The sequence below is a fragment of the Dehalococcoidia bacterium genome (genome assembly GCA_030018455.1).
Classification (GTDB): Bacteria; Chloroflexota; Dehalococcoidia; order DSTF01; family JALHUB01; genus JASEFU01.
Window position 1 is genome coordinate 1 of record JASEFU010000002.1, and the last position, 57,671, is coordinate 57,671.

55 protein-coding genes and 1 tRNA gene (1 of these 56 running past the window's edge) are annotated in these 57,671 nt (G+C 66.0%); 40 read left to right on the top strand and 16 right to left on the bottom strand.

Translation table 11 applies throughout. From position 1 onward, the window contains the following. The 17 genes from QME71_03450 to QME71_03530 form a co-directional block, all read left to right on the top strand. Positions 1 to 213 (top strand): hypothetical protein (locus tag QME71_03450; GenBank protein MDI6857354.1); only part of this gene is annotated, 213 nt, incomplete at its 5' end. 5 nt (positions 214 to 218) lie between these two features. Continuing rightward, the gene (locus QME71_03455; protein MDI6857355.1) at positions 219 to 509 is read left to right on the top strand and encodes a carbon storage regulator; all 291 of its coding nucleotides are present in this window, start codon (positions 219 to 221) and stop codon (positions 507 to 509) included. A gap of 74 nt (positions 510 to 583) precedes the next feature. Then, positions 584 to 672 (top strand) — tRNA-Ser (locus QME71_03460). Between the two features lie 7 nt (positions 673 to 679). Continuing rightward, positions 680 to 1,861, top strand: a complete 1,182-nt coding sequence (sucC, locus tag QME71_03465) for an ADP-forming succinate--CoA ligase subunit beta (GenBank protein ID MDI6857356.1) — start codon at positions 680 to 682, stop codon at positions 1,859 to 1,861. Between the two features lie 3 nt (positions 1,862 to 1,864). After that, positions 1,865 to 2,350 carry a GNAT family N-acetyltransferase gene (locus QME71_03470; GenBank protein ID MDI6857357.1) on the top strand — a complete coding sequence of 162 codons (486 nt, stop codon included), beginning with the start codon at positions 1,865 to 1,867 and terminating at the stop codon, positions 2,348 to 2,350. Position 2,351: 1 nt separating this feature from the next. After that, complete coding sequence (sucD, locus tag QME71_03475) at positions 2,352 to 3,236, top strand: succinate--CoA ligase subunit alpha (protein ID MDI6857358.1); 885 nt, start codon at positions 2,352 to 2,354, stop codon at positions 3,234 to 3,236. Between the two features lie 33 nt (positions 3,237 to 3,269). Further along, positions 3,270 to 3,635, top strand: coding sequence for a hypothetical protein (locus QME71_03480; GenBank protein MDI6857359.1), 366 nt, complete (start codon positions 3,270 to 3,272; stop codon positions 3,633 to 3,635). Positions 3,636 to 3,791: 156 nt separating this feature from the next. After that, complete coding sequence (gene argC, locus QME71_03485) at positions 3,792 to 4,823, top strand: N-acetyl-gamma-glutamyl-phosphate reductase (protein MDI6857360.1); 1,032 nt, start codon at positions 3,792 to 3,794, stop codon at positions 4,821 to 4,823. Positions 4,824 to 4,880: 57 nt separating this feature from the next. Further along, positions 4,881 to 6,098: a bifunctional glutamate N-acetyltransferase/amino-acid acetyltransferase ArgJ gene (gene argJ, locus QME71_03490; GenBank protein MDI6857361.1), complete on the top strand. Its 1,218-nt coding sequence runs from the start codon at positions 4,881 to 4,883 to the stop codon at positions 6,096 to 6,098. 12 nt (positions 6,099 to 6,110) lie between these two features. Then, a complete protein-coding gene (gene argB, locus QME71_03495) occupies positions 6,111 to 6,890 on the top strand; it encodes an acetylglutamate kinase (GenBank protein ID MDI6857362.1) in 780 nt (259 codons plus the stop codon). An 8-nt stretch (positions 6,891 to 6,898) separates the two neighbouring features. Then, positions 6,899 to 9,745, top strand: coding sequence for a UPF0182 family protein (locus QME71_03500; protein MDI6857363.1), 2,847 nt, complete (start codon positions 6,899 to 6,901; stop codon positions 9,743 to 9,745). Between the two features lie 203 nt (positions 9,746 to 9,948). Further along, positions 9,949 to 11,139 carry an aspartate aminotransferase family protein gene (locus QME71_03505; protein ID MDI6857364.1) on the top strand — a complete coding sequence of 397 codons (1,191 nt, stop codon included), beginning with the start codon at positions 9,949 to 9,951 and terminating at the stop codon, positions 11,137 to 11,139. A 49-nt stretch (positions 11,140 to 11,188) separates the two neighbouring features. Further along, entirely contained in the window at positions 11,189 to 11,608 is a 420-nt protein-coding gene (locus tag QME71_03510; GenBank protein MDI6857365.1) for a hypothetical protein, read from the top strand. Continuing rightward, the gene (locus QME71_03515) at positions 11,595 to 11,951 is read left to right on the top strand and encodes a type II toxin-antitoxin system PemK/MazF family toxin (protein ID MDI6857366.1); all 357 of its coding nucleotides are present in this window, start codon (positions 11,595 to 11,597) and stop codon (positions 11,949 to 11,951) included. The genes QME71_03510 and QME71_03515 overlap by 14 nt, the downstream gene beginning before the upstream one ends. 24 nt (positions 11,952 to 11,975) lie before the next feature. Then, on the top strand, positions 11,976 to 13,211 hold the full coding sequence (locus QME71_03520; protein ID MDI6857367.1) for an argininosuccinate synthase: 1,236 nt from the start codon (positions 11,976 to 11,978) through the stop codon (positions 13,209 to 13,211). Positions 13,212 to 13,269: 58 nt separating this feature from the next. Next, positions 13,270 to 13,614, top strand: coding sequence for a hypothetical protein (locus tag QME71_03525; protein MDI6857368.1), 345 nt, complete (start codon positions 13,270 to 13,272; stop codon positions 13,612 to 13,614). Positions 13,615 to 13,684: 70 nt separating this feature from the next. After that, on the top strand, positions 13,685 to 14,482 hold the full coding sequence (locus QME71_03530) for an HAD family hydrolase (GenBank protein ID MDI6857369.1): 798 nt from the start codon (positions 13,685 to 13,687) through the stop codon (positions 14,480 to 14,482). Positions 14,483 to 14,584: 102 nt separating this feature from the next. Here QME71_03530 and QME71_03535 read toward each other — a convergent pair whose 3' ends face one another. The 8 genes from QME71_03535 to QME71_03570 form a co-directional block, all read right to left on the bottom strand. Next, on the bottom strand, positions 14,585 to 15,472 hold the full coding sequence (locus QME71_03535; protein MDI6857370.1) for a glycosyltransferase family 2 protein: 888 nt from the start codon (positions 15,470 to 15,472) through the stop codon (positions 14,585 to 14,587). After that, positions 15,469 to 16,599, bottom strand: coding sequence for a glycosyltransferase family 1 protein (locus QME71_03540; GenBank protein MDI6857371.1), 1,131 nt, complete (start codon positions 16,597 to 16,599; stop codon positions 15,469 to 15,471). The genes QME71_03535 and QME71_03540 overlap by 4 nt, the downstream gene beginning before the upstream one ends. 14 nt (positions 16,600 to 16,613) lie before the next feature. Beyond that, the gene (locus QME71_03545; protein MDI6857372.1) at positions 16,614 to 17,549 is read right to left on the bottom strand and encodes a glycosyltransferase family 2 protein; all 936 of its coding nucleotides are present in this window, start codon (positions 17,547 to 17,549) and stop codon (positions 16,614 to 16,616) included. 268 nt (positions 17,550 to 17,817) lie between these two features. Beyond that, on the bottom strand, positions 17,818 to 18,660 hold the full coding sequence (rfbD, locus tag QME71_03550; GenBank protein MDI6857373.1) for a dTDP-4-dehydrorhamnose reductase: 843 nt from the start codon (positions 18,658 to 18,660) through the stop codon (positions 17,818 to 17,820). A gap of 15 nt (positions 18,661 to 18,675) precedes the next feature. Further along, positions 18,676 to 19,719, bottom strand: a complete 1,044-nt coding sequence (rfbB, locus tag QME71_03555; protein ID MDI6857374.1) for a dTDP-glucose 4,6-dehydratase — start codon at positions 19,717 to 19,719, stop codon at positions 18,676 to 18,678. Positions 19,720 to 19,888: 169 nt separating this feature from the next. After that, positions 19,889 to 20,980 (bottom strand): glucose-1-phosphate thymidylyltransferase, encoded by a 1,092-nt coding sequence (locus QME71_03560; GenBank protein MDI6857375.1) that lies wholly within the window; start codon positions 20,978 to 20,980, stop codon positions 19,889 to 19,891. An 861-nt stretch (positions 20,981 to 21,841) separates the two neighbouring features. Then, positions 21,842 to 22,783 carry a radical SAM protein gene (locus tag QME71_03565; protein ID MDI6857376.1) on the bottom strand — a complete coding sequence of 314 codons (942 nt, stop codon included), beginning with the start codon at positions 22,781 to 22,783 and terminating at the stop codon, positions 21,842 to 21,844. A gap of 47 nt (positions 22,784 to 22,830) precedes the next feature. Then, positions 22,831 to 23,610 (bottom strand): hypothetical protein, encoded by a 780-nt coding sequence (locus QME71_03570; GenBank protein MDI6857377.1) that lies wholly within the window; start codon positions 23,608 to 23,610, stop codon positions 22,831 to 22,833. Between the two features lie 198 nt (positions 23,611 to 23,808). Here QME71_03570 and QME71_03575 point away from each other — a divergent pair, with 198 nt between their 5' ends. The 7 genes from QME71_03575 to QME71_03605 all read left to right on the top strand — a co-directional run bounded on the left by QME71_03575 (position 23,809) and on the right by QME71_03605 (position 31,168). Then, a complete protein-coding gene (locus QME71_03575; GenBank protein MDI6857378.1) occupies positions 23,809 to 24,795 on the top strand; it encodes a hypothetical protein in 987 nt (328 codons plus the stop codon). A 287-nt stretch (positions 24,796 to 25,082) separates the two neighbouring features. Then, entirely contained in the window at positions 25,083 to 26,333 is a 1,251-nt protein-coding gene (locus tag QME71_03580) for a glycosyltransferase family 4 protein (GenBank protein MDI6857379.1), read from the top strand. Positions 26,334 to 26,384: 51 nt separating this feature from the next. Beyond that, the gene (locus QME71_03585) at positions 26,385 to 27,065 is read left to right on the top strand and encodes a class I SAM-dependent methyltransferase (protein MDI6857380.1); all 681 of its coding nucleotides are present in this window, start codon (positions 26,385 to 26,387) and stop codon (positions 27,063 to 27,065) included. After that, positions 27,043 to 27,903, top strand: coding sequence for a class I SAM-dependent methyltransferase (locus QME71_03590; protein MDI6857381.1), 861 nt, complete (start codon positions 27,043 to 27,045; stop codon positions 27,901 to 27,903). Before QME71_03585 ends, QME71_03590 begins: the two co-directional genes overlap by 23 nt. A 9-nt stretch (positions 27,904 to 27,912) precedes the next feature. Beyond that, complete coding sequence (locus tag QME71_03595) at positions 27,913 to 28,668, top strand: class I SAM-dependent methyltransferase (GenBank protein ID MDI6857382.1); 756 nt, start codon at positions 27,913 to 27,915, stop codon at positions 28,666 to 28,668. Next, complete coding sequence (locus QME71_03600) at positions 28,665 to 29,915, top strand: glycosyltransferase family 4 protein (protein ID MDI6857383.1); 1,251 nt, start codon at positions 28,665 to 28,667, stop codon at positions 29,913 to 29,915. The genes QME71_03595 and QME71_03600 overlap by 4 nt, the downstream gene beginning before the upstream one ends. Beyond that, on the top strand, positions 29,912 to 31,168 hold the full coding sequence (locus QME71_03605) for a glycosyltransferase family 4 protein (protein ID MDI6857384.1): 1,257 nt from the start codon (positions 29,912 to 29,914) through the stop codon (positions 31,166 to 31,168). The genes QME71_03600 and QME71_03605 overlap by 4 nt, the downstream gene beginning before the upstream one ends. Here the strand turns inward: QME71_03605 and QME71_03610 are convergent. Further along, a complete protein-coding gene (locus tag QME71_03610; protein MDI6857385.1) occupies positions 31,165 to 31,386 on the bottom strand; it encodes a hypothetical protein in 222 nt (73 codons plus the stop codon). The two genes, QME71_03605 and QME71_03610, sit on opposite strands and share 4 nt — an antisense overlap. A 205-nt stretch (positions 31,387 to 31,591) precedes the next feature. On the opposite strand from QME71_03610, the gene QME71_03615 reads away from it, so the two are divergent. The 4 genes from QME71_03615 to QME71_03630 all read left to right on the top strand — a co-directional run bounded on the left by QME71_03615 (position 31,592) and on the right by QME71_03630 (position 35,787). Then, a complete protein-coding gene (locus QME71_03615) occupies positions 31,592 to 32,899 on the top strand; it encodes a DNA methyltransferase (GenBank protein MDI6857386.1) in 1,308 nt (435 codons plus the stop codon). 3 nt (positions 32,900 to 32,902) lie between these two features. After that, positions 32,903 to 33,637, top strand: a complete 735-nt coding sequence (locus tag QME71_03620) for a hypothetical protein (protein ID MDI6857387.1) — start codon at positions 32,903 to 32,905, stop codon at positions 33,635 to 33,637. Between the two features lie 154 nt (positions 33,638 to 33,791). Continuing rightward, on the top strand, positions 33,792 to 34,781 hold the full coding sequence (locus QME71_03625) for a GDP-mannose 4,6-dehydratase (GenBank protein MDI6857388.1): 990 nt from the start codon (positions 33,792 to 33,794) through the stop codon (positions 34,779 to 34,781). 28 nt (positions 34,782 to 34,809) lie between these two features. After that, positions 34,810 to 35,787, top strand: a complete 978-nt coding sequence (locus QME71_03630; protein MDI6857389.1) for an MBL fold metallo-hydrolase — start codon at positions 34,810 to 34,812, stop codon at positions 35,785 to 35,787. Here QME71_03630 and QME71_03635 read toward each other — a convergent pair. Continuing rightward, positions 35,772 to 36,689 (bottom strand): DMT family transporter, encoded by a 918-nt coding sequence (locus QME71_03635; GenBank protein MDI6857390.1) that lies wholly within the window; start codon positions 36,687 to 36,689, stop codon positions 35,772 to 35,774. The two genes, QME71_03630 and QME71_03635, sit on opposite strands and share 16 nt — an antisense overlap. Before the next feature lie 226 nt (positions 36,690 to 36,915). Here QME71_03635 and QME71_03640 point away from each other — a divergent pair, with 226 nt between their 5' ends. The 11 genes from QME71_03640 to trpB all read left to right on the top strand — a co-directional run bounded on the left by QME71_03640 (position 36,916) and on the right by trpB (position 48,383). Further along, positions 36,916 to 37,890, top strand: coding sequence for a nitronate monooxygenase (locus QME71_03640; protein MDI6857391.1), 975 nt, complete (start codon positions 36,916 to 36,918; stop codon positions 37,888 to 37,890). 81 nt (positions 37,891 to 37,971) lie between these two features. Next, positions 37,972 to 38,724, top strand: a complete 753-nt coding sequence (locus QME71_03645; protein MDI6857392.1) for a beta-phosphoglucomutase family hydrolase — start codon at positions 37,972 to 37,974, stop codon at positions 38,722 to 38,724. A gap of 243 nt (positions 38,725 to 38,967) precedes the next feature. Then, on the top strand, positions 38,968 to 39,264 hold the full coding sequence (locus QME71_03650; GenBank protein MDI6857393.1) for a GYD domain-containing protein: 297 nt from the start codon (positions 38,968 to 38,970) through the stop codon (positions 39,262 to 39,264). 163 nt (positions 39,265 to 39,427) lie between these two features. Further along, positions 39,428 to 41,167, top strand: a complete 1,740-nt coding sequence (locus QME71_03655; GenBank protein ID MDI6857394.1) for a long-chain-fatty-acid--CoA ligase — start codon at positions 39,428 to 39,430, stop codon at positions 41,165 to 41,167. 22 nt (positions 41,168 to 41,189) lie between these two features. Then, complete coding sequence (trpA, locus tag QME71_03660; GenBank protein ID MDI6857395.1) at positions 41,190 to 41,984, top strand: tryptophan synthase subunit alpha; 795 nt, start codon at positions 41,190 to 41,192, stop codon at positions 41,982 to 41,984. A gap of 560 nt (positions 41,985 to 42,544) precedes the next feature. Further along, positions 42,545 to 44,023 carry an anthranilate synthase component I gene (trpE, locus tag QME71_03665; protein MDI6857396.1) on the top strand — a complete coding sequence of 493 codons (1,479 nt, stop codon included), beginning with the start codon at positions 42,545 to 42,547 and terminating at the stop codon, positions 44,021 to 44,023. 1 nt (position 44,024) lies between these two features. Continuing rightward, the gene (locus tag QME71_03670; protein ID MDI6857397.1) at positions 44,025 to 44,594 is read left to right on the top strand and encodes an aminodeoxychorismate/anthranilate synthase component II; all 570 of its coding nucleotides are present in this window, start codon (positions 44,025 to 44,027) and stop codon (positions 44,592 to 44,594) included. Between the two features lie 4 nt (positions 44,595 to 44,598). Continuing rightward, a complete protein-coding gene (gene trpD, locus QME71_03675; protein ID MDI6857398.1) occupies positions 44,599 to 45,612 on the top strand; it encodes an anthranilate phosphoribosyltransferase in 1,014 nt (337 codons plus the stop codon). Continuing rightward, the gene (trpC, locus tag QME71_03680; GenBank protein MDI6857399.1) at positions 45,605 to 46,459 is read left to right on the top strand and encodes an indole-3-glycerol phosphate synthase TrpC; all 855 of its coding nucleotides are present in this window, start codon (positions 45,605 to 45,607) and stop codon (positions 46,457 to 46,459) included. The genes trpD and trpC overlap by 8 nt, the downstream gene beginning before the upstream one ends. Continuing rightward, positions 46,456 to 47,172, top strand: a complete 717-nt coding sequence (locus QME71_03685) for a phosphoribosylanthranilate isomerase (GenBank protein ID MDI6857400.1) — start codon at positions 46,456 to 46,458, stop codon at positions 47,170 to 47,172. Before trpC ends, QME71_03685 begins: the two co-directional genes overlap by 4 nt. Next, a complete protein-coding gene (trpB, locus tag QME71_03690; protein ID MDI6857401.1) occupies positions 47,169 to 48,383 on the top strand; it encodes a tryptophan synthase subunit beta in 1,215 nt (404 codons plus the stop codon). The genes QME71_03685 and trpB overlap by 4 nt, the downstream gene beginning before the upstream one ends. 9 nt (positions 48,384 to 48,392) lie before the next feature. Here trpB and QME71_03695 read toward each other — a convergent pair whose 3' ends face one another. The 3 genes from QME71_03695 to QME71_03705 all read right to left on the bottom strand — a co-directional run bounded on the left by QME71_03695 (position 48,393) and on the right by QME71_03705 (position 53,058). Continuing rightward, entirely contained in the window at positions 48,393 to 50,006 is a 1,614-nt protein-coding gene (locus QME71_03695) for an ABC transporter substrate-binding protein (GenBank protein ID MDI6857402.1), read from the bottom strand. 31 nt (positions 50,007 to 50,037) lie between these two features. Beyond that, positions 50,038 to 51,669, bottom strand: coding sequence for an ABC transporter substrate-binding protein (locus tag QME71_03700; protein ID MDI6857403.1), 1,632 nt, complete (start codon positions 51,667 to 51,669; stop codon positions 50,038 to 50,040). A 102-nt stretch (positions 51,670 to 51,771) separates the two neighbouring features. Continuing rightward, a complete protein-coding gene (locus tag QME71_03705) occupies positions 51,772 to 53,058 on the bottom strand; it encodes an alkaline phosphatase (protein ID MDI6857404.1) in 1,287 nt (428 codons plus the stop codon). Between the two features lie 110 nt (positions 53,059 to 53,168). On the opposite strand from QME71_03705, the gene QME71_03710 reads away from it, so the two are divergent. Next, complete coding sequence (locus QME71_03710; GenBank protein ID MDI6857405.1) at positions 53,169 to 54,491, top strand: CehA/McbA family metallohydrolase; 1,323 nt, start codon at positions 53,169 to 53,171, stop codon at positions 54,489 to 54,491. 11 nt (positions 54,492 to 54,502) lie between these two features. On the opposite strand, the gene QME71_03715 is transcribed toward QME71_03710, so the two are convergent. The 3 genes in view from QME71_03715 to QME71_03725 are tightly spaced (at most 52 nt apart) and all read right to left on the bottom strand, a layout consistent with a single transcriptional unit that may run on beyond the window. Continuing rightward, entirely contained in the window at positions 54,503 to 55,759 is a 1,257-nt protein-coding gene (locus QME71_03715) for an alkyl sulfatase dimerization domain-containing protein (protein ID MDI6857406.1), read from the bottom strand. 52 nt (positions 55,760 to 55,811) lie between these two features. Then, positions 55,812 to 56,798: an alpha/beta fold hydrolase gene (locus tag QME71_03720; protein MDI6857407.1), complete on the bottom strand. Its 987-nt coding sequence runs from the start codon at positions 56,796 to 56,798 to the stop codon at positions 55,812 to 55,814. A gap of 11 nt (positions 56,799 to 56,809) precedes the next feature. Continuing rightward, a protein-coding gene (locus QME71_03725; protein ID MDI6857408.1) for a M28 family peptidase crosses the window boundary here: on the bottom strand, positions 56,810 to 57,671 show its 3' portion. Its footprint extends 503 nt past the window's final position; the window shows 862 of its 1,365 coding nt (coding positions 504-1,365); its start codon lies beyond the right edge, outside the window; it ends in the stop codon at positions 56,810 to 56,812.

Here is a 57,671-nt window from a genome sequence, read left to right on the forward strand (position 1 = left end):
CATATCTTCCTCTCCCCACGTGGCATTATGGTGTACGGAATGTATCTGGACGAGCTCAGCGGGAATTCCCTGGGAAATGGGTATTGCGACGAAATCGCCTGTCTTCTCATTGCTACGCTATTTGCTAAGTTTTATAATGTAATTGATAGCTGTGAAGACAGGGAAAAGGTGAATGGAGCCGGTCCTTGCTTGTCTTCACGGGACGGAGGATGAGGTAGATGGGTAGGTTGGTGTTGAGGAGACGGACCGGCGAAAGTCTGTCCGTTGGCGATAACATTCACATCGAGGTCCTTTCGGCGCACGGAACCGGTCGCGAGATATGCGCAATAAGGTTCAAGGTAGGGGAAGACGTAACGGTCGATGTCACTAAGGAAGGCCGTCACATCAAGTTCCTCATCGAGGCGCCGGAATCGACGCTCATACTGCGCGACGAGCTGATCAGGCGATCAGACGCGACGTCGGCGAGCAAGGAAGCGTTCGAGCCGCACCACTTAGCGCATCGACCGTAGTCTCCTTCTTCCCCTTCGCCTTTCTTGCCTCGCGTTGATCCTGCCAGCGTAGTAGCTCTATACTTGCGCCTGCGGGAGGGGTGGCCGAGTGGCTTAAGGCGGCGGTCTTGAAAACCGCTTCCCGCTTGTCGGGACGGGGGTTCGAATCCCTCCCCCTCCGCCACCGGCGCATGAAAGTCCACGAATACCAGGCAAAGCAGATGCTCGCGGGATGCGGCGTGCCCGTGCCCCGCGGCGAGCCCGCGGCCACGCCCGACGAGGCCCGCGCCGTCGCCGAAAAGCTCGCGGTACCCGTCGTCGTCAAGGCGCAGATTCACGCCGGCGGTCGCGGCAAGGGGGGCGGCGTCAAGCTCGCCGACACCCCGCAGCAGGCCTTCGAGGCCGCCCGCCAAGTCATCGGCATGACGCTGGTGACGCCGCAGACGGGGCCGCAGGGCCGCGTCGTCAAGAAGGTGCTGGTCGAGGAGCAGGTGCGGACGGAGCGCGAGCTTTACCTCAGCGTCGTCATCGACAGCGCGGCCGCCTGCCCCGTGATGATCGCCAGCGCGGCGGGCGGCATGGAGATCGAGGAGGTAGCCGCGAAGTCGCCCGAGCTGATCCACCGCGTCGCAATCGACCCCGCGTTCGGCCTGATGCCCTACCAGGCGCGGCAACTCGCCTTCGCCGTCGGCCTCACCGGCGACTTGCTGCGTCCGGCAACGCAGCTCATGGCCGCCCTTTACGACGCCTTCGCCGCCAACGACTGCTCGCTGGCGGAGATCAACCCCCTTGTAGTCACCACCGACGGCCGGCTGCTCGCCCTCGACGCCAAGATGAACTTCGATGACAATGCCCTCTTCCGTCACCCTGAGATCGCCGCCCTGCGCGACCTCGACGAGGAGGACTCGCTGGAGGTGCAGGCGCAGGAGCTGGGCATCAACAACTACGTGAAGCTCTCCGGCAACATCGGCTGCGTGGTGAACGGTGCCGGCCTCGCCATGTCGACGATGGACGCCATCAAGCAGGTCGGCGGCGATCCGGCGAACTTCCTCGATATCGGCACCGTGAACGACGTGTCGCGCGTGGTCAACGCCTTCCGCCTGCTCACGGCCGATCCCCAGGTGAAGGCGATACTGATCAACATCTTCGGCGGCATGGCGCGCGTCGACATCATCGCGCAGGGGGTCGTCGACGCCCACAAGACGATGAAGATCGACGTGCCGGTGATCGTGCGGCTGGCGGGCACGAACGTGGAAGAGGGCGAGCGCATCCTGCGCGACGTCGAATTCCCTCTCATCCGCGCCGATGGACTCGCGGAAGCGGCGCGAAAGGCGGTCGAGGCCGCCGCGGCGACGGGAGAGTCGGCGAGGTAGCGCATGGAGCAGCCGCGCCCCCCCATCGACATGATTGCGCCGCTGCTGTCGCTTCCTCCATCTGGGCCGTTCGTCGACGCGGCGCGGCGTCAGGGAATCACCGTGCGCCGCGCGAAGGTGTGGGAGGCGCCCGCCGTCCGCAGGTTCATCGAGGAGCGGCTGGTGCCGTTGTGGGCGGAGGAAGCGGCCGTCGCCTTCGCGCATCAGCCCGTATCCTGCTTCGTTGCCTTCGATGGCATGACCATCGTCGGCTTTGCCGTGTACGAGTGCACGTATCGCGGCCTGTTCGGCCCGATAGGAGTGGACGCGGCGTACCGCGGGCGCGGGATCGGCGCGGCGCTGCTCATGAGGTGCCTGGAGGCGATGCGGGAGATGGGCTACATCTACGCCGTCATCGGACAGGCGGGGCCGTGCGAGTTCTTCGAGAAGGTCTGCGGCGCGATCGCGGTGCCGGAGCACTGGCCGAGCTACCTGACGGAGGGAGACTGATTTGAGCATTCTCGTTGATTCGAGCACGCGCGTCGTTGTCCAGGGCATCACGGGCCGCGAGGGCAGCTTCCAGACGCGACGCTGCATCGAGTACGGCACGAACGTCGTCGCCGGCGTCACCCCCGGCCGCGGCGGCGAGACCGCGGAAGGCGTGCCTGTCTTCAACACCGTTCGCGACGCCGTCGCCGAGACCGGCGCGAACTGCAGCCTCATCTTCGTTCCCGCCCCCTTCGCCGCCGACGCCGTCCTCGAAGCGCAGGACGCCGGTATCCCCGTCATCGTCTGCGTCACGGAAGGGATACCGACGCTCGACATGGCGAAGGTGAAGCGGCAGCTCCGCATGAGCGGCGCCCGCATGGTCGGGCCCAACTGCCCGGGGGTGATCACGCCCGGCGAGTGCAAGGTCGGCATCATGCCCGGCGACGTCTTTTCGCCGGGCAGCGTGGGCGTCGTCTCGCGCAGCGGCACGCTCGTGTATGAAGCGGTCGACCAGCTCACCCGGCTCGGAATCGGCCAGTCGACGTGCGTCGGCGCGGGCGGCGACCCCATCCTGGGGATGACCTTGCGCGACGTGCTGGAGCTGTTCGAGGCCGACGCGAAAACCTCCGCCGTCGTTCTCATCGGCGAGATAGGCGGCGGCATGGAGCAGGAGGCGGCGGCGTTCATCGCCAAGAAGATGACGAAGCCCGTCATCGCCTTCATCGCCGGCAGCACGGCCCCGCCGGGACGTCGCATGGGTCACGCGGGGGCGATTATCGCCGGCAACACGGGTACCGCGCAGGCCAAGAAAGAGGCGCTTGCCGCTGCCGGCGCGGCCATCGTCGAGAGCCCGGCCGAGATCGGCGCAACGACGCAGCGCGTGCTGCGAGAGCGGGGCTTGGCTTAGCTGCGTCCCGCCAGGCAAAGGAGGGAACCGACCATGAGCGCGAAGACAGAAGCCGCAGCTCGATTCATCGATTGCGTGCGCGGGAAGCAGTTCGCGGATGCGGCGGGAACGCTCGCGGAGGACGTGGTGCTGACGGTGCCTCAGATCGGCGACATCCCCGGACGCGGCGGGGTCGAGACGGCGCTGCGCATGGCGTCCGAGGGCGGGCGCGGCCTGGAGCGCGTTGGCTGGTCGGCGCCTCAGGAGCAGGCCGACGGGACGGTGCTGGTATCGGGGAAGGCGCCGACGGGCGCGCTGGGGCTGGTCGCGAAGATGCTGCGGAAGCGGGTCGCCGTCGCCATCACCTGCGGCTTCTCGGACGACGGCGCGATAAACAGGCTGACCATCGCCACAATCTAGCGCTCCGTACGCGCGGGCGGCTTGCCGACGGTACGCTTCATGGACGGTGGGCAAGATGTCCCCCGATTCCGGAAGGCGGGCCGTCGCAGCCTTCTTTCTTGTACCACCATCCGGCCGACTGTATACTGGAACATCAACTTCCCTGTGAGCGATGAATTGACCAGAGTAGGCATTTTCGGCGCCACCGGCTACGCGGGCAGCGAGCTCGCGCGGCTCCTCTACCACCACCCGCACGTCCAGCTCACATCCGTCTCCAGCATCGAGGGCGTCGGACAGCGGCTCGGGGAGTTCTTTCCTCACCTCTGGCCTTTCGACCTGACGATCAAGGACGATCTGGACGAGGTCGATTTCGTATTCGGCGCGCTGCCGCACGGCGCCGCCGCCAAGCTCCTGCTGCCGTACATCGACCGCGGGCTGCCCGTGGTCGACTTCAGCGCCGACTTCCGCCTGAAGGACGCCGACGAGTACGAGCGCTGGTACAAGACGCCGCACCCGCGTCCCTCGCTGCTGGCGGAGGCCGTGTACGGCCTGCCGGAGCTGTACCGCGAGCGGATCGCCGGGGCGAAGCTCATCGCCAACCCCGGATGCTACCCCACGGGCGCCATCCTCGCGCTCGCGCCGGCGCTGAAGAACGGCCTCATCGAAAGCGATATCGTCATCGATAGCAAATCGGGCGCGAGCGGCGCCGGGCGCTCCCCCAGCCTCACGACGCATCTTTCGGAGGCGGCCGAAGGCGTCTCCGCCTATGCCCTCGCCGGCCACCGCCACCTGCCGGAGATCGTGCAGGAGCTGGCGCTGACGGCAGGGGGCGCGACGCCCCGCGTCACTTTCGTCCCCCACCTCTTGCCGATCGTCCGCTGCATACTCACCACCTGCTACGCGCCCCTCAGCGAAGCCATCCGCGGCTCGGCGAACGCGGAAGCGACGGTGCGCGACGCGTACAACGAGTTCTACCGCGACGAGCCGTTCACGCGCGTGGTCGACGGCCCGCCGCAAACCAAGCAGACGCGCGGGAGCAACTTCTGCCTCGTTTACCCCACTGTCGATGCCAGGATCGGCCGCTTGATTGTCGTAAGCTGCCTCGACAACCTGGTGAAGGGGGCCGCCGGCCAGGCGATACAGAACATGAACGTCATGCTCGGCCTGCCGGAGACGGCGGGACTGCAAGAGCTGGGACTTTACCCTTAGGCAGACGGCGGACAGACCTCCTCCACGCGAGCGACCACAGGAAGGTTTCCCTGCGAGATGATAGAAGAGCCATCTGTTAAGCTCACCGAAGGCGTGACCGCGCCGCGGGGGTTTTTCGCCGGGGCGGTCGCCGCCGGCATCCGCGACGATGACAACGAGCGGCTGGACCTCGCGCTGCTGTACTCGGAGCTGCCGTGCACGGCGGCGGCCCTCTTCACGACAAACGTCCTGAAGTCAGCCCCTGTGAGGCTTTCCCAGCGGAACGTCGCTTCGGGGCGAATACAGGCGGTGGTCGCGAACAGCGGCTGCGCCAACGCCTACACCGGCGCGCAGGGGATGCGCGACGCCGAGGAGATGGCGCGCCTCGCCGCGGACAAGCTCGGCATCGGCGAAGCCGACGTCGTCGTGGCCAGCACCGGGGTGACGGGCCGTCCGCTCCCCATGGAGAAGATACGGGCAGCGCTCCCGTCGGTCGCCGTGAGCAGGACGGCCGGCGAAGCGTTCGCGCGCGGCATCATGACCACCGACCGCGTCCCCAAGCAGGCGTCGGCGTCGTTTACGGTGGGCGGCATCGAGTACCGCATCGGCGGCTGCGCCAAGGGCGCGGGCATGGTCCACCCCAACCTGGCGACGATGTTCGCGTTCCTCACCACGGACGCGGCGGCGGACCACGCCTTCCTCGGAAAGGCCCTGAAGCGGGCGGCCGACCTCTCGTTCAATATGCTCACCGTCGACGGCGACACCAGCCCCAGCGACATGCTGCTCGTCATGGCAAACGGCGCCGCCGGCGGCCCGCTCGTCGATCAGTCGAGCGAAGGGCGGCTGCTGTTCGAGGAGGCGCTGAACGGGGTGTGCGTCGCGCTCGCGAAGTCGATGGCGCGTGACGCCGAGGGGGCGACGAAGCTGATCGAGGTCGAGGTCGTCGGCGCCCTTACGGAGTACGACGCCCGTGTCGCCGCCCGCGCCGTCGCCGGCTCCGCGCTGGTGAAGTCGGCGGTGTACGGCAACGACCCCAACTGGGGGCGCGTGCTCGCGGCCGTCGGACGCAGCGGGGCAGCCGTCGACGAGTCGCGCATCAGCCTCTTCTGGCAGGAGGAGCGCCTGTTCGACCGGGGAACGCCTGTGCCCTTCGACAAGCGGGCGCTCGGCCGCGCCACCGACCGGCCCGAAGTCCGCATCCGCGTCGACCTGGGCGCGGGCAAGGCGGCGGCTACGGCCTGGGGCTGTGACCTAACGGAAGAGTATGTCAGGATCAACGCTGAATACACCACCTGAGCGAGGAGCGACGTGGGCAAGCGGGGAGTGACGGTGGTCAAGGTCGGCGGGAGCACCTGGGACAGCCGGGACGCCGCCCTCGATGACTTGGTGACGCTGCAGAAGGACGCCTGGCCGCTGGTCGTCGTGCACGGCGGGGGCAGCCTCATCAGCCGCTGGCTGGAGGCGCACGGCGTCGAGTCGGCGTTCGTGGGCGGGCTGCGCCGCACCGACGAGAAGGCGCTCCCCGTCGTCGTCGCCGTGCTGGCGGGACTGGTGAACAAGGAGATCGTCGCCGGCGTCAACGGACTGGGCGGCCGCGCTATCGGCCTCAGCGGCGCCGACTGCGAGCTCATCCGCGCCCGCCGCATCCCTGAGCTGGGCTTAGTGGGCGAAATCGAGAGCGTGCGCTCCGAGATGTTGCTGCCGCTACTGGAGGTGGGCTACATGCCCGTCGTCGCGCCCATTGCCATTGAGTGCGTGAACGGCGAGCCGCGCCCTCAACTCCTGAACGTCAACGCCGACACCGTCGCCGGCGAGGTCGCCGCGGCCGTTAAGGCGGAGTTCCTCGTCTTCCTGACCGACGTCCCCGGGATACTCGACGGCGAGGGGCGGGTCGTCGGGCGGCTGCCGGCGGAGCAGGCCGCGGCGATGACCGACGCGGGCACAATCGTCGGCGGCATGCTGCCCAAGGTGGAGGCCTGCCTGCGGGCCGCAGCAGCGGGCGCGACGTCGCTGATCGTAGACGGACGGCAGCCTTCGGCGCTGAAGGCGGCGCTGGAAGGCCGCGTCGCGGGCACGCGCGTGGGCTAGGAGGGCGAGTGGACTTCTTCCGACAGCCGGGCGACCGAGAAGAAGGGCTGGGGCCGCCTCCTCCGCCGTTCCGCATCCGACGCTACCGTCCGCGGCGCATCGGCGCTTACACGCGATGGCTGGCGATCGCCGTCGCCCTTGTCGTCATCTTCATCGTCGCCAGCATCCTCAAGGGCCTCTACACCGACTGGCTGTGGTTCGAGGCGGTCGGCTTTCGCTCCGTCTTCGCGAAGATGCTCACCACGCGTGTCTGGCTGTTCTTTGCGGGAGCGGGCGTCTTCCTTGCCTTCTTCGTCGGCAATTATCTGGTCGTGCGGCGGCTGGCGCCGCTGGCCGGCGAGCCGCTCTTTCTCGACGTCGACCCCGTGGCGCTGCGGCGACTCAGCCTGGTGGCGATGCTGGCGCTCTCTCTCTTCCTGGCGGTGATATTCGGCTCCGTCGCCTCCGGACAGTGGGACACGCTGCTGACGTACCTCAATTCACAGCCGTTCGGCCGTGAAGACCCAACGTTCCACCGCGATATCGGCTTCTACATGTTCGAGTTGCCGTTCCTGCGCTTTCTTCAGGGGTGGTCGCTCGCCGTCGTCATCCTGACCACTGTGTTCGTCGCCGGACTCTATCTATTCCACTTCAGCCGCCGCGGGTTCGCCGTGACAGTGCCCGCGGGCATCAGGGCGCACCTTTCGCTGCTGGTGATCGCGATCCTGGGCGTCTTCATCTGGGGCTACTGGCTGAGCCGGTACGACCTGAACTTCTCCAGCCGCGGCGTGGTCTTCGGCGCCGCTTACACCGACGTGCACGCCCAGCTCCCGGCGATCTACGTGTCGATGGGGCTGGCGTTCGTCGCTGCCCTCGCCGTCGCGGCCAACATCTTCCGGCGCGGGCTCGTCCTGCCGGTGGCCGCCGTCATTCTGTGGGTCGCGGGCGCTGTCATCGTGGGGCTGGTCTACCCCGCGACCGTGCAGAGGTTCGAGGTGGAGCCGAATGAGCTGGAGAAGGAAAGCGAATACATAGAGCGGAACATAACCGCCACCAATGAAGCCTATGGCCTCGTCAACGTCGACTTGCGGGAGTTCAGCGCCAGGGACGCCGTCACCGTCGAGGAACTGGCCGACAACCCCGAAACCCTGAGCAACATCCGGCTATGGGACCACCGGCCGCTTCGCGAGACGCTCAGCCAGATTCAGTCGATCCGTCCTCTGTACGACTTCCTGGACGTCGACGTCGACCGCTACACGCTGGACGGCAAGTACCGCCAGACGATGCTGAGCGCCCGAGAGCTGTCGCCGGAGCGCCTGCCCTCTGAAGCGCAGACGTGGGTCAACCGCCGCCTGCAATACACGCATGGGTACGGCGTGGCCTTGAGCGCAGTAAATGAGGTGGTCGATGAAGGGCTGCCGCGCCTGCTCGTCAAAGACATCCCGCCGGAAGGGACGCCGGAAGTGACGCGCCCCCAGATCTACTACGGCGAGATGCCCGATCATTACGTCATTGTGAACAGCAAAGAGGATGAGTTCGACTACACGACGGAGGCCACAACGGCGCTCACGACGTTCGAGGGCGAGGGCGGCGTCAAGCTCGACTCGTTCTGGCGGCGCCTCTTCTACGCCTGGGAGTTCGGCGACGCCAACATCATGATCAGCGGCCAAATCTCCTCCGACAGCCAGCTCCTGTACCGGCGCAACATACAGCAGCGCGTCTCGGAGATAGCGCCCTTCCTGCGGCTCGACCACGACCCCTACCTTGTGATCGCTGACGGCCGCTTGTTCTGGATACAGGACGCTTACACGGTGAGCGACCGCTACCCTTACTCGCAGCCGTCCGGGCGCGGCTTCAATTACATCCGCAACAGCGTCAAGGTGACCATCGACGCCTACGACGGCTCGACGACGTTCTACCTCTGGGACGAGTCCGACCCCATCGCCCGCGTCTACGACAAAATATTCCCCGACCTTTTCACGCCGCGAGAAGAGATGCCGGCGAGCCTCCAGGAGCACGTCCGCTACCCCGAAGACCTCTTCCAGACGCAGGTGCAGATGTACACCGTCTACCACATGGACAACGCGCGGGCGCTGTACAACAAGGAAGACGTGTGGAAGATACCGGAGGAGACTTTCTTCGACCGCAAGCAGCCCATGGAGCCGTACTACGTAATCATGCGCCTGCCGGGAGAAGCGCGGGCGGAGTTCATTCAGATAATGCCGTTTTCGCCCGCGAACAAGAAGAACGCCGTCGCCTGGCTGGCTGCCCGCTCCGACCAGCCGGACTACGGGAAGCTCATCGCCTTCCGTTTTCCCTCCGGCCGCTTCTTCGATGGGCCGGAGCAGGTGGAGTTCCGCATCGATCAGGATACGACAATATCGGAGCAGTTCACGCTCTGGAACCAGGCAGGCTCGCAGGTGATACGTGGCAATCTGCTGATGATCCCCATCGGGCAGTCGGCGCTCTTCGTGGAGCCGATCTATCTCCAAGCGGAAAACGGCGGCCTGCCCGAGCTCAAGCGGGTGATCGTCGTCAACGGCAACGAGATCGCGATGGAGCCGACGCTGGAAGACGCACTCGACGTCATCTCGGGGCGGGCGGCGCCCACAGAGCCCGAGCCTATCGAGCCGGAGCCCGGGGAGCCCGGAGTCGCGCCCACGCCTCCTGCGGAAGCAACGCCGTCGCCGGAGCCGACGCCGACGCCAACGCCCGCCGTCCTGCCCGATGACGCCGCCGCCCTCGCGCGGGAGGCGCAGGAAGCGTACCAGAGAGCGCGGGAAGCGCTGCAACGGGGCGACTTCGCGACCTTCGGCGCCGAGCTCGATAGGGTTCAGTCGGCGCTTGACCGGCTCGTGGAGCTGACTTCAGAGTAGAGAATGCGGGCTCGAAGGCGGCAACGGGGTCCAGGGGGCGGAGCCCCCTGGCGAGGGCCCTGGGGGTGTCCCCCAGACCCCAGAAGAGAGGCCGCGAGTCCCCGCCTCCGGCGGGGACGACGTGGCCGACGAAGGAAAGGCCCATTTCGGTGCCCTGGCTAACCCTCAAGACCGATACAATGAGCGCGTAGAAAGGGAAACAGATGGCGGACTGGCGAGAGCTCGAAAGCAAGTACATGATGACGACTTACAAGCGGATGCCCGTCACCCTCGTGAGGGGCGAGGGAAGCCGCGTCTGGGATGACGAAGGGCGCGAGTACCTCGATTTTTTCGGCGGGCACGTCGTCATCAGCCTCGGGCACTGCCACCCCGTCATCGTCGCCGCCGTCAAAGAGCAGGCGGAACGGCTCATGCACTACTCGAACGTCGTCTATACGCTGCCTCAAATCGAGCTGGCGCGCCTGCTCATCGACAACTCCTGTTTCGACAGGGCCTTCTTCTGCAACAGCGGCGCGGAAGCGAACGAAGCAGCGTTCAAGCTGGCGCGCAAGTGGGCGAAGGAGCACCGCGACGGCGCTTACGAGGTGATAGCGGCGCACAACGCCTTCCACGGTCGCACGCTGGCCACTGTTACCGCCTCCGGCACCGAGCGTTACAAGGCGCCGTTCACGCCCCTGCCGCAGGGGTTCGTGCACGTGCCGTTCAACGACCTCGAGGCGCTGAAAGCGGCGACCGGCGAGAACACCTGCGCCGTCATCCTCGAGCCGGTGCAGGGCGAGGGCGGCGTCCTGCCCGCAGAGCCGGAGTATCTGCGGGGCGTCCGCGCCTGGTGCGACGAGCGGGGCCTACTCCTCATCCTCGACGAAGTGCAGACGGGCATCGGACGGACGGGCGCGCTTTTCGCCTACCAGCACTACGGCGTCGAGCCCGACATCATGACGCTCGCCAAGGGACTGGGAGGCGGCTTCCCCGTGGGCGCCGTGCTGGCGAAGGAGCATTGCGCCGTCTTTGTCCCCGGCGACCACGGCACGACCTTCGGCGGCAACCCGCTGGCGACGCACGTCGCGTATGCAGTCGTCAAGTACATGATCGACAACGACGTGCCGGCGCAGGCGGCAAAGAAAGGCGAGCTCCTGGAGAAGCGGCTCCGCACCCTGCACGACGCCCATCACTCGATAGAGGACGTGCGCGGCAAGGGAATGCTCTGGGCGATTGAGCTGCGAGAGGAGATAGCAGAGGATCTGGTGCTCGCCTGCCTGAAGGAGCGGCTCATCGTCAACAACGTCCGGCCGAACGCGGTCCGCATCTCGCCGGCGCTGACGATAACGGAAGGTGAGCTGGAGGAGGGCCTCTTGCGCCTGGCCGGCGTGCTCCGTTCGTTCGGATTGACTTAGAAGATTGGAATTGGTATGATATTGGATACCAAAACCTCGGAGGGCTGACATGCCCATCAACCAGGCAACTCTGCTAAAAGAACTGAGAACCGTCAGGCAAATCGTCGAAAGACTGGAGGAGCAGATAGCGGGCCCGGATTCGGAAGAAACCGATCCTTACCAGAGGCGCCGCGAGGTGCTACGCACAATCTACTGGTCCGGAAACAGCGTCGCGTTTGAGGCGCTCGACCAGCTATTGAAATCAAAGGGCACCGACTATCATTGGATCGCCCAACAGGTGAAGAAAGGTTATCTTTCCGTGCACCCTTTGCCGGGCGGCGAAAAACGCTACTCCGTTACCTCAAAGGCGGTGCGCGAACTGGATTTGGGGGGAGAGGCGGGGGAAGCAGGGGCGATGGCGGCGCTGTCAGAGGCGGCGTTCGCCGAGGACTGGGAAAGCGAGGAAGACGCGGCCTATGACACGCTATAGCCGCGGCGATGTCGTTCTCGTACCGTTCCCTTTCACCGGTCTCGATGGGGTGAAGCGCCGGCCTGCTCTCGTGATCAGCGGCGAGGAGTACAATTCGGCAGGAGAAGTATTAGTCGGTCAGATCACGAGCAAGGTGAAAACGGCGCCACGACCGGGCGACCACAGAATACGGCACTGGCAGCGTGCCGGGCTCATTGCGCCGTCGCTATTTCGTTGCCGGGTCGCTACCCTTGCGGCTCCTCTGATCATTCGCAAGTTGGGCAAAATGGGGAGCGTGGACATGCAGGCAGTAGACGGCCGCCTCCGCGAAGTGCTTGGCCTTCAGATGCGAACCGATAGCTAGTCGTTCTAAAGGAAAGAGTGAATCATGGCGGAGAAGTTGGTACTGGCGTATTCCGGTGGACTGGACACGTGCGTCGCGATCAAGTGGCTGACTGAAGAGCGCGGCTACGAGGTGATCGCCCTCCACATCGATATGGGGACGGAGAAGGACTTCGACGTCCTCCAGGAGAGGGCGATGGCCTCCGGCGCGGCGAAGGCGCTCTGGCGCGACGGCAAAGACCTGTTCATCCGCTACTTCGCGTTCCCCGCGCTGGCGGCGGGCGCCCTCTACCAGGGCCATTACCCTCTGGCGACGGCGCTGGGGCGGCCCCTCATCTCCAAACTGATGGTGGATGTCGCCCGCGAGGAGGGCGCGTCGGCGGTCGCCCACGGCTCCACCGGCAAGGGTAACGACCAGGTTCGCTTCGACGTGAGCGTACAAGCCCTCGCGCCCGACCTTCGCATCGTCGCGCCCGTCAGGGAGTGGGGGATGACGCGCGAGGAGGAGATCGCCTACGCCGAGAAGCACAAGATACCCGTCCCCGTGACCAGGGACAGCCCCTACTCCACCGACGAGAACCTGTGGGGACGCAGCATCGAGTGCGGCGTGCTCGAAGACCCGTGGGAGGAGCCGCCTGAGGACATCTACGAGCTGACGCGCTCGGTGAAGGACGCGCCGGACAAGCCGCGCTACATCGAGATCGGCTTCGAGCGCGGGATACCGGTGTCGCTGGACGGTGAGGAAGTGGACGGCGTCACGCTCGTGCAGCGTCTCAACGCCATCGCCGGCGAGCACGGCGTCGGCCGCGTCGATCTTGTCGAGGACCGGCTCGTCGGCATAAAGTCGCGCGAGATCTACGAGGCGCCGGCCGCCGTCACCCTCCTGAAGGCGCACGAGGCGCTGGAGCACCTGACCCTGTCGAAGCCGCAGCTGCGGATGAAGGCGCGGATCGCCCAGGAGTACGCCGACCTCATATACAACGGCCTCTGGTTCACCGCCTACCACCAGGACCTGGCGGCGTTCGTCCAGAGCACGCAGCGCCACGTGACGGGGAAGGTGCGCATGCGGCTCCACAAGGGCCAGGCGACGCCCGTGGGGCGCAGCTCGCCCAGGAGCCTGTACGACTACTCGCTGGCAACCTACGACAAAGGAGACCGCTTCGATCAGAGTTCGGCGGTCGGCTTTATCGACATCTGGGGACTTCCGGTGCGCGTACAGGCGCGGGCGCAGCTCCTGGCCGAGCCCGGAGAGCCGCTGCGGATCGCCAGGCCGGGGGACTAGCCGTCTCGTTGCACCCCTGTGCTACGATAGAACATAGAGCAGGGCAAGGATTGGCGCCGTGGTCCGCGACCCATCGGCCTGGGACATCGAGTACGAGGGCTGGATCGACAAGCAGCCCGACTGCACGTGCGGCGTGTTCACGGTAACGCAGGAGGGCGAGGCCCCGCAACGGGTCGAGGTGATGACCACGGTGCAGATCGAGAGCATGCTGGCGCGCGAGATGGGGAAAGAAGCGCTCTCGGACGACGAGCGCTCGCGCCTCCTCGAAGGGGCGGGCAGGCGCCTCATCTCGGAGTGCATAGAGCAGGAGGGCAGAGTCCGCCCGATGCTCTATCTCACCGGCCAGATCTTCCGCTCCCGCGGGGCCGAGCGAAGACTTCTCAAAGAGTGCGGGCTCCTGTAGGAGGGGCGGGCGGCGTTCCCTCTCGGTAGGCGCCGCTTCCGTTTGTCCATCTTGGAAAGCAGGGCGCAGAATGACGGTACGGGCTGTCCTTTTTGACCTGGGCGAGACGCTGTGGCACTTCCCGAAGATGCCGCCGGTGGAGATAATCCGCGGCGAAACGGTGCACCGCATCTCTGACCTGCTGCGCTCCTGGGGCGTGGAGCCCGCCGGCGAGCTCTTCTTTCTCGGGCGTGACATCCGCGCCGCCATCGAAAAGGCGACGGACGAGGCCTACTGGGGGGACCTCATCAGCCCCGACTACCCGGCAATCGCCAAACAAGTGGCGGCCGACAAGGGACTCGTGATCACTGACGAACAGGCGGTGCAGCTCTGGCATACGTGGAACCTGGGCGGCGTCTTCCTGGGACGCGAGTTGTTCCCCGGCGTCATCGAGACGCTGCGGGCGTTGCGGGAGCGCGGGTACCGCGTCGGCTCGGTGACCAACCGTGGCCTCGGCGGCGAGCCCTTTCGCGAGGAAATGCGACACCATGGCCTGCTGGACTGCTTCGAGACGCTCATCATCTCCTGCGAGGTCGGCTACCTGAAGCCGCACCGCCGCATCTTCGAGTACGCGCTCGAAGACCTCAGAGTAGCGCCGGAGGAGACGGTGATGGTCGGCGACTCCCTGCGCGCCGACGTGGCGGGCTCGAAGGCGCTGGGCATGACGGCGGTGCTCAAGCGGAACCAGATGTCGGAAGAAGAGAAGGAGCTGGAGAAGGACCTGGGCGAGCCGGAGGAATCGGAGCCGCCCGTCGACTACGCGGAGCCGGACTTCGTTATCAACGAGGTGCCGGAGCTGCTGTTGCTTCCGCTGTTCTCACAGAAGTAGACATAACTCCCCACGACTCCATCCTGCCGCCGTGCCTTCCTTGTTGCCGGCAGACGAGCGGCCGCCGGTAGCCGGATGAAAGGCGCGCGCCCGCCGGCGCCCCTACGTGGAGCCGCGCCCCCGCACAGCGCCGATGGCCTGTTTGGCGGCGTTCAGCAGGAGCAGCCAACCGCAGCGCAGCGATATCCCCGCCGCCACGGCGGCATCGACGGCGAAGTTGCGGCGCATGTACTTCTTGTAGTAGCGCCACATGCTGCGGTGCCTGGCGATGACCGTCCGCATGGCCACCGTCCTGCTGCTTCCGCCGATGTGGTGCATGACCTCCACCTGCGGGAAGTAGACTACCCTGTATCCCGCGCGGTGCGTCCGCTGACAGAAGTCCACGTCCTCCAGCGAAAAGAAGAAGGCCTCGTCCAGCGGCCCGACCTCGTCGAGGAGGGAGCGGCGAACCATCATGCACGCCCCCGATACCCAGTCGACGTCGCTGATGGCGTTATGGTCCCAGTCGGTCAGCAGGTAACGGGTCGAGAAGCGGTTGCGCGGCAGGAGGCGCGTCAGAAGGGAGTAGCGATTGAAGAGGGCGGTGGCGAAGCCGGGGAAGCGGCGGCAGGAAAGCTGGAGCGAGCCGTCGGCGTCGATGAGCTTCGGCGCCAGTATGCCGATTTCCGGGTGCGCGCCCAGGTGCTCGAGCATCGGCCCGAACACGTCGGACGCGACCTCCGAATCGGGGTTGAGGAAGACGATCGCCTCGCCCTTCGACTCCTGCGCGCCGCGGTTGGCGCCGGCGGCGAATCCGGTGTTTGTCGGCAGGGCGAAAAGACGCGCCTGCGGGAACTCCTCCGCCACCATCTGCGCGCTGCCGTCCTTCGACGCGTTATCGACGACAATGACTTCGCACTCCGGGTCATCGAGGTAGCGGGAGAGCGATGCGAGGCACGTGCGCAGGTGCTCGCGCCCATTGTAGCTGACTATGACAATCGACAGCTTCATTTCGTGGCCTGCGCCGCCTGCGAGTATACCTCGATGGTCTCGCGCGCTGCTTTCTGCCAGCTGAACTCCGCCGCCCGCGCCAGGCCGCGTTCCCGTAACGATTCCCGCAGCGCTTCGTCGCCGAGGACGCGGGCCATCGCGTCGCACAACTCATCGGCGTTGGACGGGTCGACGAGGACGGCCGCCTCGCCCGCGACCTCCGGCACCGCCGAGACGTTCGACGCGACGACGGGCACGCCGCACGCCATCGCCTCTAGCACGGGCAGCCCGAACCCCTCGTACAGCGACGGGAAGACGAAGAGACCGGCGGCGTTGTAGAGGGCGGGCATGTCCTCCGGCGGTACGTATCCCGCGAAGACGACGTCGCGCTTGAGCCCCAGCTCTTCGGCGAGCCGGAAGTCGCCCTCGTACTTCCACGCCCGCTGCCCGGCGATCACCAGCTTGTGCTCGACGCCCCGCTGCCGCAGGTTTGCGTACGCCCTGAGCAGGGTGGCCCGGTTCTTGCCCGGTTCCAGGCTGCCCACGGAGAGGACAAAGCGCTCCGGCAGCAGGAGCTTGTGGCGCAGCCGTTCCACCGCCTCGGCATTGTCGAGCGGACGGAAGATGGGCGCGGCCGCCTCCGCGATCGCGCGCACCCTGTCGGGCTGGACCTTCAGGATGCGGAGGATGTCGTCCCGCACCGCCCGCGACGGGCAGATGAGGGCGTCGGCGAGGCGGGCGGTCAGGCGACTGAACGTCTGGAAGTAAAAGCGGCGGCTTCCCGGGTAGCGACGCGGCAGGATGAAGAACGTGAGGTCGTGGAAGGTGACGACGCGCCGCGTCCCCCGCGCAACAATCGGCGCCGTGTGATGGGGCGAATGGAGCAGGTCGATGCGCCTCCGCCGCAGCTCGCGTGGGAGCGCCGTCTGCTCCCACAGCAGCCGTGCCGGACGCGAGCCCGCGCCCACGCGCACGACCTCGAACCGCGGCTGTCCGCGCCGCAGGTCGTCGAAGGCGTCGCTGCGGGCGAACACCACGTACTCGTTTTCGCCGTCTACTTCAGCGAGGGCGCGCACAAGGTTGCAGGTATAGACGCCCGCTCCGGCCATGAGACGGGGTATGGACGTGGCGTCGATGGCGACCCGCATAGTCTCTCCCGGGCCTAAAGCCGGCCCACCTCCAGCGTCCTGCCCATCTTCCCGCGATAGTAATGCCACACACCGAGCAGCATCGCCTGCAGCATGCGCCAACGCCGCCGCGCGACGTACAGCGCCAGGTACGGCAGCCGCCCGGCGAGAAAGTAGGCCGTGAAGAGCGCGAACCAGAGGCGCGAAGGCTGGTTCTTGCGGACGAGGTACAAACGGTTGCGGGTGGCGTAGTAGAGCTTGAACGGCGTCATCCAGCCGCCGCCGCTCGATCCGCTCTCCATGTGATAGACCACGGCCTCGGGGACGTAACGCAGCCGGTAGCCCTCCGCCAGGGCGCGGCGCAGCCAGTCGGTCTCCTCGTAGTACATGAAGAAGCGCTCGTCCAGCATCCCTACGGCCCCGAAGGCGGCGACGGGGATGAGGGCGCAGCAGAAGCTCGCCGTCTGCAGATCGCGCGGGCGGCTGGTCGCGGGGCCGTCGGGCCGGCCATGGTAGGTGTTGCGGAAGCGGCCGAAGCGCCAGTCGAAGCCGCCGGCGTGGGTGCTGATGAGGCTGCGGTCGTAGTGATAGAGGATCTTGGGGACGACGATTGTCCTTTCGTCGGCGGCGTCCGCCAGCTTCGACAGGAAGTCGGGCGTGAGGACGGTGTCGTTGTTGAGCGCCAGCGCGAAGTCGTACTCGTGCTTGACGCAGTAGCGGAAGCCGATGTTGTTGCCGCCGGCGGTGCCCGTGTTCTCGTCGGACGGGATGAATACCGCGTCGGGCAGAAGCTCTCGGAGAGTGTCGGGGGAGCCGTCGGTGGAGGCGTTGTCGACGATGATGACGCGGAAGTTGGGGTAGTCGACGTTTCGCAGCGACTCCGCGAACTCGCGGACGAAGGACGCGCTGTTGTAGTTGACGACGACGACACCCACGGACGGCAGCGCTTTAGGCGACAATTGCCCGGACATTCATTCTGTCTCCTGAGTGCCCACATCTTATCATTCCGGTGGAGGTGGCTGTAGAGCAGCACCAGAGCTCGCCGCGATGGTGCGCACGGGCGGCGCGGGACGTGGTTCTCGTAACATTGGCGCCTATCTTCCCACCTGCCTGCCGGCAGGCAGGCCCGCCCGCAAGCGTCTACGGAATGTGGGGGACACCCCTGCCCTGCCGGCAGGCGGGCCCAGACCCCGGCAAAGGGAGACCCTCTGCACTCCCCTTTGACTCCGGCCGGGGTCGCTAGGGATTGTGGGTGGAGAAGAACTCGCGGAGGGCGTCCTGCCAGGGGCGAAGCTCGATCCCCAGCGACGCCGCCTCGCGGTTCGCGAGCGCGGTGTACGGCGGCTTCGGCGGGTACGGGTTGTATTCTGTCAGTGTCGTCGGCTTCAGCGGCACGTCGTTGCGGCCGGCGAGACGCAGCACGTCGCGCGCCCACTCGAACCGCGAGCACTCGCCGCCGTTCGTGAGATGATAGACGCCGGAGTTCGCGCGATCGATCAGCGCGATGATCGCCGCCGCCAGGTCGCGCGCCCACGTCGGTGTCGCCACTTCGTCCGTCACCATCGACAGCTCGCTGCCCGCGCGGGCCGCCGACAGCACCTTCGCCGGGAAGTTGCCCTCGCCGTCGCCGTACAGCCACGACGTGCGCACGACCCACCACCGTTCCAGCAGCGACCGCACGCGCTGCTCGCCCGCCAGCTTCGACCGCCCGTACGCGTTGATGGGGCCCGGCGCGTCCGATTCCACGTACGGCGCGCCCTTCCGCCCGTCGAACACCTCGTTCGTGCTGACGTACAGCATCGCGGCGCCGGTCTCGCGGCAGGCTTTCGCCACGTTCTCCGTGCCGCCGGCGTTCACCGCGAGCGCAAGGTCGGGGTCCTCTTCGCAGCGGCGCGTATCGGTGAGGGCGGCGGGATGCAACACGACCTCGGGCCGCGCGTCCCGCACGAGGCGTCGCACGCCGTCGGCGTCGCGGACGTCGAGCTCCGGCAGGTCGGTCGCGACGACTTCGTGACGCGGGCGCAGCAGGGCGACGAGCTCCCGCCCGAGTTGACCGTTGCCGCCGGTGACGAGGACTCGCATGGGTGACCGCAGGCGCTACGCTTCGCCGGGCACGCCGCTCGTCGACGAGGCGAGCCGCTTGCCGTACTGCTGCCGGTAGTACTCGCGGAAGGTGCCCGACTTGATCTTCTCCCACCACCAGCGGTTGTCGACGTACCAGCGGACCGTCGCTTCGAGGGCGGTGGCCAGGTTGTGGCGCGGCGACCACCCGAGCGAGCGTATCTTCGCCCAGTCGAGGCAATAGCGGCGGTCGTGGCCCGGCCGGTCCTCCACGAAGCGGATGAGGCTGCGCGGCTTGCCGAGAAGCGACAGTATCATCTCCGCCGTCTCGATGTTCGGCCGCTCGTTGCCCGCGCCGACGTTATAGATTTCGCCGGGCGCGCCCTCGTGCAGGAGGAGGTCAAGCGCCTCGCAGTTGTCCTCGACGAACAGCCAGTCGCGCACCTGGCGTCCGTCGCCGTAGACGGGCAGCGGCTCGTCGTCGAGGGCGTTGGTGATGAAGAGCGGCGCCATCTTCTCGGGGTACTGGTTCGGCCCGACGTTATTCGACGGCCGCGCGATGACCACCGGCAGCCCGTACGTCTCGATGAAGGCGAGGCACTGCATATCGGCGCCCGCCTTGCTGGCGGCGTAAGGGCTGCGCGGACGAAGCGGGTCGTCTTCGCGGGAGCGGCGCGGCTCCGGCACCTCGCCGTAGACCTCGTCGGTCGAGACGTGGAGAAAGCGCTCGATGCCCCCGCGGGCCGCGGCGGCGCCCAGCAGGACGTACGTCCCGAAAACGTCGGTCTGGATGAACGCCGACGGCTCCATCAGCGAGCGGTCGACGTGGCTCTCGGCGGCGAAGTTGACCACGGCGTCGACCCCGCGCATGACCTCGGCGACGAGCGCCTCGTCGCAAATGTCGCCCTGCACGAAGCGGTAGCGGGGGTCGCCCTCGACGTCGCGCAGGTTGTCGGGGTTACCGGCGTACGTTAGCTTGTCGAGGTTGACGACCTCGTAGTTGTCATAACGAGTGAGCAGGCGGCGGACGAAGTGGCTGCCGATGAAGCCCATGCCGCCGGTGACGAGGATTCTGCGCATCTTCCGCCTTCCGGTCCTCCGCTGCCGGCCACGTCGCACGTCGCCTGCGGCGGCGGCTCGCGGTCTCATTATTATTGAATCTGGGGGACACCCCTGCCTGCCGGCAGGCGGGCCCGGACCCCCGGCAGGGGGCTCCGCCCCCTGGACTCCCGTTCGTCTCAGCGCGCCGCTAGGGGAGACGCACTTTGCTGAAATCGCCCAGCACGAGGTTGCAGCCGCGTGGCCGGGCGTCGCTCCCCGTGAGCTCGACGTTCCGCCCGATGAGGCTGTCCTGGATTCGCGCCGTCACGCCGCGGATGACCGTGTTCTCCATCACCACGCTCTGCTCGATCTCGCTCCCCTCGACCACGCAGTCGTGGTAGACCGACGTGAACGGCCCCACGTACGAGTTGACGATGCGCGTCCGCTCGCCGATTATCGACGGGCCGCGCACGACGCTGTTCACGATCTCGCAGCCCGCCTCCAGCACGACGCGCCCCTCGACGCGCGACGCCCCGTCGACCGCGCCCGCGCTCGCCGGCTCCAGCGTCTCCAGTATCGCCCGGTTCGCCTCCAGCAGGTCGCCCATCTTGCCGGTGTCGATCCAGCAGCCATCGACGATCTCGCAGCGGACGTCGTGCCCGTGGTCGATGAGGTACTGGATGGTGTCGGTGATCTCGAGCTCGCCGCGCGCCGACGGCCGGATGGCGTTCACGGCCTCGAAGACCTGGGGGCCGAACATGTAGATGCCGATGACGGCCAGGTTCGTCGGCGGCTGCGCCGGCTTCTCGATGACGCGCGCCAGGCGTCCGTCCTTGAGGTCGGCGACGCCGAACTCGCTGGCGTTCGACACTGGGCAGAGCAGCACCTGGGCCGCGGGCAGCGGGTTGTCGCGGCAGAACCCGCAGGCGAAGGGGATGATGCCCTCCCTGATGAAGTTATCGCCGAGGAAGAGGACGAAGGGGTCGTCGCCGATGAAGTCGCGCGAGACCTTGACGGCGTGGGCGATGCCCAGGGGCGCCTCCTGCTCGATGTAGGTGACCGACACGTCGAAGCGGGAGCCGTCGCCGACCGCCGCCTTCACCTGCTCCTTCGTATCGCCGACGACGATGCCGATATCGTGGACGCCGCATTGCCGGAGCGACTCGATGGCGTAGAAGAGTATGGGCTTGTTGGCGATAGGGACGAGCTGTTTAGCGCCGGTGTACGTGAAGGGACGCAGGCGGCTGCCCTTGCCGCCGCTGAGGATGAGTCCCTTGAGCCTGACCGGCAGCTCTATCACTCGCGCCTCCGGGGTAGGAGAAGCAAAAGGTGAGCATATTGTAATCCGCCCGCGTCCCCCGCGCCAACCGCAAACCCTCCTAGATCACAGAGGGACTGCCCCAAAGCGCGGTCGTTCGCTCTATTTGTCGCCATCGTTATGGCGCTCGCGACGCTCTTCGCGTTGACAGCATTTTGCATGGTGCTATAATCGCTGCGTTCGCGACCTGACCCCGACTGAAGAAAGAGAAACGTAGGCAGACGCAGCGTGAGCGGTCAATTGCAGCTGAGTGATTCTCGGATAGACAAACTCACCAGCCTGATCAAGGACAGCTTCCGGGTTCGTCCCAATCAGGACCCTTTGTACGTGCCCATTAGCGACCATCTGGAACGGCTGAAGTCCAAGCAGCACCAGATAATTTTTGGCAGGCGGGGGTCCGGGAAGTCCTGCCTCCTCGTCCATTATCACCGGACCATCGCTTCGCAGACTTGAGAGCTTGGTTCTGTATGACACTCGACCTGCGCCCTTGTAGACCCTACTTGACACTTCTGCCGCGTCTGGAAGGTCAGGCCGCTATGAAGCTTATACCCTCGATTGGTCACTCTTCATGGAGCCCCGGCTTCGAAACATCGAACATGTTGAATTCTGGTTGACCGATGAGCAGCGTCGGAGACGAGGTCTTAGGGAAGCTCCCGTGTAGTCACTTCGGCGTGCCGGCGATGTCCTCGTCGCTCAGGATGTAGAGACCCCCGAGCAGACAATATCGGATATTCAAGCTGCCGCGCCCATCGCGGACGATGTAGACTCCGATGAGGTGTGACCTAGCATCCGCTATATCACGTTATCACTGAGTGACGCGCCGGGAACTGGTTTTGTCGTGCGTTAGGCGAGGCGGTGGAGGCCGTGGCGATGCGCCAGCCGCACCGCCTCCCCGTACTCCTCCCCCGTGATGCGTCGGCTCAGCTCGGGGTACCGCATGGCCTGCCTGCCGGTAGGCATGGCCTTGTGCTCCGGGCGGTACTGCGCCATCACGTTCACGTACGAGTCGGGCGATAGCTCCTCAGCGATGAAGCGCATCGCCTCCTCCGTTCCGGCGATGCCCCCGGGCAGCACGAGGTGGCGGATGATCATGCCGCGCACGGCCACGCCCCCCTCGATGACCAGGTCGCCCACCTGGCGGTGCATCTCCCGCAGCGCCGCCTTCGCCGTCGCCACGTAGTCCTTCACTAGCGAGTAGCGGCCCATGCGCTCGTCCGTGTACTTGATGTCGGGCATGTAGATGTCGAACACGCCGTCGAGCAGTCGCAGGGCGTCGAGGGAGTCGTAGCCGCCGGTGTTGTAGACGAGGGGGATCCGTAAGCCCGCCTGTCCGGCAGGCAGGCCTGCGTCGATGGCGTGCGGCAGGGCGGCGAGTATCTGCGGGACGTAGACCGTCGGGCTGACGAAGTTGATGTTGTGGCAGCCGCGCTCCTGCAGCCAGAGCATCATGCGCGCCAGTTGCTCCGGCGTCACCTCCTCGCCTTGTCGGTCTTGCGAAATCTGCCAGTTCTGACAGTAGACGCAGGCGAGGTTGCACGACGTGAAGAAGATGGTGCCCGACCCGCCGGAGCCGACGAGCGGCGCTTCCTCGCCGAAATGCGGCCCGAACGAGGAGACGACGGCCGACGCTCCCGCACGGCAGAAGCCGCGCCTGTCGTCCGACGCGCGGTCGACGCGGCAGCGGCGCGGGCACACGCGGCAGGGCGTGCGCATTAGCTCGTACGCCTGGTCGATGCGCTCGCGGAGTCGGGCGGCGCCGAGCTCGAGGTACGAGGGCCTTCTCATCTCACTTCGATCTTACCCGTTCCGAATGCGGCGAGACAGGCGCCAGCTCAGAACTCGTCGTAGTCGTCGGGCTTTATCGATATGTTTAGCCACCCACCTATGACGCCGCGTGGACTGACGGGAGAGGGGGTGAAGCGGATCCTCGTTTCTTCGTCGACCATTGTCGCTCTGTAATTGGCGGGGCTCATGCCGAGCTCGGTCATGCGCACCCACCTGTTCGGGCGCAGCGGTGACCCCGGCGGTTCGGGAACGCGGATTGTCCTCCAGGTCTTGTAGTGCCTCATTCCCGGTAGCTGTTTGCCCTCACGCGTGTGGTGACCGATGTACCAGTCCTCCCCATCTTCAAACGAGATTTCAGGTCTGTAGAAGAAACAGTAGCTATCGATGAATATCGGCTCGGCATCCTCCGCCTTTGGCCTGCCGCGGGGCCACCACAATGGCAGCGACATGTACTTGTAGTGCTGCTGGGGGGCGTCTCGCAGCAGATCGAATTCGGGTTCTTCGGTGAGGAACATGCACTCGATTTCCCGAAACCCCGGCGCTCGTTCGGGTGCGGGCGTCCACAGCTTCGAGTTCGCAAGTATGGCGGCGATCCCTTGCTCATGGTCATCGAAGCAGACTTCGGTTCTTCGCACGAACTGATCGAAGGGTGTGGGAGCGCCGGCGCTTGGAAAGGGAATGCCGGCATCCCACTGCTTCCACGAGCGGAAGCGCACGACGCCAGGCAGTTCCTTGATGGCGGGAACGTGTTGCGTCAGATACCAGTCCTCTCCCTCCTCTTTCGACATGCCATCGGCGTAGTTGAACAGGTACATGAAGCGTATCATCTCCTCGGCCTCCTGCTTCTTCTGTTAGCCGAGCTATATTACAAGGGTCGGTCTTGGACAAGGAGTGGGCAGCAATTCTACAGATCCTTGTGTCGTGACAGCGCCTAAAGCGGCGTCATCTGCTGCTGCTCCGCGCCGCCAAGCTCCGGGTGCCAGTCGACCGTCGGATATCGGGGCGGCGACGGCTATACTCGCGGCGTGCTCAGCGGCAAGTGGGTCTGGATATGGAACTGGCGTCGCTGCCTCGACGGCGACCCGCAGGCCGTCGCCCGACGCCTCAGGGACGCCGGATGTCGCGGCGCCTTCGTCAAGAGCGACGACGGCGGCCACCCCTTCGACCAGGGACGCCCCGTCTGGGAGATCGTCCACGCCCTCCAGCAGGAGGGACTGCGCGCCGGCTGCTGGGGCTACGTCTACGGCTGCGATACGCCCACCGCGATCTACGGCGACCTCAAGCGAACGGCGTCGGAGGAAGCGGCGACGGCGGCGCGCTTCATCACTGAGCGCCCGCATCCGTCATATCGCGGCCCCGACGTCTATGTGATCGACGTCGAATCGGAGTACGAGCGCTACCCGTCCGATCCCGGTGCCACCGCCGAACGCTACCTGCAGGCGATACGCGACGCCGCCGGCCCCGGCTTCCCGCTGCTGTACGCGCCGCTCGCTCAGCCGGACTGTCACCGTCGCCTGCCGTACGGCGTCTTCAATCGCTACTGCCGCGCCGTGATGCCGCAGGCGTACCACAACGCGATGGGCGTGTCGCCGGAGCGGGCCGTCGAGCTGTGCTACGACGCCTTCCGCCGCGAAGGGCTCGATACGCTCCCCATCGCGCCGGCCGGCGGGGCCTACGGCAGCGTCACGCCCGAGGAGCTCGAGCGCTGGGCGAAGGCGGCGGTCGAGCGGGGCGCGCGCATGCTCTCGTGGTGGAGCTTCGAGCACATCGAACGCGAGCGCCCGCGGCTATGGGATGCGATAGCGCGGGTGGAACTGCCGCCCGACGAGGAGGACCAAGTGGACGAGGAAGCGAGAAGGCGAGCGCAGGAGAACGCGTTCCGGCAGCGCATTGCCGGGCTCATACTCAGCGGCGACGCGTCGCTGGCGGAGCAGGCGTATCGCGAGATGCAGTACGTGCGGGCGCTGGCGGGGCTCCGGCCCCTGGTCACTCTCAGGTCAGACGACGCTTAGTGCCGGTTTGTCCAGCTCTGCCTTTGTGCGGCGCCGTCGCCGTCGCCGTAACATAAACGCCCCTCTTCCCACCTGCTGCCGGCAGGCAGGCCCGCCCACTCACAGGCGTGGTTCGGAATCAGGGGGACACCCCCTGCAAACCCCCGCCAGAGGGGAGGGCCCCTCTGGACTCCCCCGGTGTCGCTACCGCTCAAGCTAGACTCACGCCACACCCTCCTGTAAGATACCAAAAGACTTCCAGACTCCCCGTCGATATCTTCATCAGGTGGAGGCATGGGGACGGCCGCATGAGAATCGCATTCATCATGTACCAGGGCGGAATGTACTCCGGCGGGCAGGGCATCTACACTTACTACCTTACCCGCGAGCTCGCCCGCCTCGGACACGAGGTGCACGTCATCGCCGGCCCGCCGTTCCCGCAGACGGACGACGGCGTCGTCTGCCACAACCTCTACACCCACAGCTACTGGAGCTATTTCCACTACAAGCGCCACTTCGTCTTTCACCGTCATCCGCTGTCGCACTTCGACCCCATCAACTTCTACGAGCTCGTCTCCACCCGCGTCGCCCTCTCGTCGCTGCTGCTGACGTTCAGCATGCGCGCCTATCTCGAACTGAAGCGGCTTTCGCGAGAGCAGCCGTTCGACGTCATCCACGACAACCAGACCCTTAGCTACCCCATCCTCCTCATGAAGACCCTGGGATGCCCAGTCGTCGCGACGCTCCATCACCCCCTCTCCGTCGACCTCCGAAACAGCATCATGCAGTCGCGGACGCTGTACGAGCGGGCGCGACGCCTGCTGTGGTTCCCCTGGATCATGCAGGAGTTCACCGCCCGCCGCGTCGACCACATCATCACCGTCTCCGAAGCGACGACGAATGCCGTCGAGCGCATGTTCCACGTCCCCCGCGAACTCATGACCCGCATCCACAACGGCATCGATACCGACACCTTTCGCCCGCTGCCGGACGTGACGGAAGCGCCCAACACCATCCTCTTCAACACCAACTCCGAGGACCGCAATAAGGGCGCCCGCTACCTCTTCGAGGCCCTGGCGATGCTGAAGGACGAGATACCGTTCAATCTCGTCCTCATCGATAACGATAAGAAGAGCCTGAAGCTGGCGCCGGAGCTGGTGCGAAGGTACGGGCTGAATACCCACGTCACCTTCGTCGGCCGCGTTTCCACTGAAGAGCTGGTGCAGTTCTACAACCGCGCGACAGTCCTCGTGTCGCCCTCGCTGTACGAGGGGTTCGGCCTGCCCGCCGCCGAGGCCATGTCCTGCGAGCGCGCCGTCATCGCCACGACCGCGCCCGCCTTCCCCGAAGTGATCGAGCACGGCCGCACCGGCTGGCTTGTCCCGCCGGCGGACGCGCCCGCCCTCGCCGAAGCCATACGTATGCTGCTGGAAAACCCCGCCCTCCGGAATCGCTTGGGCAAGGCGGCGCGGCAGAGCATCATGGAACGCTTCAACTGGCGCAAGAACGCCCTCGAGGTGGTGGAGGTCTACAAGAAGGTCCGCGGCGAAGGGGGGTGAGCGGCCACGCCCGACAACATCGTCAGCGTTGACTTCCGGCGCTATCTCCCCATCGAGAAGGGCGACCGCGTGCTCGACGTGGGCTGCGGCACCGGGCGCCACACCGTCGAAATATGCCGCTGGGAGTGCCGCGCCGTCGCCGTCGACCTCAGCGTCGACGACCTCAAGACGGCGAAGGTCTTCTGGGCGTACAAGCGGGAGTCGCGCGAGGCCCTGGGCCACGCCGATTTCGTCGCCGCCGACGCCGAGCGCCTGCCGTTCAAGGACGCCGCCTTCGATAAGGTTGTCTGCACGGAGGTGCTCGAACACATACCGGATGACAGGGCGGGCATCGCCGAGCTGGTGCGGGTGCTCAAGCCGGGGGCGTTGATCGCCGTCAGCGTGCCGAACTACATCCCGGAGGTGGTCTTCTGGACGATATCCTGGGGATACTGGCACTCTCCCGGCGGCCACATCCGCATCTACAAGCCGCACCAGATGGCGCGCATGCTGGGCGAAAGCGGGCTCGAGCTGTACGCGGAGAGGTTGCGCCACGCCATCCAGGCTGCCTACTGGTTCATCCGCTGCACGTTCGGCATCGATAACGAGGATTTCCCCATCACCAGGTACTTCCAGAAGTTCGTCCAGTGGCACTACCGGCGCAGGGTTCGCCTCCTCGAAAACCTGGAAGCGCTGGCAAACCCCGTCCTGGGCAAGGACCGTATCCTCTATGCCCGAAAACCGCCTTCTTGACAGCCGTCTGCCCGCGAAGGGCGCCCACCGTCCGGAGGCCCCCACCTACCGCTACCGCGACGGCGCCCGCGGCGCCGCGCACCCACGCCTGCTCACCGTCGATTTCGGTCTGCTGCGGCTCACGCCGGGCGACCGTGTACTCGATGTCGGCTGCGGCACCGGACGCCACGTTGTCGATGCGTGCCGCCGCCCCTGCTACGTCGTCGGCGTCGACCGTGACCCCGAAGAGCTGCTCTTCTGCAAGGGCTACCTTTACTGTCTGATATGCGACGGCGAGATGCGGGCGAAGGCGAACCTCCTCGTCGGCGACGGCGACAGACTGCCGTTCGCCGACGCCTCGTTCGACCGCGTAATATGCACCGAGGTGCTGGAGCACGTGCCCGACGACGCGCTCGTCGCGCGGGAGCTGGCGCGTGTCCTGCGGCCCGGTGGGACCATGGCGGTCAGCGTGCCTGCCTACGCCGCCGAGACGCTGTACTGGCGGCTGCTTTCGTTGCGGGGGCTGTCGATGAAAGAGCACCTGCGAGTCTACAGCGGGCGGCGTCTGAGCGCCTTGCTGAAGAGCGAGGGCCTCTTGCCATACGCCCGTCGCAGCCGTCATTCTCTGGAGAGCCTCTACTGGCTGTTCTCGTTCGCTGTTGGGGAAGGCGCCTCCGAGAGCCGGATTCCCTCCGCGTGGGAGCACTTCGTTGAGCGAAAGACGCGGGAGGACTCGCAAGCGCTCCGATTCGTCGAGCGCATCGGTGACCGCGTCCTGCCGAAGAGCTTCGTAATGTACGCGTCGAAGCCGCCCGCCGGATATGACGCATCGGCAAAGGAGAGTCGAGTCGTCCGTTGAGCAAAAGCCATGCCCGATAACATCGTCACCGTTGACCTGCGGCGCCATCTTCCGCTGGAAACGGGCGATCTCGTGCTCGACGTCGGATGTGGGCCGGGCCGCCACACAAGCGAGATCTGCCTCTGGGACTGCCGCCTTCTGGGCATCGACGTTAACCGCCAGGACCTGCGGGTCGCGCGCTACCTCCTCGCCTACAAGCGGTGGGCGCATGAGGCCGTGGGTACGGGCGATTTCGTGCAGGCCGACGCCCAGCGCCTGCCGCTCAAGGACGGCCTCTTCGACAAGATCGTATGCACGGAGGTGCTGGAGCACGTCCCCGACGACCTCGCGGTCGTGCGCGAGCTGGCGCGCGTGCTGAAGCCGGGCGGTCTCCTCGCCGTCAGCGTGCCGAGCTACTGGCCGGAGACCGTCTACTCCGCGCTGTCGGCGGCCTACCGGCCTTCCGTGGGCCACGTCCGAATCTATCGACAGGGGGTAGTGGAGAAGATGCTCAGGGAGGCAGGACTCGAAGTGTACGCGCAGAGGCTGCGGCACTCGGTGCAGGCCCTGTACTACTTCATCCTCTGCGCGTTCGGCGTCGAGAACGAGAGCTTCCCCATCACGCGCTTCTTCGGCAAGCTGGTCGACCTGCACTACGGGCTGCGGGCGCGGCCCCTGGAACGGCTCGAGGCGGCGCTTAACCTTGTGCTGGGCAAGGAGCGCGTCTTCTACGGGCGGAAACCGGCCGCGACGCCCGCATCTACAACCGAGGGGGACGCGGGTTGAGGGTCGCGCTCATCGTCTACCAGGGAAGCATGTCGTCGGGCGGACAGGGGGTGTTTGCGCACTACCTGAGCCGCGAGCTGACGCGCCTCGGCCATGAGGTGCACGTCATCGCCGGCAGGCCGTTCCCGAAGGTGGAAGCGGGGGTCAGGTTTCACGGCCTTAAGACGTACCGCGGGTGGGACTTCTGGCACGACGCCGAGGAGTACCGTTACCGCACGAACCCCCTTCTTTTCTTCCACCCCTTCAATTTCTACGAGTTCGCCGCGACCCGCATCTCGCTCGGCTCGTTGCTGTTCACCTTCAGCATGCGCGCGTATTTGAAGCTGCACGAGCTGCACCAGGAAACGCCGTTCGACATCGTCCACGACAACCAGACCCTCAGCTACGGCATCCTCCTCATGAAGAAGAAGGGGCTGCCGGTTGTCGCCAGCATTCACCATCCCCTGACGATAGACCGCCGCAACCGGGTCGCCCAGGCGAAGGGGCCGCACGTGAAGGCGCAGGCGTACCTCTGGTTCCCCTGGGTAATGCAGGAGTTCGTCGCCCGGCGCATCGACCGCGTGCTGACGTGCTCGCACAACTCCGCGGCGTCAATACAGAACGACCTCCATCTGCCGCCGGAGAGCCTTACCGTCATCCACTACGGGGCCGACGTCGACACGTTCCGTCCGTTGGAAGACGTCGAGAAGGAGCCGGCCAGCATCCTGTTCGTCGGCGACTCGGAGGACCGCAACAAGGGGGCGCGCTACCTGCTGGAGGCGCTGCATCCCCTGCGGCACCGCCTCCCGTTTCACCTGCGGTTCCTCGATCACCGTCCCGCCGATCAGCTCAAGCTGGTGCAGGCGCTGAAAGACAGGTACCATCTCGATAAGAACATAAGCGTGCTGCCGTACGTCGACACACAGGAGCTGGTGCGGCTCTACTGCCGCTCGCAGGTGGTGGCCTGCCCCTCGCTGTACGAGGGCTTCGGGCTGCCTGCGGTGGAGGCGATGGCCTGCGGCGTGCCTGTCGTCGCTACGAGCGCCGGCGCGCTGTCGGAGATAATCGAGGACGGCGTGACGGGCATCCTCGTCCCGCCCGGCGACCCCGACGCGCTGGGGGAGGCGCTCCGCCGCCTGCTATCCGACCCCGCGCTCTGCCGGCGGATGGGAGAGGCGGGGCGGCAGCGCGCCGTCGAGCGCTTCACCTGGCGTCTCACGGCGCAGCGAACGGCGCAGGTGTACGAAGAGGTGTTGGGAAGGCGATGAGGATCTGTTATCTGCTGCACCAGGGGAACATGCACTCGGGCGGCCAGGGCGTGTACCTTTGCCACGTCACGCGCGAGATGGCGGCCCTGGGGCACGAGGCGCACGTCATCGTCGGGCCGCCGCGGCCGGACACGGCGCCCGGCGTGACCGTCGATGAGCTCGAGACGTTCAGTCTGTTCGAGGTGGCGGGCACGCTCAAATTCGTCGATTTCTTCCACAGCCGCCACCCGCGCGAGTTCCTGCGACCGGTCAACTTCTACGAGCTCGGCACCACACGGTTCGGCATGTTCTCCAACATGTCGGCGTTCAGCCTCCGCGCCTACGACCGTCTGCGCCGCGTCCAGCCCGAGCGCCGCTTCGATATCGTCCACGACGTGCAGGTGCTGGGCTACGGCACGTTGCTCATAAAGCTCTCGGGGATGCCTGTCGTCGCCAACATCCATCATCCGCTGGCGGTGGACCGCCACAATGCGGTGATGCAGGCGAGGACGGTGCGGGAGAAGCTGCGCTGGATCGTCTTCTACCCGTTCATCATGCAGCACCTCGTCATGCGCCGCGTCGACAAGATCATCACCGGCTCCCACAACTCCGCGCTGTCGATTCAGAAGACCTTCTCGGCGCCGGCGTCGCACATCGAGGTGATCCACGACGGGGTCGACATCGACACGTTCCGTCCGCTGGAGGGGGTCGAGAAGGAGCCGAACAGCATCCTCTTCGTGGGGAATTCGGAGGACCGTAACAAGGGGGCGCGCTACCTGCTGGAAGCGCTGCACCTGCTGAGCGACCGGCCGGACATCCGGCTGACGTTCGTCGACAATCCGAAGGGCGCGCTGAAGATGGTGCCCACGCTCGTCCGGCGCTGGGGCCTGGGCACGCGCGTGACCTTCACGGGCCGCGTTCCGACCGACGAGCTGGTGCGGCTGTACAACCGGGCGGAGATACTGGTGTCGCCTTCGGTCTACGAGGGGTTCGGGCTGCCGGCGGCGGAGGCGATGGCCTGCGGCACGCCCGTCATCGCCACGACGGCGGGGGCGTTTCCCGAGGTGGTAGCGCACGATGAGACGGGATGGCTGGTGCCGCCCGGCGACGCGCAGGCGCTCGCGGACGCCATCCGGCGCATGATGTCGGACCCTGAGTTGAGGGCGCGATTCGGGGAAGCGGGAAGGCGGCGCATACAGGAGCGCTTCACGTGGCGCGAGACCGCCCGCAAGACCGCCGCCCTGTACGAGGAGATACTGGCGCGGCGTCGTTAGTCCTGCGCCGGCGGCTCGAGGGGCGTGGTGATGAGGGCGCGCCCGATCCAGAAGGCGACGTAAAGGGCCCCGAGAAAGCCGATGACTACGGGCAGGGCCAGCGCCCAGTAGCTCTTGCGGAGCACCCCGAGCAGGAAGACGAGTCCGGCGACGGCGCTGGTGGCGCAAATGGCAAGCCCGTAGACCTGGGAACGCTCCTTATAGTTCTTCCACTCCACGCTGAGCCTCCGCTGTGTTAATTGGGGGTCGGTCTGCTGCTATGAGTGCAGCCGTATTTATATCAACAAGGCACTCTAGGTGTCAACTTGGGGGGGATCGCCTACCTCGAGTCTTATTGACCTAAGGGTCGCCCTTGTGTATTGTGCCGCTGATGGTAGCATCTTCGACTAAATGACATAACTCGTTTACTATTTCCACAAGCTAATGACGCACATCGGCGAGCCTGTTCAGCTCCTCTACGGCGCTTCTCCTATCGAGAGGAAGCTTAGGGCGCGACTTGAGCGAGACCTGAGTTTCGCTGGCCATCGCACCGCATACGCAAGCCACAACACTCACGCCTTTGCCGCCAAGTTCCCTCCCCAGTTGCCGAGGGCGTTCATAGAAGACCTTACCTTGCCTGGAGAGCGGGTGCTTGACCCCATGGCAGGTTCGGGAACGGCGATCGTCGAGGCGGCGCTGTGCGGTCGCGTGGGAATCGGGGCTGATCTGGATCCTTTAGCCACTGCGATATCGGCAGCCAAAACGACTGCGGTCGACTGCGAGGCGGTTGCCTCACTAACCGAGGCCGTGACCGATTATGCCCAGATCCTCGTCGCGAACGGAGGCTCTCGGTACGCCGAAACAGTCCTTTCGTCGCTCGACCCCGAATCCGCCGATTTCGTGCGCTACTGGTTTCTGCCCGACACGATTGCGGAATTGGGGGCGCTCAGAGCCGCTATCATCAGGCTGACATCGCCTCCTTACCGCCGTCTCTTCGATGTCTTGCTCTCCTCGATCATCGTCACGAAAAGCGGCGGCGTTTCTATGGCCCGAGACCTGGCTCACTCAAGGCCGCACAGAGTAGACGGGAAACGTGTCAAGAGCGCTATCCAGTCGTTTGCGGAGAAGGCTGGAAAGCTTCAGGGTATGCTGGGCGAAATCGAATCGTGGCCTGGTACTGCTTACGTCGTTCGCTCCGATTGCAGGCACCTTCCGCTCACGGACAGCAGCATCGATCTGGTAGTGACCTCACCTCCGTACGCCAACGCAATCGACTACGTCCGTGCCCACAAGTTCTCCCTTGTTTGGCTTGGGTACAGAATAGGTACTCTGTCCCGCCTCAGAACGCGGTACATCGGGGCAGAGTTGGGATCGGCTCCAGGTGAGGGTATTCCGAGCACGACGTGCAATTCCATCTTGGCGAATGTTGAGCGCGTGGACAGGCGCCGAGCACGCATCATTGGGCGTTATTTTCGTGATATGCGGGAGACGCTCGGCGAAGTATATCGCGTTCTGCGAGCGGGGCGTGCGGCCATCGTAGTTGTCGGTTCCTCGACCGTACGCGGTATCTGCATTCCCACCGCCTTGATACTAGCCGAGCTGGGGGAGTCCGTTGGCTTGAAGGTCGTAGGCGTCAAGGAACGTTCAATAGACCGGGATCGACGTCTCATGCCGGTGAGCCGCGTGAGCAACAAAGAGGGGATCGAAGCGCGAATGCACGGCGAAGAGGTGGTCGCCTTCGTGAAATCATAAGGTATGCCGACCCGCGACGAGTATAAGCAAGTAGCACTTCGAGTGTTGCGCCCGCATGTTGCAAGCCCTGCCACGGCATGGCGGGGCGTTTATCAGCTGCTTCTCTGGTTCCAGGACGGCCTGCCCCATATTATCGAAGCGGACCAACTCTTGAGGCCCAAGTGGACATCGCGAGCTGCAGCGGTGAGGGATGCCCTGGCTCAAGAGTTCGGGTGTGCGCCCGATAAGGTGGTCGAAGAGGTCGATCTCCTTCTGAAGAGCGAAATCTTCACCCGGGCGCCTCAGCGGCAGAACCCCCTTGGCATCGGCTTTGTGACATCGCTTCTCCTTCTCTTGGAGCATTTTTCGTCGCGTCACTACGCGTACTTTACTGAAGAGGCCATCGGAGAGGTCGTCTTCAGAGGAATAAGAGAGGCGCCGCGCTCTAAACCCGATATTGTGGTGGGGCATAAGGGCTCTGAAATTGCATTGATATCGGCGAAGTGGAGCCTGCGCCACGACCGCTTAAAAGACCTAAAAGACGAGTGCGCCTATTTCAAGACCCTTGTTCCTCGCCTCAAGTTTTACGTCGTAACTAACGAATTCAGTCCGGCTCGGCTTGACAAAGTGATTAGTGACTACCGGATCGACCGAGTCTTCCACGTTTGCAGGAGACTAGTGGTCGATGTGGCTCAGGTCGATGGCAGAACGGATCAGCTCTCTGACCTGTCTGATCTTCTGGAGCTATTCGCGGCCTGATTCCTCTCCTCGATTCCACGCGGGTATTTAGGCCGCTTCGCCCTGATGTCGTTCCTCCCGCTCCTCGGAACCTCGACAGCTACTGCGGGCAAAGATAGAATATGCACGGATTCCGCCGAAGGGCCTCCGCACCTCGCTCAAGGAGGGGTTGTCAGTGCCAACTGCTCTCATCACCGGCATCACCGGACAGGACGGCTCCTATCTCGCTGAACACCTCCTCGCCAACGGCTACCGCGTCTACGGGCTCATCCGCGGGCAGAACAACCCCAAGCGGCAGGTCGTCGAAAAAATCCTGCCCGACGTCGAGATCGAGCTCGGCGACCTCCTCGACCAGGCGTCGCTCATCGGCGTCATCCAGAAGGTGCAGCCGGACGAGGTCTACAACCTGGCGGCCGTCAGCTTCGTGCCCCTCTCCTGGAACCAGCCCGAGCTCACGGGCGAGATCACCGGCCTCGGCGTCCTCCGCATGCTCGAGGCGATACGCATCGTCACCGCCGCCTCGCCGTCGCGCAGCGCGGCCGGCGGCATCAAATTCTACCAGGCGTCGAGCAGCGAAATGTTCGGCAGCGTGAAGGAGACGCCCCAGAACGAGAACACGTGCTTCCGCCCCCGCAGCCCCTACGGCGTGGCGAAGGTCTACGGCCACTACATCACCGTCAACTACCGCGAGAGCTACGGCATCTTCGCCTGCAGCGGCATCCTGTTTAACCACGAGTCGCCGCGACGGGGCCCCGAGTTCGTGACCCGAAAGATCACGCAGGCGGCCGTCCGCATCAAGCTGGGGCGCCAGAAGGAGCTGCTGCTCGGCAACCTCGACGCCGAGCGCGACTGGGGCTACGCCGGCGACTACGTCCGCGCGATGCACATGATGCTGAACCATCCCGAGGCGGACGACTACGTCATCGGCAGCGGCGAGTGCCACAAGATCAGCGAGTTCGCGGAGCTGGCGTTCCGACACCTCGGGCTCGACTGGCGCGACTACGTGCGCAGCGACCCCAAGTTCATAAGGCCGGCGGAGGTCGACCACCTCTGCGCCGACTCGACGAAGGCGCGGACGAAGCTGGGCTGGAAGCCTACCGTCTCGTTCGAGGGGCTGGTGCAGATGATGGTGGAGTCGGACCTCGAGGCCGAGTCGAAGACTTAGCACGATTCCCGCAGCAGAAAGCAAGCGAGTGGAAATAGCCCCCGGTCTTTACCAGATAAAGGTGCCCATGCCCGGGCCCCTCGAATACGTCCTCTCCTACCTCTTTCGGAGCGAAGGCGGCTACACCCTCGTCGACCCCGGCTGGAACAGCGAGCAGGCGTTCACCGCCCTCAAGCGCCAGCTTTCCGAGATCGGCGCGCCCGTCAGCGAGATTCGGCGCCTCGTCCTCACCCACATGCACCACGACCACTACGGTCTCGCCGCGAAGGTGCGCGAAGCTGCCGGCTCCGAGGTGCTGCTGCACGAGCGCGACTGGCAGGCGGTGCGCCCCTATGTCGACGACGTCGAAGGCGCGGTGCGGGAAATCCACCGCTTCCTCACGATGCACGGCGTTCCCCGCAGTGAGGCGATGGACATGCCGGTGCCCGGTCAGATGCTGCGCAACATCGTGCTCAGGGCGCAGCCCGACCGTCTCCTCCGTGGCGGCGAGACCATCGAAGGCGAAGGCTTCCGCTGGGAGGTCGTTCACACGCCGGGGCACTCCGCCGGCCACATCTGCCTCTACGAGCGGTCGCAACAGTTGCTCATCAGCGGCGACCACGTCCTGCCCGTTATCACGCCACACGTCAGCTTCACGGGCCAGCCCGGCAGCGACCCGCTGGGCGACTTCCTGCGGTCGCTGGCGATCCTGAAGCCGCTGGAGGTGCGGCGCGTGCTGCCCGCCCACGAGTTCGCGTTCGATAACCTGCGGCAGCGGCTGGAGGAGATCGAGAGCCACCACGAGGCGCGCATGGAGGAGGTGCTCGCCACGCTGCGCGACGGGCCGAAGACGGCGTACGAGATCGCGCACGACGTGACGTGGGTGACGGGCGAGTTCCGCGACTTCGACTTCGCGATGCAGGGCGCCGCCGTCCGCGAGACGCTGGCGCACCTCGAGCATCTGCTGCTGGCAGGCCGCGTCGCCAAAGAGATCGAGGACGGCGTCTTTCGCTACCGCCTCGCCTGACTTCGCCGGCCCCTGGTCGCCCGCGTGAGGAAGTCGAGCCGTCCCGCAAGCGTCAGCACGCCGAGAATGATGACTACCGCCCCCACGGCGACGTTTACCCCTATCACCTCGTCGAGCACCAACGCGCCCAGCACGAGCCCGATCACCGGTGGTATGTAGGTCACCGCCGACGCGAGGACGCCCACGTTGACGATGAGCCAGTAGTAGGCGATGTAGGCGAGCCCCGTCCCCAGCACGCCGAGCGTCAGCCACGATAGCCAGGCCTTCGCGCTCACGTCGATGTCCGGCGTTCCCCAGGCGGCAACGAAGGCCACCGGCCACATCAGCAGCGCCCCGATCCAGAGTTGGAGGGCCGTCACCAGCACCGGGTCTTCGCCCACAAGCTTCATCCGCGCGAACACGAGCGCGCCCCCGTAGGAAAGCGCCGCCCCCACGACGGCCAGTTGCCCCAGCAGGCTGCTGTCCGTGATGCGGGTGATGTCGGAGCCTGTGAGGATGAGCACGCCGCCGAAGCCGATCGCTATGCCCACCAGCGCGGTGAGTCCGAGGCGTTCGTGGGGGAGGAACACCGCGCCGATCAGGGCCGTCCACAGGGGCACCGTCGAGTTGAGGACGGCGGCGATGCCGCTATCGATATGCTCCTCTCCCCAGGAGATCATCAGAAAGGGAAGGGCGGTCGCGAAGACGGCCATGAGCGTCGTGTTGGGGACGATGGCGCGCGGCGCCGCCACTGCGGGGCGCTTCACAGCCACAATGACGAGCATGGGCAGCGCCCCCAGCGTGAGGCGGACGGCCACAAGGGTGAACGGTGACGTCTCTTCAACGATGACCTTTATGAAGAGAAATGACGCGCCCCATACGCAGCCCAGTACCGCCAGGACGAAGATGGCTCTTGCGGTCAACCGTGGTCCTTTGTCAGGGGGTTTCTTCCGAGTATAGCATTCGACCGTACTTTGCCCCTAAACGCGCTCTCGCGGACCGGGCCGCCCGCTTGCGGCGACCATCGGGCGGGCATGCCCGCCGCCACCTTCTGGGAAGCGCTGTTGACGGAGGCGGGACGGCGGCTATACTTGAGGGCAATTCTCGTCTTTCCGCGTCTACCGAAGGGCGGGGGGAAAGGAGCGCGCGATGTTCAAGACGCAACTGACGGAGATGCTCGGAATCGAGCACCCGATAGTACTCGCCGGCATGGCGGGCGTCTCCCAGCCTGACCTGGCCGCTGCCGTCTCCAACGCCGGAGGACTGGGCGTCCTCGGCGGGACAATGCTGACCTCCGAGACCTTGCGCGGGCAGATGCGCCGCATGAGGGACCTGACCGACAGACCCTGGGGCGTCGACCTCCTGCTGGCGGAGAACGCCCCCGGTCTCGAAGAGGCGCTCGACGTCGTCCTTGAGGAGCGGCCGCCGGTCTTCGTCTCCGGCCTGGGGAGTCCGGGCGCCGCCGTTGCGCGCATGCACGACGAGGGGATGAAGGTGATAGCGCTTGTCGGCAACCTGCGTCACGCTCGCCGCTGCGCCGAGGACGGGGTCGACATAATCGTCGCGCAGGGACACGAGGCAGGCGGCCACACGGGGCGCATCGGTACCCTCGCCCTCGTCCCGCAGGTCGTGGAGGCGGTCGCGCCGCGTCCGGTCGTTGCGGCTGGCGGGTTCGTCGACGGGCGCGGGCTGATCGCGGCGCTCGCCCTCGGAGCGTGTGGCGTCCTCATGGGCACTCGCTTCATCGCCACCGACGAAGCCTTCGCCCACCTCAACTACAAGCAGGCGCTCGTCGAAGCTGCGGACAACGCGACGGTTGTTACGCGCGCCTACACGGGCAAGACGGCGCGAACGCTGCGCAACGCCTGGACGGAGGAGTGGGAGCAGCGACAGGACGAGATCAAGCCGTTCCCGCTCCAGTTTGCGGTGGCGGGCGAGAACCTGGTCAGCGCCGTCCTCGATGGCGAGATGGAGCGCGGCTGCGCCTTCGCCGGGCAGTGCAGCGGCCTCATCCACGACATCGTGCCCGCGGGACAGCTCGTGCGGCAGATCGTGGACGAGGCGGAGCGGCTGCTGACGGAGATGGCGGCCCAGTACGCGGCGACGGGCAGGCCGAGAGGATGAGTGCCTGCAAGTTTCTGGTCGCGTTGTGCTCGCTTCCCATGCTGCTATAATGAAAGCAAGCGCCCCGACTGGAGCGAGCCGTTGACTGCCGTCGTCACGATTTCCCGCGGCCAATTCGACGCCCTCATCTTCGACCTTGACGGCGTCGTGACGCAGACGGCCGCCGTCCACGCCGCCGCCTGGAAGCGCCTGTTCGACGACTACCTCCGCAGGCGGGCGCAAAGAGAAGGCCGTCCCTTCGAGCCGTTTACCCTCGAAGACTACCGTCTCTACGTCGACGGCAAGCCCCGCTTCGACGGCGTGGTCAGCTTCCTTGAGTCGCGCGGCATCAGCCTCCCTCAGGGGGCCCCCGACGACGGCGAGGGAAAGGAGACGGTGTACGGGCTGGGCAACCAGAAGAACCGCTACTTCCTGGACCAGCTCGAAAGCCAGGGCGCAGAGGCGTTTCCCTCCACCATCGACCTGATAAAGGACGCAAGATCGAAAGGGTTGAAGACGGCCATCTTCTCCGCCAGCCGGAACTGCGTTCCCATACTGAAGTCGGTGGGCGCGCTCGATCTGTTCGACGCGCGGGTCGACGGCGTGGTCGCCGCCGAGCTGAAGCTGCCCGGCAAGCCCGACCCGGCGACGCTTCTTGAGGCCGCGCGACGCCTTGGTGTATCGCCGCAGAGGGCGGTCATCTTCGAGGACGCGATCGCGGGGGTGCAGGCGGGACGCGCCGGTGGCTTTGGGCTGGTGGTGGGGGTGAATCGCTCGCATGAGGAGAACGTCCTCGCCTCGAACGGCGCGGACGTGGAGGTCTCCGACCTCAGCGAAGTGACGATCGCCCCCTGACGGTATCGCGGCCATCGATGCGCTCTCCGACGCCCTCTATGCGCTGCGTCGGCGTCATCGCCGTAACACAGACGCCGATCTCCCGGCCCGCCCACAGGCCCTTAAGAGAACCTGGGGGACAGCCCCGGACCCCTGACGGAAGAGACACCCCCTCTGGACTCCCCCTGGACTTGAAGGAACGTCCATTGACACGGGGCGAAAGGGCGGTATCATTGAGCCACCTCAACCTGAAGGGAGAGACGCATGGGCCTGTACATCATGATGACCAACCTTACTGAGCAGGGCCGCAAGACGATCAAGAACCGGCCCGAGCGCATCAGGGAGGTAAACAAGGAAGTCGAGGCGATGGGCGGCAAAGTGCTCGCCCAGTACGCTACCCTCGGCCCGTACGATTTCATCAACGTCATCGAGGCGGAGAACAACGAGACAATCGTCAGGATCTCCGTGGAGCTCGGTTCGAGGGGCACGTTGCAGATCATGACCGTGCCCGCCCTCGACATCGATAAGTTCATCTCGCGCGTCTGGGCGCCGGGACGCTAGCCTCGCGTTTCCGCGCCGCCCCGCGATTGGCGCACGGCGTGACCTGAATTCGCCTTCGGTGGTATATTCTCTGCTGCTGCGTCTTGCGCAAGTACCACGCAGGCGCCGCCGCAGGAGTCCTTCGCTCCGCATTCCGACGGCTTGAAGCGAAAGAGGGCAGGAGATGAAAGCCAGGACCTATCCAGAGTACAGCAAGAACTACCCGCTCCTTCTCACCGCCTTTATGAAGAGACCTGTGAACCTCTACCCCGATGAAGAGGCCATCGTCTACCGCAACCCGCAGACCGGCGAGTACTTCCGCTTCACCTGGGGCGAATGGTACAGGCGCACCTGCCGCCTGGCCAACGCCCTCAAGGCGCTCGGCGTCAGGCCGGGCAAGCCGAACGAGCCCGGTGACAGGGTGGCGACCATCGCCCTCAACAACCACTATCACCTCGAGCTCTACTACGCGGTGTCCTGCCTCGGCGCCGTGCTCCATCCCATTAACATGCGGCTTTCCCTCGACCACATGGTCCACGTCATCACCCACGGCGGCGATAAGATCATCTTCTTCGACGACCTGTTCCTCCCCTTGGTAGAGCGCATCTACGACCGTATTAAAGGGACGGTGGAGAGATTCGTCTACCTCTCCGATAAGCCGGGACGCCCGGAGACGAAGATCGAGGCCCTTCTCACCTATCACGAGGTGGTGGAAGGACAGCCGTTCGAGTTCGACTGGCCGATGCTACATGAGGACACGTACGCCACCCTCTGCTACACGACGGGCACGACGGGCCTTCCTAAGGGTGTCATGTTCACCCACCGCGCACTCTACCTCATGTGCCTCCATCTCATGACCCTCGGCGTGCTCAGCAACGACCCCGAGCGAGAACACCTCGGCGAACGAGGGGTCACCCTTCTCAACGTCCCGCTCTTCCACATCCACGGCTGGGGCGCGCCTTACATGGCCGTCTTCACCAGCACGAAGCTCGTGCTCCCCGGCTTCTTCACCGTCGATGGCTTCTGTGAGCTGGTGCAGAACGAGAAGGTGACGAGCACCGCCCTTGTGCCGACGATGCTGGCGATGATCATCGAGTACCCCGATCTGTCAAAATACGACCTGAGCAGCATCAAGGCGTGCTCCGTCGGCGGCGGCGCCTTGCCGTTGGGGCTCAAGCTGAAGGCGGAGAAGGTGATACCCCAGATACGGGCGGGTTCCGGCTACGGAATGACGGAGACGGCGCCCGTCACCATAACCGCCTTCATCAAGAAGTACCACGCCGACCTGCCGGAGGAGGAACTCGAGAAGATCATGGTGAAGACCGGCATCCCTGTGCCCGGCATCGAGGCGATGGTCGTCGACGAGAACATGAACCCCGTGCCGCGTGACGACGCCACCATCGGCGAGATCGTCCTTCGCGGCCCCTGGGTGATGGAGCAGTACTACAACGATCCCGAGCGCACGGCGGAGGTCTGGCGCGACGGTTGGTTCCATACCGGCGACGTCGCCAAGGTCGACAAGGACGGCTATATCACCATCGTCGACCGCATAAGCGACATGATCCGCAGCGGCTCGGAGATGGTGCCTACGGTACTCCTGGAGAATATCGCCGCCTCCGCCGACTTCGTCCTCGAAGCGGCGTTCGTCGGCGTGCCGGACGATGTCTGGGGCCAGCGCCCCATGGCCTTGGTCTCCCTCGCGCCCGGAGCGACGCAAACGGAGGAAGACCTGATCAAGTTCCTCATGTCGGAAGGCGTGGAGAAGGGCAGGATCACCCGCTGGATGCTGCCCGAGTACGTGGTCATCACCAACGATATCCCGAAAACGAGCGTCGGCAAGTTCAACAAGCTGGAGATCAACAAGCGGCTGCCCGAGTTCCTGGAAAAGGCCAGGCGGATGACCAGGCCGGCCGAGACCGTCTAGCACTAACGGGCCGGACCGGAAGTTGGGACGAATTAGCGAGACCCTTGCGAAAACGCGGGCGGAGGGCCGGCCGGCGCTCGTGGCCTTCCTGACCGCCGGTTTTCCCGAGCCGGCGGCCACTCCGCGACTCGTCCGCGCTCTCATCGAGGGCGGCGTCGACATGGTCGAGCTGGGCATGCCCTTCAGCGACCCCCTCGCCGACGGCGCGACGATCGAGAGGGCGAGCCATGCAGCGCTGCAGGCGGGCACGACGCTCGCCGGCTGCCTCTATATCGCCCGCGAGATACGCTCAGGAACGGGCGGCACGCCGCTCATCCTCATGGGCTACTACAACCCCCTGCTCGCATTCGGCGTCCAGCGCTTCGTTGACACCGCCGCCACCGCCGGCGTCGACGGGCTCATCGTCGTCGACCTGCCGCCGGAGGAGGGCGGCGAGCTGGACGCCGCCTGCCGCTCCGCCGGCCTCGACAACATCCTGTTGCTGGCGCCCAACTCGGAGGAGGGAAGGATCAGGCGGGTCGCGCGAAAGGCGAGCGGGTTCATTTACTGCGTTAGCGTGACCGGCGTCACCGGGGCGCGCGATGAGTTGCCGCCTGAGCTTCCCGCATTCCTTGAGCGCGTCCGCTGCCACACCGACCTTCCGCTTGCGGTCGGCTTCGGCATTTCGCGGCCGGAGCACGTGCGGTCGCTGCGAGGGCTGGCCGACGCGGCCGTCGTGGGGAGCGCGATCATCGACGTGATCGAGCGGTCGCCGCCGGACGCGGCCGAAGAGAGGCTGCGGGAGTACGTGCGCACGCTATCGCAAGCGACCCGGTGAGCGCCCTGATGTTCTGGAGGAGCGCAGGTGGGGGTTTCCCCCTCTGCCGGGCCTGCCTACTGGCAGGCAGGTCGCCCAAGCGAAACGACATGGGGGTCTTTCAACCTCCTGTGGCTGCGGGCGCGCGAGCGGCGCGGGAGTGGCGGTTCGGCAGCCCACAGAGCGGTGAGCCGCTTGACAGCGTTATGCGTCGACTGCTATAGTCTCTGGCACAATCGAAAAGCAACAGGCGTAGATCGGGACTAGTACAACGCGAAGCGAGGCCTGTCCTTCCGCGGAAGGATGCAGAGAGCCGGATACAGGTGGAAGCCGGCGCCGGCGCAGCGGATGGAATGGACCCGGGAGCCGCGGCCCGAAACCCGACATCGTCGCGTAGTAGGGCTCGCCGGAGAGGGCACCGTTAGCAGAGCCCAGGGTATCGCCGGCCGTCGAAAGCGGTCAGGCCGTACCCGAAGAGAGATGTCACGGCCCGTCCGTGATAACAAGGGTGGCACCGCGAGTTGAACCTCTCGCCCCTTCCGGCGAGGGGTTTTCGTTTATGTACGGAGGCGGCGCGAAACATGGTGTTCGCATCGGACTATCGGCCGAGCCTTGAGGAGGCGCGCGCGCTGGCGGGCAAGGGCAACCTCGTGCCTGTGTTCAAAGAGGTTGCGGGCGACCTCGAGACGCCCGTGTCCGCGTACCTGAAGGTAGCACGCGGCCGTCACTCGTTCCTGCTCGAAAGCGTTGAGGGCGGCGAGCACCTCGGCCGTTACAGCTTCATCGGCACCGAGCCCTACCGCCTGCTCCAGAGCGACGCCGACAGCGCGGTCGACCCTCTGCACGCGGTTGAGGACGAGTTGCGACGCTTCCAGCTCGTGCCCGTGCCCGGCATTCCCCGCTTCCACGGCGGCGCCGTCGGCTTCCTCTCCTACGAGGCCGCCCGCCGCTTCGAACGGCTCCCCGCGCCCGAAGCCGACCCGCAGGCGCTACCGGAAGCGATGTTCATGTTCGCCGACACCGTCCTCGTCTTCGACCACCTCGAACACAAGATAAAGGTGGTGACCCACGCCCGCCTCGACGGCGACATCGACTCCGCATACCGCCAGGCGACATGGCGCATCGACGAGTACGTCGGCCGCCTGATGCAGCCGCTCGCCGTCCCTGTCTACCGGCAAGCTTCAGAAGACGCCTCCCAGCCGGCGGCCCCTTCGGCGAACGTCAGCCGCGAGCAGTTCCTGCGCATGGTGGAGCGGGCCCGCGAATACATCATGGCCGGCGACGTCATCCAGGTCGTGCTGTCGCGCCGCCTCTCGATCCCGACCCACGCGCCCCCCTTCGAGGTGTACCGTTCGCTGCGGGCCGTCAACCCCTCGCCCTACATGTACTACCTCCAGTTCGGCGACGTGCACATCGTCGGCTCCTCGCCGGAGATGCTCGTGCGGGTCGAAGACCGGACGGTCACCACGCACCCCATCGCCGGTACCAGGCCGCGCGGCCGCGACGCCGCCGAAGACGCCGCCCTCGAGGCCGAGCTGCGTTCGGACGAAAAGGAGCGCGCGGAGCACATCATGCTCCTCGATCTCGGCCGGAACGACATCGGCCGGGTGAGCGAACCGGACAGCGTGCAGGTGGGACAGTGCATGGCGGTAGAACGCTACTCCCACGTGATGCACCTGGTTTCTCGCGTATCCGGCCGCCTCCGCGACGGTCTGACGTGCTTCGACGCCCTGCGCGCCTGCTTCCCCGCCGGCACCGTCTCCGGCGCCCCCAAAATCCGCGCTATGGAGATCATCGCCGAGCTCGAGCCCGACCGCCGCGGCCCCTACGCCGGCGCCGTCGGCTACTTCGACCTGCGGGGCAACCTCGACACGGCGATCACCATCCGCACCATCGTGATGAAAGGCGGTACGGCCCACGTGCAGGTCGGCGCGGGCATCGTCTACGACAGCGTCCCCGAGCGCGAGTACGAGGAGACGGTCAACAAGGCGGGCGCCCTGCTGCGAGCCATCGAGCAGGCGGAGCAGGTGGGCGCGGCGGCAGCGGTGGCGGAGGACTGACGTGCTTCTCCTCATCGATAACTACGATAGCTTCACCTACAACCTCTACCAGTACCTGGCGGAGCTGGGCGCGTCCTTGCGCGTCGTGCGCAACGACGAGACGGACGTCGAGGGCGTGATCGCGATGGCCCCAGAGCGGATCGTCATTTCCCCCGGGCCCTGCACGCCGAAGGAGGCGGGCATAAGCGTCGAGGTGGTGCGGCGGCTCGCCGGCAAGGTGCCGATACTCGGCGTTTGCCTCGGCCATCAGTGCATCGGCGAAGCGTTCGGCGGCGTCGTCGAGAGGGCGGGCGAGATCGTGCACGGCAAGACGTCCCAGATCCACCACGACGGAAGGGGAGTCTATTGCGGCCTTCCCAACCCGTTTCCAGCCACGCGCTATCATTCGCTGATTGTGCGCCGCGACTCCGTTCCGTCCTGCCTCAAGGTGACGGCGTGGACGGAGAACGGCCTTGTGATGGGGCTGCGTCACCGCGAGCTGCCGCTGGAGGGGGTGCAGTTCCACCCCGAATCGGTGCTGACAGCCGTCGGCAAGGACCTGCTGCGCAACTTCCTCGGAGGGAGGACGTAGGGACGTGATACGCGAGGCGATATCCGCCGCCGTCGAGCGGCGCGACCTCTCGGAAGAGGAAGCCGCCGCCGTGATGGAGGAGATACTCTCCGGCGAGGCGACGCCCGCCCAGCTTGCCGCCTTCCTGACGGCGTTGCGTATGAAGGGCGAAACGGTCGATGAGATCGCGGGGATGGCGCGAGTCATGCGCGAGAAGGCGTGCCGCGTCGATTTCGACGGCGCCCTGCTCGACACCTGCGGCACCGGCGGCGACAACTCCCGCAGCTTTAACGTCAGCACGGCGGCTGCGTTCGTCGCCGCGGGCGCGGGCGCGCTCGTCGCCAAGCACGGCAACCGCGCCATGAGCAGCGACTGCGGCTCCGCAGACGTGCTCGAGGCGTTGGGCGCGAAGATAGACTTGCCGCCGGAAGCCGCCCTCCGCTGCCTGGAGCGCACCGGCTTCTGTTTCATGTTCGCGCCGCAGTTCCACCCGGCGATGCGATTTGCCGCCGGCCCGCGGCGCGAAATGGGAATACGCACCGTTTTCAACATCCTGGGGCCGCTCTGCAACCCCGCGGGGGCGCGCTACCAGGTGCTCGGAGTTGCCGACGCCGCTCTCGGCGATAAGCTGGCGGAGGTGCTGCTGCGGCTCGGCTGCGAGCGCGCGCTGGTGGTGCACGGGCGGGAAGGGCTCGACGAGCTCAGCGTGAGCGGCCCGTCGGATGTCTGGGAGATAAAGCGGGGCGCTGTCGAGCGGCGCGAGCTGACCCCCGCAGACGGCGGACTGGACAGCCACCCGCCCGGTTCCCTGAAAGGGGGCCGGCCGTCGGACAACGCGCTCAGCCTTAGGTCGGTTCTCGAGGGCGAACGGGGCCCTCTGCGCGATTTCACGCTGCTGAACGCGGCCGCTGGCCTCGCCGCCCTCGGGATGGTGCAGACGATTGCGGAAGGCGTGGCGAAGGCGGCGGAGGCCATCGACAGCGGCGCCGCCTCTGCCAAACTGCGCGGCTTTGTGGAGGTGAGCAACGAACTTGGCTAGGGGTGCCCCCGCGATCCTGGAGCGGATCGTCGCGGGAAAGAAGAGAGAGCTGGCACAGCGGCAGGAAGAGGAGCCTCTCGATGCGCTGCGAGAGCGCGTCGAGGCGCTCAACAGGCGTCCCGGGGAAGCGGGAGGGCAGCGCTCGCTGCGGCAGCGCCTCCTTGAAGGGCCGCCCGGCCTCGCGCGGGCCGGACATGTGCAGATCATCGCGGAGGTCAAGCGGGCGTCGCCGTCGCGCGGCGTCCTCGCCGACCCGTACCTGTGCCGTTGCCTGCCGCTCACCTACGCCGAGAACGGCGCCGCCGCGATATCGATTGTGACGGAGGCGCGTCACTTCCAGGGGGACATCGAGGCCCTGGAACACGCGCGGGGCGCCCTGGAGCAGGCATTCGGGGACGACAGGCCGGCCCTGCTGCGCAAGGACTTCCTGTTCGCCCCTTACCAGGTGTGGGAGTCGCGGGCGCGCGGCGCGGACGCCGTCCTGCTCATCGTCGCCATCCTCTCCGACGCACGTCTGCGCGACCTGCTGGGTCTGGCGCGCCGGCTCGAGATGGACTGCCTCGTCGAGTGCCACGATGAGTCCGAGGTAGAGCGGGCGCTCGCCGCCGGCGCCGATATCGTCGGCATCAACAACCGCGACCTGCGCACGTTCGAGGTCGATACGGCGACCACGGCGCGTCTGCGCCCGCTCATTCCGCCGGGCATTGTCGTTGTGGGCGAGAGCGGTGTTTGCGCGCGGGAAGATGTCGAGCGGATGGCCGCGCTCGGCGTGGATGCAGTGCTCGTCGGGGAGGCGCTGGTGACGGCGCCCGATCCGGCGGCGAAGCTGCGGGAGCTTTTGGAATGACGCGGGTAAAGATATGCGGCTGTACCTCAGTGGAAGACGCCGTCGCGGCGGCGGAGGCAGGCGCCGATTTCGTGGGCGTCGTCTTTGCCCCCAGCAGGCGGCGTGTCTCCGTGGAGACGGCGCGGCGGATATCGGAGGCGCTGGGCGGCGCCGTCGAAGGGTCCGCGGGCCAGGTGTTGCAGGCGGGCGTCGTCGACCCCATCACCCGCTTCCAGCGCAGCGCCGCCGCCCTGGAGCGACTTCTCTCAAACAAGCGGCCGCTGCTGGTCGCCGTCTTCCAGGACCAGCCGATGGAAGAGGTGAACGCGCTGTCGGCGCGGGCGGGCGCCGACCTTGTGCAGCTCAGCGGCAGCGAGCCGTGGGAATGGTGCTCGCTGGCCGAGCTGCCGGTCATCAAGGCCCTCGATGAGAAAGTGATCGACGCCGAGGACCCGTTCGCCGCCATGTTCAACGCGCAGGGAGTTGCCCTCTGCTCCCTCGATTGCAGCCACGGGCGCGGCAGGCGCGGCGACTGGGGCCTGGCGGCGGCGATCTCGCGGCGGATGCCGCTCGTGCTCGCCGGTGGGCTCACGCCGCTCAACGTCGCGGAGGCCGTGAGCTTTGTGCGTCCCTGGTGCGTCGACGTCAGCAGTGGCGTGGAGACAAACGGGCGGAAGGACGCGGCGAAGATGCGGGAGTTCGTTGCGGCGGCGAAGGGGGTAGCGGTAACGTGAACCACCCGCCCGACGAGGGAGGCTATTTCGGGGCCTTCGGCGGTAGGTTTGTGCCCGAGGTGCTGATGTCGCCGCTCGCAGAGCTGGAAGCGGCGTTTACCGACGCCTGGGCCGATCCCGCCTTTCGCGCCGAGCTCGATGACCTGCTGCGTCACTATGTCGGCAGGCCGACGCCGCTTTACTTCGCTGAGCGCCTTTCACAAGAAGCGGGCGGCGCCGCCATCTATCTCAAGCGGGAAGACCTCGCCCACACCGGCGCCCACAAGATAAACAACGCCCTTGCCCAGGGGCTCCTCTGCCGGCGGATGGGGAAGCCGCGCGTCGTCGCCGAGACGGGCGCCGGCCAGCATGGGGTCGCTGCCGCTACCGTCTGCGCCATGCTCGACCTCGAGTGCGTCGTCTACATGGGCGCGGAGGACGTGCGACGCCAGGCCCCGAACGTCTTCCGCATGCGGCTGCTGGGCGCGGAGGTTCGCGTCGTCGATAGCGGTACGCGCACGTTGAAGGACGCCATCAACGAGGCGATCCGCGACTGGGTGACAAACGTGGGGAACACGCACTATCTGCTGGGCAGCGTTGTGGGGCCGCACCCGTACCCGCTGATGGTGCGCGAGTTCCAGTCGATTGTGGGCCGCGAGACGCGCGAACAGGTGCTGGCGCAGGCCGGCCGCCTGCCCGATTATCTCGTCGCCTGCGTCGGCGGCGGCAGCAACGCCATCGGCCTGTTCCACCCCTTCTACGACGACGGTTCAGTGCGCTTTCTCGGCGTGGAGGCGGCGGGCCGCGGCCTCGAATCCGGCCTGCACGCGGCCAGTCTGCTGGCGGGCCGGCCGGGCGTCCTTCACGGTGCCCGCTCGTATCTGCTTCAGGACGCAGACGGGCAGGTGCTGGGCACGCACAGCGTTTCCGCGGGGCTCGATTATCCGGGCGTGGGCCCCGAACACAGCTCCTACAAGGAGTCGGAGCGGGCCGAGTACGTTGCCGCCACCGATGACGAAGCGCTGGAAGGGTTCCGGCTCCTCAGCGAAACGGAGGGGATCATACCCGCGCTGGAGCCGGCGCATGCCATCATCCATGCCGCGCGCCTGGCTTCGCGGTTGCCGGAAGACGCCGTCGTCGTCGTCTGTCTCTCCGGCCGCGGCGACAAGGACCTGGAGACGGTCGCGAACTGCCTCGATTTGCCGCCGCTCATTCAGGAGGGCGACGGTTAGCGACGCCGCCTACTTGTCGAGCCACATATCGTAGGTGAACAGCACCATGTTGGGCTCGACCTCCGCGTAGCCCTTCACGTAGTCCCACCGCGCCGTGAAGGCGTAGGGGGCGAAACAGCTCACGAACGGCCCGTGCCGGTCGAGCACCATGCGTGTCACCTGCAGCACCAGCTTCTGCCGCTCTTCGATGTCCGGCGTCTCCAGTATTTTGTCGAGCAGGGCATCGAGTTCAGGCTCGGGCAGATGTGTGGGCGGCTGGTTTCTGGTCCAGTTCTTGGTATGGAAGAACTGGAGAACGTATTGCTCGCTCGGGTAGGGTATCTGTTCGCGGCACATCAACTCGAAGTTCCCAGCAGACCGGTCCGCGTACCACGTGGCCGTTTCGACCGGCACCATGTTTATGGTGATGCCGGCCTCGCCCATCTGCTCCTTTATCATCGCCGCGAGGTCAGCGGGAGGGCCGGCGTAGAACTTTATGCTAAGGGTGAGGTCTTCGGCGCCCGCGGCCGACAGCAATTGCCGCGCCTTCGCGACGTCGCGCTTGTAGCGCTCCCGCAGCTCCTCCTGGGAAAGCGACCAGAACTCCAGACCCCAGGAGACGGGGCCGCAGACCTTGCCCTCGCCGAAGGCCAGCTTTTCGATCATGGCGTCGCGGTCGATGGAGCGCTCCAGGGCCTCGCGCACGCGTATGTCCTGGAGAACAGGCGCGGTGATCTCATGCATGAAGTACTGGAAGATCGTCATGCTCGGGTTCTTCACAAGAACGACCTTATTGCTCACGCTCGCCACGTCCTCGGCCTGTATTTTCGTGGGTGGGCCGTAGACGTCCATCTGTTGCGCCTTGAAGGCTGCCCTCAGGCTGGAGTCGTCGCCTATGATCCTCCAGGCCATGCCGTCGAGATAGGGGATCCCCTCGCGGAAGTAGATCGGGTTGCGCACCATTTCCATCGTCTCGCCTCGCGAGAGGCTCTCCACCTGGAAGGGGCCGGAGCCGAGGCCGTGCGACGCGAGGTCGCCGAACTGTTCCACCGCTTCTCTCGGCACGATGGCTGTGCGGTGTCCGCCGAACTCCGCCATGGTGTAGGCGTAGGGGCCGGTAAGCTTCACTTCGATGGTGTACGGGTCGGGCGCCGATTTGCTGGCGATCCCCGTCTTCCAGAAGGGGGTCGCACCCGCCGCCATGGAGCCGATACGGTCAAAGCTGTAGAGGACGTCGTCGGCGACAAGCTCGCGGCCGTTTACGGGCGGCAGGTCCTGGAAGCGGATGCCCTTGTGGAGCTTGAAGATGTATGTGAGGTCGTCGGGCTGCTCCATCGACTCGGCGTGATCGAAGATGATTGTGGGCGGGCCCTTAAGGTGATATATCTCGTGCATCAGATAGCCGTAGATGTACGGCGCAAAGGCAAGTCCCAGCGTCACGTCGGCGTGAGGGTCGATGCTGAGAGCGGGGAAGGTGCTGCCGAGGCGCAGCGTCCCGCCTCGCTTGGGGGCGCCGACAGTGGGCGTCACTTCGGACGGCGCCCCGTCCTCGTCGCCGCAGCGAAGGGCGACAAGCCCGGCGGCTCCGGCCGCTCCCGCGAGGAAAGACCGTCGTGACAAACGCATCATGGAAATGGCCTCCATCTAGACTTTCTTCGAACAGAGATCATCAGTTTCACTTGTCCAGCCACATATCGTACGTGTAGGCGATCATTCCCGGCTCCACGTCCTCATATCCCCGCACGTAGTTCCAGCGGGCCGTAAAGGCGTATGGTGAATAGAGATAGAGGAACGGACCGTGGCGATCCAGTATCTTGCGTGTCACCTCATGCGCCACCTTCTGCCGCTCGTAGATGTCCACCGTCACCAGTATCTTGTCCAGCAGGGCATCAATCTCCGGATCGGGCAGATGGACAGGGTTGGATTTCCGGGTCCAGTTCCTCGTGTGGTTGAATTGGAGCGGCAGGTGCTCGTTGCCGTAGGGGAGCCCGCCGCCGACCATCAGTTCGAAGTTCTGGCTCATGAGGTCGGCGACCCAGGCGCCGAGCTCCATCGGCACGAGGTTGATCGTGATGCCCGCCTCGGCCATCTGCTCCTTGATGACTGCGGCGAGATCAACATCGGAGCCGGAGGAGACGAATTTCAGGCTGAGGGTGAGGTCGCTGACGCCGGCGGCTGAAAGTAGCTGACGAGCTTTCGAAACGTCGTGCTTGTAGTGCTCTCGCAGCTCCTCCTGCGGAAGCGACCAGAACTCCAGGCCCCAGGACATCGGCCCGCTGACCTTGCCTTCGCCGAAGCATAGCCTCTCGATTATCATGTCGCGGTCGAGGGAGAGGTCCAGCGCCTCGCGGACGCGTATATCCTGGAGCGCCGGCACCTTGATCTCGTTCAGATTGATCATGAAGATGAAGAGGCTGGGCGATTTGACCAGCGTGATATCCTTGCTGTAGCTCGCTACATCATCGGCCTGAATCTTGGTAGGCGGACTATACACATCCAGCTGCTGCGCCTTGAAGGCAGCCCTCAAGGCGGAATCGTTGGCGATTATCCGCCAGGACATGCCGTCCAAATAAGGGATCCCCTCTCTGTAGTAAATCGGGTTGCGGGTCATCTCCATCGTCTCGCCGCGGGAGAGGCTCGCCACCTGGAACGGGCCCGACCCGAGGCCGTGCGACTTGAGGTCGCCGAACTCCTCAACCGCCTCCTTTGCCACAATGGCCGTGCGGATCCCGCCGAATTCCTCCATGGTGTAGGCATAGGGGCCGGTGAGGCGCACCTCAAATGTGTACGGGTCGGGCGCGGACTTGCTCTCCATGCCCTCCGTCCAGAAGGGGGTTGCCTGCGTTGAGGCGATCCTGTCGAAGCTGTACAGCACGTCCTCGGCGACGAGCTCGCGGCCGTTGGCGGGCGGCAAGTCCTGGAAGCGGACGCCCCGGCGCATCCGGAAGACGTAGGTGAGGTCGTCCGGCTGCTCCAGCGACTCGGCATGGTCAAAGACGAGGTAAGGGGCGCCCTCCAGGGGCACTATCTCGTGCAGCAGGTAGCCGTAGATGAAACAGATGAAGGCCAGGCCGAGCGTAACTTCGGTGTGGGGATCGATGCTGACCGCGGCAACGGTGCTCCCGAGGTGGTACACTCCCCCCCGTTTGGGAGCGCCGCTCGTGTGAGGAGCCGCCTGCTCTTCCTGATCATCGGTGCAGCGCAGGGCCGCCAGCGACGTAACGCCGGCCGCTGCCGTCGCCAGCTTCAGCGCCTGCCGCCGCGAGAGTCGTGTGTGCGCGAATAGCGGGCCGTCGGTCAGAGTCATCGGGTCTTGTCCTTCCCAATTATGCAGTCTCACCGATCTAGACGGAAGTAGCGTCCGCCGGCGGTCCTTCCGCAGCGCCGGCGCTGCGCAGGTGTTTCCTCCCTACTCTGCCGGCCGCGAAAGCCCCAGCGCGTCGCGCATGACCTCGAAGATGCGCGTGTTCTCGTAACAGCCGGCGAGCTCGGCGGCGCGCGGGCCGACAGCTCCCACTCCCACGTCCTCCGCCGTGTGGAACGAGCTAGCCCAGTCCAGCCAGAAGCTCTCTCCCGACGGCGATGCGAACGGCCCGTCTTCGTGGAGCGCCATCCGGCACTCCCGCGCGTCGTCCGGGCTCGGGTCCGGGCAGTCGCCGTCCTGCGGTATGTCCTCAATCGTCGGGCCGCCGGTCGCGTGGTCGGCGGTCACGATGACCAGCGTATCGGGGTGTTCCGCCTGGAAGGCGAGCGCCACGCGGACCGCCTCGTCAAAAGCCAGCACGTCGCCCAGCGTGTTCAGGGCGTCATTACGGTGGGCCGCGTCGTCGATCATGCCGCCTTCGACCATCAGGAAGAAGCCGTCCGGCGCCTTGCTCAGCACCGCCAGCGCCGCCGACGTCATGTCCGCGAGGGTGGGCGAATAGGGGCGCTCCATCTCGTAGTCCCCGAACGTGCCCAGCAGCTTCTCAACAGCGCTCAGGTCGAGCGCGGCGAGCTCTGTCTCGCTGCACACGGTCTCGTAGCCCTTCGCCTCCGCCTGCTCGATCAGGTCCACGCCGTCCGTGCGGTCGCCGTCATCGGGGAAGCAGCCGGCGTCGCCCGCGGGCAGGAAGTAGTCCTCGCCGCCGCCAAGCAGGACGTCGACCTCGTGGTCGAGCATGTCAACGGCGATGTTCAGGTAATCGCTTCGGTCGGCGTTATGACAGGCGAAGGCCGCCGGCGTGGCGTCGACGAGGCGCTCATCGGTCACGAGCCCCGTCTTCTTTCCCGCCGCCTGTGCCATCTCCAGCAACGTGGTCAGCGGCTCGCCATCCGCGTCCACGGCAAGCGCCCCGTTGACCGTCTTCACGCCCGTCGCCAGGGCCGTCGCCGCCGCCGCCGAATCGGTCACCAGTTTGTCCGCAGGGCCGGTTTTCGCCATGCCCGCGACCGGCAGCCCGTCCATGACGAGCTCCTCGCCGGAGTAGAGGCGGGCGGCCGCGCGGTGGCTCACGCCCATGCCGTCGCCGATGAGGAGGATCACGCTTGCGGCGGTCTCCTGCCCGACCGCGCCGCCGTCCTCGTTGTCGTCGCTGTCGCAGGCCGCGAGGGCGAGCGCCAGGAGAATGGGCAGCAGGGCCGCGGCGATTACTTTCCAGAAACGTGCCTCCCCGCCTCCCAAAGATCGCAAGTCCCCAGCGGTCTTTCCGCGCATGGTCCTCCCTCCTTGCGCCCCGGCGTCTGTACGCTGCCCGCCGAAGCCCTATAATAGCGCATGATATTGCGCTCGACGCCTTGTGCATAGATAGAATGGAGGCGGCCCGCATGATTGCTCGAAGAGTGTTGCTCGTCCTGGCATCGATGATGGTGGTAGCGCTGATGTCGTATGGTTGCGGCGACGATTCGGAGAAGGAAGAGGAGGCAGCGGCGCCCGAATACACGCTAGTCTATTACGACGGCCACATGCACACCGTGGCATCCGACGGCAACGGCACGGTGGCCGATATCAAGAAGACGGCCCTCAGCCGCGGTCTCAGCGTCGTCATCGTTACCGACCACTGCGAAGAGGTGACACAGCAGGAGTGGGAAGAGCTGCGGGCGGCGACGGCTGCCGTCTCCGACTCTTCATTTCTCGCCCTGGCCGGTATCGAGGTCACGGGCAAGGAGGGTCTCCTCAACCGCGACCATATCGTCGCCTGGAACATCCCCAGCCCCTACGTCCAGGGACAGGGGACCGAGGCCTGCCCCGAGGAGGTGTGGCCCTCGGAGAAGAACCCTGAGGGCACGGGAACGGCGCACCCCGAGAACATCACGCGGTGGGTCGAGCATATCCATTCGCAGGGCGGGATTGCCGTGCACGCTCATCCCGCGGGCTCGACGCGGCTCGATTACGGGGTCGACTACATCGAGGTGTACAACCAGAGCCAGATCGACGATATCGTCAGCTACGTGGGGGCGCTGGGGTTTTCGCCGGAGGAGGCCCTTCCCTACGCCATGACGATCGGCAACTTCGCCGTCTACGGCGAGCGCGACCTCGACACGCCGGTGCGCTTTCCCGGCGGCGCGGAGCCTATCTCGCTGCGCGCGGCGTTGCAGGCGGCAGGGCTGCGTCTCGGCGCGCCGGAGGCGCCGCTCAATTCATGGGACGACCTCCTGATGGCGTACGTCCGCGGGGAAATGAAAAGGCCGACCTTCGCCGCCGCGGGCAGCGACGCCCACAACACCGCCGACGCCGACTCCAACGTCGGAATCGCCAGGAACGGCCTGTATGTGAGGGAACTGACGGCCGGCGCCGTGTACGAGGCGATCAGGGCGGGACGCAGCTTCGCCACGACGGGCCCGTCGCTCGATTTTCAAATAGACGGGAAGATGATGGGCGAAACGGTGAACGTTGAGGCGGGCAAGCCGGTCAGGATACTGATGCGGGCGCAATCGGGGAGCGATACCGCCGTGCTGACAGAGATCGACCTGATACGCAACGGCGAATTGCTGACAACGCTGCACCCGAACGAGACCGAGTACGAGGACGTGATGGAGGACTTCGTGGCGGAGCCGGGATACTACCGCATCGAGGTGACGGCGCGCGACGAGACTACGGGCCGGGAGTACTTCGCCTGGTCGAACCCCGTCTTCGTCACCGTCCCGTGAGCGGGGAGGCGTCAGGTTTTCAGCTTCGCCCTCGATTCGCGCTCGGCGGCGCGGAAGACGCCCTTCGCCATCGTCGATGTCTCTTGCTGGACGCGCGCGGCGTAGATCTCGGCCCGAAGGGCGTGGACCTCGCGATTGGCCGGCCCGGCCGCCGCCGCCCACTCAATGACATGGCAGGCAAGACGCAGGCTGCCCTGCTCCATCAGCGCCCGCGCCCGCTCCATCAGGGCCGCGACGCCGCCCGCCAGCGCTGCTATCTCCGCCGCCTGCTCCGCCTCCGGCGCCGGCTTCAAGTGCGAAGGGTTGCCGTCGTACCAGCCGCCGTACAGCCGCCAGACGTTCCGCACGATGAACTCCGGCTCGTCATACACTGGCTGCAAGTAAGGGCGGTCTTTCAGGTGGGCCGGCGGCTTGACGGTGTGAATGACGGCGTCCAGCGTCGCCCCTTCGTTCATCAGCGCCACCGTCTGATCGTGCAGCGACTGCAGGAACTCCGCCGTGTCGAGCAGTATCTGGCGCACCCTGTCGCGTCCGACGACGATGATCCCGTGTCCCGGCGACAGCACCTCCGCCTCCAGCGACGCCATCTCGCGCAGCGCCTGCGCCCACTCGGCGGAGTAGCGCTGCACCTTCTGCGGGTTGCCTGCGTTCGGCGCCGCCCAGATTATGAGGTCGCCGGGGCAGAGCACCCTGCGCTGCGGCGCCCACACCCACGTGTGGTCGTCCGTCTCGCCGCGCGCGTGATGCAGCTCGAAGCGGAGGCCGCCCGCGGTCACGACCATCGACTCATCGTAGGTGGTATCGGGGTAGGTGTAGGAGACGGGCCACTGGACGTCGCCGCCGAACTGGCGTGAGTTGATGATGCCGTTGTAGCCTGCGGTGAGAATGTAGCGGTCGAAGCGGGCCGCCACCGCCTCGTGGCCGATGACGCGCGGCGGCTGCCATCCCCGCTCCTTCGCTTCCTCGGCGAACGGCGGCACCCCGAAGACGTGATCGACGTGGCCGTGGGTGTAGACGGCGGCATCGAGGCGGGCGCCCGACCACCCGCGTATCGCCTCGTGCGTTTGCCGCTGGTTGAAGAACCCGCCGGTATCGATTAGGACAAGGCCGGCGTCGGTATCGAAAGCGGTCACGTTGGCAAACGACCGGTAGAAGATGGTGCGTTCCGCTATTTCCTCGATTTCCCCCGTTGCCGTAAAGGGATGGTGATCATACGTTGAGATTTCGCCCGTCCATAGCTTCTCCGCCAGCTCTCTCACCGTCCCCATCGCGGCCTCCTTCCTGCCCTCGCCGGACAACAACGTTTGGTCTACCGAGGCTTCACTCCTCGAAAAACGCCCGGATTGCCTCCGTCACGCCTTTCGGCTGCTCCAGCTCGCTGAAGTGCCCGCAGTCCCGCACGACCCGCAATTCCGCGTCGGGGAACAGCTCCGTCCCGCCGTCGAAGTACCAGAGCGGCTGGGCGGGGTCGCTGTCCGCCTGGAGCAGCAGCACCGGAAAGTCCATTGCCGCAAAGAGCGCCTCTCGCTCTTCGGCATTGACGCCGCCGCTGAAGAAGTCGCGGAAGTAGCGCGGCACGGCCTCGGCGACCCCCTCGCGGCTGAACTCCTCGATGATGCGCGTCATGTCCTCTTCGGCGACCGGCTGCACCGTCCGACCCTCGTAGACCGTGCGCACGAACGCTTCGGCGTCGTCCATCAGGCGGGCCGCAAGCGCCTGGTCCTGGAACAACACGAACTGGGGGTGGTTCTTCGGGTCGGTCTTGAGGAGCGGCGCCTGCATGCGGACGTAGCGCTGGACGCGGTCCGGGTGTCTTCCCGCCAGGTAATCGCCGATCATCGTGCCCCAGTCGTGAGTGACCAGGCTGAACCGGTGGAGGCCGATGGCGTCGAGAAGCGTTAGCAGCTCGTCGGCGACGTTAGCCGGCCGATAGTCGCCGTCCGACTTGTCGGACCGGCCGTAGCCCTTCAGGTCGATGGCGATGACACGGTACTCGGACGCGAGCGCTTCGAGCTGATAGTGCCAGGAGTACCACGATTCCGGCAGCCCGTGGAGAAAGACGACCGGTTCGCCCTCGCCCGCTTCCACGTAGTGCCAGGTCAGCGCGTACGGCTCGCCGTCTTCCGCAGGCGTCGTGACTTGGACGACGCGCGAGCGCATGGTCACGCCGTTCATCTCGAAGGTCTCGGACTCGATCTCGCGCAGCGCTTGCGGTCCTTCGCCATCGCAGGCGGACGCAAGCGTTGAGGCAAGCGCGAGACCCGCCAGGAGCAGCGCCGGAAGAAGTCTTCTAACAATTCCCTGCATGCCGTCACTCCTTACGCTGACCGCATTTCCCTGCGCATCGACTCCGCCGTTTGTCCGCGCGTCGACTCGATGATGCGGACGGCGGCGCGCGTGATCGCCGCCAGGTGCTCGCGGTCGATTTTGTCCAGCGTGTCCATGGCGTCGAACAGGTAGAATGGCGCCGTCAGGAAGCTGACAAGCGGCACGCCCGCGGGATGGAATGCCCCGGCGTCGGTCGGGGGCCGCTCGCCGAAGACCGCCGGCGGCAGGATGAGCGACCTCTCGAGCCGCTCCGCCTCGATCGCCGAGCGCACGGCGTCTTCGAGCGCCGCGTTGCGGCTGGTGAACCACCAGCGCGCCTCCGGCAGGCCCGTCGGCTCAAGCCTGCCGTCCTTTTCCGCGAACTCCGCGGCGGCGTGTTCAAGGTGCACCTCGAGCACGGTGCGCTCGAGCTCCGCCTCGTGGGCCTTTATGAACGCGCGCGTGCCGATGCCGCCCGTCATGTGGCCCGTCGTCAGGAGAAAGAGCATGCGGTGAGGGCGCTCCGACGGCGGCACCCGCGACCAGTACTCCGCCTGCGCCAGCACAAGGGCGACGCCCGATGCGTCCTCGACCGCCGAAGCCCACGGCCCGTCGTGGTGCGAGCCGACGATGACGAGTTGTTCGTCCTCACCGGGCAGCTCGCCGATTACGTTGTCGCTCGTCGTCATGTGCCGTTCCGCGTCGACTTCGATGCGGGCGCGGACGGGCCCGGCGGCCAGCATTTCGCGCAGACGGGCGCCGTCGCTCCCCCTAATCCAGACGGCGGGCACGGGCCGCGCGACGCCGTCGTAGGGGACGTAGTAGCGGTAGGAATCGCCCGGAAAGTCGAGGATGGAGCCGATGAAAGCGAGG

Bases quoted from the DNA above. Each gene is read 5' to 3' on its own strand.
- QME71_03605 (MDI6857384.1), top strand. From the start codon at position 29,912: ATGAGGATCTGTTATCTGCTGCACCAGGGGAACATGCACTCGGGCGGC.
- QME71_03685 (MDI6857400.1), top strand. From the start codon at position 46,456: ATGACGCGGGTAAAGATATGCGGCTGTACCTCAGTGGAAGACGCCGTC.
- QME71_03640 (MDI6857391.1), top strand. From the start codon at position 36,916: ATGTTCAAGACGCAACTGACGGAGATGCTCGGAATCGAGCACCCGATA.
- QME71_03710 (MDI6857405.1), top strand. From the start codon at position 53,169: ATGATTGCTCGAAGAGTGTTGCTCGTCCTGGCATCGATGATGGTGGTA.
- QME71_03655 (MDI6857394.1), top strand. From the start codon at position 39,428: ATGAAAGCCAGGACCTATCCAGAGTACAGCAAGAACTACCCGCTCCTT.
- rfbD (MDI6857373.1), bottom strand. From the start codon at position 18,660: ATGCGAGTCCTCGTCACCGGCGGCAACGGTCAACTCGGGCGGGAGCTC.
- QME71_03530 (MDI6857369.1), top strand. From the start codon at position 13,685: ATGACGGTACGGGCTGTCCTTTTTGACCTGGGCGAGACGCTGTGGCAC.
- trpE (MDI6857396.1), top strand. From the start codon at position 42,545: ATGGTGTTCGCATCGGACTATCGGCCGAGCCTTGAGGAGGCGCGCGCG.
- QME71_03480 (MDI6857359.1), top strand. From the start codon at position 3,270: ATGAGCGCGAAGACAGAAGCCGCAGCTCGATTCATCGATTGCGTGCGC.
- QME71_03535 (MDI6857370.1), bottom strand. From the start codon at position 15,472: ATGAAGCTGTCGATTGTCATAGTCAGCTACAATGGGCGCGAGCACCTG.
- QME71_03520 (MDI6857367.1), top strand. From the start codon at position 11,976: ATGGCGGAGAAGTTGGTACTGGCGTATTCCGGTGGACTGGACACGTGC.
- QME71_03715 (MDI6857406.1), bottom strand. From the start codon at position 55,759: ATGGGGACGGTGAGAGAGCTGGCGGAGAAGCTATGGACGGGCGAAATC.
- QME71_03545 (MDI6857372.1), bottom strand. From the start codon at position 17,549: ATGTCCGGGCAATTGTCGCCTAAAGCGCTGCCGTCCGTGGGTGTCGTC.
- QME71_03695 (MDI6857402.1), bottom strand. From the start codon at position 50,006: ATGGAGGCCATTTCCATGATGCGTTTGTCACGACGGTCTTTCCTCGCG.
- QME71_03615 (MDI6857386.1), top strand. From the start codon at position 31,592: ATGACGCACATCGGCGAGCCTGTTCAGCTCCTCTACGGCGCTTCTCCT.
- QME71_03470 (MDI6857357.1), top strand. From the start codon at position 1,865: ATGGAGCAGCCGCGCCCCCCCATCGACATGATTGCGCCGCTGCTGTCG.
- QME71_03580 (MDI6857379.1), top strand. From the start codon at position 25,083: ATGAGAATCGCATTCATCATGTACCAGGGCGGAATGTACTCCGGCGGG.
- QME71_03700 (MDI6857403.1), bottom strand. From the start codon at position 51,669: ATGACTCTGACCGACGGCCCGCTATTCGCGCACACACGACTCTCGCGG.
- QME71_03705 (MDI6857404.1), bottom strand. From the start codon at position 53,058: ATGCGCGGAAAGACCGCTGGGGACTTGCGATCTTTGGGAGGCGGGGAG.
- QME71_03590 (MDI6857381.1), top strand. From the start codon at position 27,043: ATGCCCGAAAACCGCCTTCTTGACAGCCGTCTGCCCGCGAAGGGCGCC.
- QME71_03720 (MDI6857407.1), bottom strand. From the start codon at position 56,798: ATGCAGGGAATTGTTAGAAGACTTCTTCCGGCGCTGCTCCTGGCGGGT.
- QME71_03540 (MDI6857371.1), bottom strand. From the start codon at position 16,599: ATGCGGGTCGCCATCGACGCCACGTCCATACCCCGTCTCATGGCCGGA.
- QME71_03515 (MDI6857366.1), top strand. From the start codon at position 11,595: ATGACACGCTATAGCCGCGGCGATGTCGTTCTCGTACCGTTCCCTTTC.
- sucC (MDI6857356.1), top strand. From the start codon at position 680: ATGAAAGTCCACGAATACCAGGCAAAGCAGATGCTCGCGGGATGCGGC.
- QME71_03620 (MDI6857387.1), top strand. From the start codon at position 32,903: ATGCCGACCCGCGACGAGTATAAGCAAGTAGCACTTCGAGTGTTGCGC.
- argJ (MDI6857361.1), top strand. From the start codon at position 4,881: ATGATAGAAGAGCCATCTGTTAAGCTCACCGAAGGCGTGACCGCGCCG.
- rfbB (MDI6857374.1), bottom strand. From the start codon at position 19,719: ATGCGCAGAATCCTCGTCACCGGCGGCATGGGCTTCATCGGCAGCCAC.
- QME71_03650 (MDI6857393.1), top strand. From the start codon at position 38,968: ATGGGCCTGTACATCATGATGACCAACCTTACTGAGCAGGGCCGCAAG.
- QME71_03570 (MDI6857377.1), bottom strand. From the start codon at position 23,610: ATGATACGCTTCATGTACCTGTTCAACTACGCCGATGGCATGTCGAAA.
- QME71_03510 (MDI6857365.1), top strand. From the start codon at position 11,189: ATGCCCATCAACCAGGCAACTCTGCTAAAAGAACTGAGAACCGTCAGG.
- QME71_03595 (MDI6857382.1), top strand. From the start codon at position 27,913: ATGCCCGATAACATCGTCACCGTTGACCTGCGGCGCCATCTTCCGCTG.
- QME71_03565 (MDI6857376.1), bottom strand. From the start codon at position 22,783: ATGAGAAGGCCCTCGTACCTCGAGCTCGGCGCCGCCCGACTCCGCGAG.
- QME71_03455 (MDI6857355.1), top strand. From the start codon at position 219: ATGGGTAGGTTGGTGTTGAGGAGACGGACCGGCGAAAGTCTGTCCGTT.
- QME71_03505 (MDI6857364.1), top strand. From the start codon at position 9,949: ATGGCGGACTGGCGAGAGCTCGAAAGCAAGTACATGATGACGACTTAC.